At 71.1% G+C, this 53,593-nt stretch carries 61 protein-coding genes (1 of these 61 cut by a window edge); 31 read left to right on the top strand and 30 right to left on the bottom strand.

Annotated features, from left to right (window positions below; all coding sequences use genetic code 11):
• Positions 1–57, top strand: partial view of a 50S ribosomal protein L28 gene (gene rpmB / locus ABD978_RS28365; protein WP_252847644.1) — the final stretch only. The gene continues 141 nt to the left of window position 1, outside the view; 57 of the gene's 198 nt are visible here — the last part of the coding sequence; its start codon lies off the left edge, out of view; it ends in the stop codon at positions 55–57.
• 299 nt (positions 58–356) lie between these two features.
• Positions 357–848: a metallophosphoesterase family protein gene (locus tag ABD978_RS28360; RefSeq protein ID WP_345361170.1), complete on the top strand. Its 492-nt coding sequence runs from the start codon at positions 357–359 to the stop codon at positions 846–848.
• Positions 849–942: 94 nt separating this feature from the next.
• Here the strand turns inward: ABD978_RS28360 and ABD978_RS28355 are convergent, their stop codons facing one another.
• Positions 943–1,134, bottom strand: a complete 192-nt coding sequence (locus ABD978_RS28355) for a hypothetical protein (protein ID WP_345361167.1) — start codon at positions 1,132–1,134, stop codon at positions 943–945.
• 483 nt (positions 1,135–1,617) lie between these two features.
• Here ABD978_RS28355 and ABD978_RS28350 point away from each other — a divergent pair, with 483 nt between their 5' ends.
• A complete protein-coding gene (locus ABD978_RS28350) occupies positions 1,618–1,899 on the top strand; it encodes a hypothetical protein (RefSeq protein WP_345361164.1) in 282 nt (93 codons plus the stop codon).
• Positions 1,900–1,968: 69 nt separating this feature from the next.
• On the opposite strand, the gene thiD is transcribed toward ABD978_RS28350, so the two are convergent.
• From thiD to ABD978_RS28335, 3 genes are all read right to left on the bottom strand, one after another.
• Complete coding sequence (gene thiD, locus ABD978_RS28345) at positions 1,969–2,781, bottom strand: bifunctional hydroxymethylpyrimidine kinase/phosphomethylpyrimidine kinase (RefSeq protein ID WP_345361161.1); 813 nt, start codon at positions 2,779–2,781, stop codon at positions 1,969–1,971.
• A 10-nt stretch (positions 2,782–2,791) separates the two neighbouring features.
• Positions 2,792–3,394: a cellulose binding domain-containing protein gene (locus tag ABD978_RS28340; RefSeq protein WP_345361158.1), complete on the bottom strand. Its 603-nt coding sequence runs from the start codon at positions 3,392–3,394 to the stop codon at positions 2,792–2,794.
• 87 nt (positions 3,395–3,481) lie between these two features.
• Positions 3,482–4,396: a thiamine-phosphate kinase gene (locus tag ABD978_RS28335; protein WP_345362470.1), complete on the bottom strand. Its 915-nt coding sequence runs from the start codon at positions 4,394–4,396 to the stop codon at positions 3,482–3,484.
• Between the two features lie 62 nt (positions 4,397–4,458).
• On the opposite strand from ABD978_RS28335, the gene ABD978_RS28330 reads away from it, so the two are divergent.
• Both ABD978_RS28330 and ABD978_RS28325 read left to right on the top strand, forming a co-directional pair.
• Positions 4,459–4,692, top strand: coding sequence for an Lrp/AsnC family transcriptional regulator (locus ABD978_RS28330; protein WP_345362467.1), 234 nt, complete (start codon positions 4,459–4,461; stop codon positions 4,690–4,692).
• Between the two features lie 68 nt (positions 4,693–4,760).
• A complete protein-coding gene (locus tag ABD978_RS28325) occupies positions 4,761–5,225 on the top strand; it encodes a DUF3515 domain-containing protein (RefSeq protein WP_345361155.1) in 465 nt (154 codons plus the stop codon).
• Between the two features lie 9 nt (positions 5,226–5,234).
• Here ABD978_RS28325 and ABD978_RS28320 read toward each other — a convergent pair whose 3' ends face one another.
• The 7 genes from ABD978_RS28320 to ABD978_RS28290 form a co-directional block, all read right to left on the bottom strand.
• Positions 5,235–6,098 carry a LysR family transcriptional regulator gene (locus ABD978_RS28320; protein ID WP_345361152.1) on the bottom strand — a complete coding sequence of 288 codons (864 nt, stop codon included), beginning with the start codon at positions 6,096–6,098 and terminating at the stop codon, positions 5,235–5,237.
• A gap of 75 nt (positions 6,099–6,173) precedes the next feature.
• The gene (locus ABD978_RS28315) at positions 6,174–8,525 is read right to left on the bottom strand and encodes a glycoside hydrolase family 65 protein (protein WP_345361149.1); all 2,352 of its coding nucleotides are present in this window, start codon (positions 8,523–8,525) and stop codon (positions 6,174–6,176) included.
• Positions 8,522–9,292, bottom strand: coding sequence for a beta-phosphoglucomutase family hydrolase (locus ABD978_RS28310; protein ID WP_345361146.1), 771 nt, complete (start codon positions 9,290–9,292; stop codon positions 8,522–8,524). The genes ABD978_RS28315 and ABD978_RS28310 overlap by 4 nt, the downstream gene beginning before the upstream one ends.
• A gap of 72 nt (positions 9,293–9,364) precedes the next feature.
• Positions 9,365–10,393 carry an ABC transporter permease gene (locus ABD978_RS28305; protein WP_345361143.1) on the bottom strand — a complete coding sequence of 343 codons (1,029 nt, stop codon included), beginning with the start codon at positions 10,391–10,393 and terminating at the stop codon, positions 9,365–9,367.
• 64 nt (positions 10,394–10,457) lie between these two features.
• Positions 10,458–12,008 (bottom strand): sugar ABC transporter ATP-binding protein, encoded by a 1,551-nt coding sequence (locus tag ABD978_RS28300; protein ID WP_345361140.1) that lies wholly within the window; start codon positions 12,006–12,008, stop codon positions 10,458–10,460.
• Positions 12,009–12,084: 76 nt separating this feature from the next.
• Positions 12,085–14,091 (bottom strand): NPCBM/NEW2 domain-containing protein, encoded by a 2,007-nt coding sequence (locus tag ABD978_RS28295; protein WP_345361137.1) that lies wholly within the window; start codon positions 14,089–14,091, stop codon positions 12,085–12,087.
• A 97-nt stretch (positions 14,092–14,188) separates the two neighbouring features.
• The gene (locus tag ABD978_RS28290; RefSeq protein WP_345361134.1) at positions 14,189–15,226 is read right to left on the bottom strand and encodes a substrate-binding domain-containing protein; all 1,038 of its coding nucleotides are present in this window, start codon (positions 15,224–15,226) and stop codon (positions 14,189–14,191) included.
• Between the two features lie 196 nt (positions 15,227–15,422).
• Between ABD978_RS28290 and ABD978_RS28285 the strand changes: the two genes are divergently transcribed.
• From ABD978_RS28285 to ABD978_RS28265, 5 genes are all read left to right on the top strand, one after another.
• The gene (locus ABD978_RS28285; protein WP_345361131.1) at positions 15,423–16,226 is read left to right on the top strand and encodes a DeoR/GlpR family DNA-binding transcription regulator; all 804 of its coding nucleotides are present in this window, start codon (positions 15,423–15,425) and stop codon (positions 16,224–16,226) included.
• Between the two features lie 214 nt (positions 16,227–16,440).
• The gene (locus ABD978_RS28280) at positions 16,441–17,736 is read left to right on the top strand and encodes an ABC transporter substrate-binding protein (protein WP_345361128.1); all 1,296 of its coding nucleotides are present in this window, start codon (positions 16,441–16,443) and stop codon (positions 17,734–17,736) included.
• 1 nt (position 17,737) lies between these two features.
• A complete protein-coding gene (locus tag ABD978_RS28275; protein WP_345361125.1) occupies positions 17,738–18,679 on the top strand; it encodes a carbohydrate ABC transporter permease in 942 nt (313 codons plus the stop codon).
• A complete protein-coding gene (locus ABD978_RS28270) occupies positions 18,676–19,494 on the top strand; it encodes a carbohydrate ABC transporter permease (RefSeq protein ID WP_345361122.1) in 819 nt (272 codons plus the stop codon). The genes ABD978_RS28275 and ABD978_RS28270 overlap by 4 nt, the downstream gene beginning before the upstream one ends.
• Positions 19,475–20,752 carry a glycoside hydrolase family 36 protein gene (locus tag ABD978_RS28265; RefSeq protein ID WP_345361119.1) on the top strand — a complete coding sequence of 426 codons (1,278 nt, stop codon included), beginning with the start codon at positions 19,475–19,477 and terminating at the stop codon, positions 20,750–20,752. Before ABD978_RS28270 ends, ABD978_RS28265 begins: the two co-directional genes overlap by 20 nt.
• Before the next feature lie 61 nt (positions 20,753–20,813).
• Here the strand turns inward: ABD978_RS28265 and ABD978_RS28260 are convergent, their stop codons facing one another.
• Positions 20,814–21,671, bottom strand: coding sequence for an oxidoreductase (locus ABD978_RS28260; RefSeq protein WP_345361116.1), 858 nt, complete (start codon positions 21,669–21,671; stop codon positions 20,814–20,816).
• 140 nt (positions 21,672–21,811) lie between these two features.
• Here ABD978_RS28260 and ABD978_RS28255 point away from each other — a divergent pair, with 140 nt between their 5' ends.
• Positions 21,812–22,612, top strand: coding sequence for an SDR family NAD(P)-dependent oxidoreductase (locus ABD978_RS28255; RefSeq protein ID WP_345361113.1), 801 nt, complete (start codon positions 21,812–21,814; stop codon positions 22,610–22,612).
• A gap of 51 nt (positions 22,613–22,663) precedes the next feature.
• Here ABD978_RS28255 and ABD978_RS28250 read toward each other — a convergent pair whose 3' ends face one another.
• From ABD978_RS28250 to ABD978_RS28240, 3 genes are all read right to left on the bottom strand, one after another.
• Entirely contained in the window at positions 22,664–23,269 is a 606-nt protein-coding gene (locus ABD978_RS28250; protein ID WP_345361110.1) for a TetR/AcrR family transcriptional regulator, read from the bottom strand.
• A gap of 70 nt (positions 23,270–23,339) precedes the next feature.
• A complete protein-coding gene (locus ABD978_RS28245) occupies positions 23,340–23,852 on the bottom strand; it encodes an ATP-binding protein (RefSeq protein ID WP_345361107.1) in 513 nt (170 codons plus the stop codon).
• Between the two features lie 5 nt (positions 23,853–23,857).
• Complete coding sequence (locus ABD978_RS28240) at positions 23,858–24,274, bottom strand: hypothetical protein (protein ID WP_345362515.1); 417 nt, start codon at positions 24,272–24,274, stop codon at positions 23,858–23,860.
• Here ABD978_RS28240 and ABD978_RS28235 point away from each other — a divergent pair.
• Genes ABD978_RS28235 through ABD978_RS44030 form a run of 3 tightly spaced genes read left to right on the top strand, consistent with a single transcriptional unit; the run spans position 24,174 to position 25,241 of the window.
• Positions 24,174–25,049, top strand: a complete 876-nt coding sequence (locus tag ABD978_RS28235; RefSeq protein WP_345361104.1) for a helix-turn-helix domain-containing protein — start codon at positions 24,174–24,176, stop codon at positions 25,047–25,049. The genes ABD978_RS28240 and ABD978_RS28235 overlap by 101 nt on opposite strands.
• On the top strand, positions 25,040–25,135 hold the full coding sequence (locus tag ABD978_RS28230) for a DUF397 domain-containing protein (protein ID WP_345361100.1): 96 nt from the start codon (positions 25,040–25,042) through the stop codon (positions 25,133–25,135). Before ABD978_RS28235 ends, ABD978_RS28230 begins: the two co-directional genes overlap by 10 nt.
• 10 nt (positions 25,136–25,145) lie before the next feature.
• A complete protein-coding gene (locus tag ABD978_RS44030) occupies positions 25,146–25,241 on the top strand; it encodes a DUF397 domain-containing protein (RefSeq protein WP_425550774.1) in 96 nt (31 codons plus the stop codon).
• A gap of 57 nt (positions 25,242–25,298) precedes the next feature.
• Here the strand turns inward: ABD978_RS44030 and ABD978_RS28225 are convergent, their stop codons facing one another.
• On the bottom strand, positions 25,299–26,132 hold the full coding sequence (locus ABD978_RS28225; RefSeq protein WP_345361097.1) for a hypothetical protein: 834 nt from the start codon (positions 26,130–26,132) through the stop codon (positions 25,299–25,301).
• Positions 26,133–26,151: 19 nt separating this feature from the next.
• Complete coding sequence (locus ABD978_RS28220; protein WP_345361094.1) at positions 26,152–26,814, bottom strand: TetR/AcrR family transcriptional regulator; 663 nt, start codon at positions 26,812–26,814, stop codon at positions 26,152–26,154.
• Between the two features lie 78 nt (positions 26,815–26,892).
• Between ABD978_RS28220 and ABD978_RS28215 the strand changes: the two genes are divergently transcribed.
• From ABD978_RS28215 to ABD978_RS28190, 6 genes are all read left to right on the top strand, one after another.
• Entirely contained in the window at positions 26,893–27,588 is a 696-nt protein-coding gene (locus tag ABD978_RS28215; RefSeq protein WP_345361091.1) for a carboxymuconolactone decarboxylase family protein, read from the top strand.
• Between the two features lie 146 nt (positions 27,589–27,734).
• Positions 27,735–27,929 carry a hypothetical protein gene (locus tag ABD978_RS28210; RefSeq protein WP_345361089.1) on the top strand — a complete coding sequence of 65 codons (195 nt, stop codon included), beginning with the start codon at positions 27,735–27,737 and terminating at the stop codon, positions 27,927–27,929.
• A 381-nt stretch (positions 27,930–28,310) separates the two neighbouring features.
• The gene (locus ABD978_RS28205; protein WP_345361087.1) at positions 28,311–28,865 is read left to right on the top strand and encodes a hemerythrin domain-containing protein; all 555 of its coding nucleotides are present in this window, start codon (positions 28,311–28,313) and stop codon (positions 28,863–28,865) included.
• Positions 28,862–29,770: a virginiamycin B lyase family protein gene (locus ABD978_RS28200; RefSeq protein ID WP_345361085.1), complete on the top strand. Its 909-nt coding sequence runs from the start codon at positions 28,862–28,864 to the stop codon at positions 29,768–29,770. Before ABD978_RS28205 ends, ABD978_RS28200 begins: the two co-directional genes overlap by 4 nt.
• 292 nt (positions 29,771–30,062) lie before the next feature.
• On the top strand, positions 30,063–30,611 hold the full coding sequence (locus ABD978_RS28195) for a YceI family protein (protein WP_345361083.1): 549 nt from the start codon (positions 30,063–30,065) through the stop codon (positions 30,609–30,611).
• A gap of 167 nt (positions 30,612–30,778) precedes the next feature.
• Positions 30,779–31,735, top strand: coding sequence for a sigma-70 family RNA polymerase sigma factor (locus ABD978_RS28190; protein WP_345361081.1), 957 nt, complete (start codon positions 30,779–30,781; stop codon positions 31,733–31,735).
• Between the two features lie 78 nt (positions 31,736–31,813).
• On the opposite strand, the gene ABD978_RS28185 is transcribed toward ABD978_RS28190, so the two are convergent.
• Positions 31,814–33,004 carry an FAD-dependent monooxygenase gene (locus tag ABD978_RS28185; protein WP_345361078.1) on the bottom strand — a complete coding sequence of 397 codons (1,191 nt, stop codon included), beginning with the start codon at positions 33,002–33,004 and terminating at the stop codon, positions 31,814–31,816.
• 354 nt (positions 33,005–33,358) lie between these two features.
• Between ABD978_RS28185 and ABD978_RS28180 the strand changes: the two genes are divergently transcribed.
• Positions 33,359–33,781, top strand: a complete 423-nt coding sequence (locus ABD978_RS28180) for a PPOX class F420-dependent oxidoreductase (protein WP_345361075.1) — start codon at positions 33,359–33,361, stop codon at positions 33,779–33,781.
• A 14-nt stretch (positions 33,782–33,795) separates the two neighbouring features.
• Here ABD978_RS28180 and ABD978_RS28175 read toward each other — a convergent pair whose 3' ends face one another.
• The gene (locus ABD978_RS28175) at positions 33,796–34,095 is read right to left on the bottom strand and encodes an ankyrin repeat domain-containing protein (protein WP_345361072.1); all 300 of its coding nucleotides are present in this window, start codon (positions 34,093–34,095) and stop codon (positions 33,796–33,798) included.
• A gap of 126 nt (positions 34,096–34,221) precedes the next feature.
• Positions 34,222–34,851: an acetamidase/formamidase family protein gene (locus ABD978_RS28170; RefSeq protein WP_345361069.1), complete on the bottom strand. Its 630-nt coding sequence runs from the start codon at positions 34,849–34,851 to the stop codon at positions 34,222–34,224.
• Between the two features lie 645 nt (positions 34,852–35,496).
• On the opposite strand from ABD978_RS28170, the gene ABD978_RS28165 reads away from it, so the two are divergent.
• Positions 35,497–36,129 carry an HNH endonuclease family protein gene (locus tag ABD978_RS28165; RefSeq protein WP_345361066.1) on the top strand — a complete coding sequence of 211 codons (633 nt, stop codon included), beginning with the start codon at positions 35,497–35,499 and terminating at the stop codon, positions 36,127–36,129.
• Between the two features lie 283 nt (positions 36,130–36,412).
• Positions 36,413–37,315, top strand: coding sequence for a cation diffusion facilitator family transporter (locus ABD978_RS28160; RefSeq protein WP_345361063.1), 903 nt, complete (start codon positions 36,413–36,415; stop codon positions 37,313–37,315).
• Positions 37,316–37,427: 112 nt separating this feature from the next.
• Here the strand turns inward: ABD978_RS28160 and ABD978_RS28155 are convergent, their stop codons facing one another.
• Positions 37,428–38,249 carry an ABC transporter permease gene (locus ABD978_RS28155; RefSeq protein WP_345361060.1) on the bottom strand — a complete coding sequence of 274 codons (822 nt, stop codon included), beginning with the start codon at positions 38,247–38,249 and terminating at the stop codon, positions 37,428–37,430.
• Positions 38,246–39,190 carry an ATP-binding cassette domain-containing protein gene (locus ABD978_RS28150; RefSeq protein ID WP_345361057.1) on the bottom strand — a complete coding sequence of 315 codons (945 nt, stop codon included), beginning with the start codon at positions 39,188–39,190 and terminating at the stop codon, positions 38,246–38,248. The genes ABD978_RS28155 and ABD978_RS28150 overlap by 4 nt, the downstream gene beginning before the upstream one ends.
• 87 nt (positions 39,191–39,277) lie before the next feature.
• On the opposite strand from ABD978_RS28150, the gene ABD978_RS28145 reads away from it, so the two are divergent.
• Positions 39,278–40,018 carry a TetR/AcrR family transcriptional regulator gene (locus ABD978_RS28145; protein WP_345361054.1) on the top strand — a complete coding sequence of 247 codons (741 nt, stop codon included), beginning with the start codon at positions 39,278–39,280 and terminating at the stop codon, positions 40,016–40,018.
• 4 nt (positions 40,019–40,022) lie between these two features.
• On the opposite strand, the gene ABD978_RS28140 is transcribed toward ABD978_RS28145, so the two are convergent.
• The 3 genes from ABD978_RS28140 to ABD978_RS28130 all read right to left on the bottom strand — a co-directional run bounded on the left by ABD978_RS28140 (position 40,023) and on the right by ABD978_RS28130 (position 43,073).
• Positions 40,023–41,120: a D-alanine--D-alanine ligase family protein gene (locus tag ABD978_RS28140; protein WP_345361050.1), complete on the bottom strand. Its 1,098-nt coding sequence runs from the start codon at positions 41,118–41,120 to the stop codon at positions 40,023–40,025.
• A gap of 106 nt (positions 41,121–41,226) precedes the next feature.
• Positions 41,227–42,231, bottom strand: a complete 1,005-nt coding sequence (locus ABD978_RS28135) for an NAD(P)H-dependent glycerol-3-phosphate dehydrogenase (RefSeq protein WP_345361047.1) — start codon at positions 42,229–42,231, stop codon at positions 41,227–41,229.
• Positions 42,228–43,073, bottom strand: a complete 846-nt coding sequence (locus ABD978_RS28130) for a lysophospholipid acyltransferase family protein (RefSeq protein ID WP_345361044.1) — start codon at positions 43,071–43,073, stop codon at positions 42,228–42,230. The genes ABD978_RS28135 and ABD978_RS28130 overlap by 4 nt, the downstream gene beginning before the upstream one ends.
• 80 nt (positions 43,074–43,153) lie before the next feature.
• On the opposite strand from ABD978_RS28130, the gene cofC reads away from it, so the two are divergent.
• On the top strand, positions 43,154–43,822 hold the full coding sequence (cofC, locus tag ABD978_RS28125; protein ID WP_345361041.1) for a 2-phospho-L-lactate guanylyltransferase: 669 nt from the start codon (positions 43,154–43,156) through the stop codon (positions 43,820–43,822).
• Between the two features lie 63 nt (positions 43,823–43,885).
• Complete coding sequence (locus tag ABD978_RS28120; protein WP_252847685.1) at positions 43,886–44,086, top strand: hypothetical protein; 201 nt, start codon at positions 43,886–43,888, stop codon at positions 44,084–44,086.
• Between the two features lie 258 nt (positions 44,087–44,344).
• On the opposite strand, the gene ABD978_RS28115 is transcribed toward ABD978_RS28120, so the two are convergent.
• The 4 genes from ABD978_RS28115 to leuC form a co-directional block, all read right to left on the bottom strand.
• Positions 44,345–44,629, bottom strand: a complete 285-nt coding sequence (locus tag ABD978_RS28115) for an HU family DNA-binding protein (protein WP_345361035.1) — start codon at positions 44,627–44,629, stop codon at positions 44,345–44,347.
• 108 nt (positions 44,630–44,737) lie between these two features.
• Positions 44,738–44,968, bottom strand: a complete 231-nt coding sequence (locus tag ABD978_RS28110) for an SCO5555 family protein (RefSeq protein WP_345362464.1) — start codon at positions 44,966–44,968, stop codon at positions 44,738–44,740.
• A gap of 104 nt (positions 44,969–45,072) precedes the next feature.
• A complete protein-coding gene (gene leuD / locus ABD978_RS28105) occupies positions 45,073–45,663 on the bottom strand; it encodes a 3-isopropylmalate dehydratase small subunit (protein ID WP_345361033.1) in 591 nt (196 codons plus the stop codon).
• Between the two features lie 13 nt (positions 45,664–45,676).
• Positions 45,677–47,074, bottom strand: coding sequence for a 3-isopropylmalate dehydratase large subunit (leuC, locus tag ABD978_RS28100; RefSeq protein WP_345361030.1), 1,398 nt, complete (start codon positions 47,072–47,074; stop codon positions 45,677–45,679).
• Between the two features lie 76 nt (positions 47,075–47,150).
• Between leuC and ABD978_RS28095 the strand changes: the two genes are divergently transcribed.
• The 3 genes from ABD978_RS28095 (at position 47,151) to ABD978_RS28085 (ending at position 49,847) form a co-directional block, all read left to right on the top strand.
• On the top strand, positions 47,151–47,864 hold the full coding sequence (locus ABD978_RS28095) for an IclR family transcriptional regulator (protein ID WP_345361027.1): 714 nt from the start codon (positions 47,151–47,153) through the stop codon (positions 47,862–47,864).
• Positions 47,865–48,112: 248 nt separating this feature from the next.
• On the top strand, positions 48,113–48,745 hold the full coding sequence (locus tag ABD978_RS28090; protein ID WP_345361024.1) for a MerR family transcriptional regulator: 633 nt from the start codon (positions 48,113–48,115) through the stop codon (positions 48,743–48,745).
• A gap of 118 nt (positions 48,746–48,863) precedes the next feature.
• Positions 48,864–49,847, top strand: a complete 984-nt coding sequence (locus ABD978_RS28085) for a helix-turn-helix transcriptional regulator (RefSeq protein ID WP_345361021.1) — start codon at positions 48,864–48,866, stop codon at positions 49,845–49,847.
• Positions 49,848–50,302: 455 nt separating this feature from the next.
• On the opposite strand, the gene ABD978_RS28080 is transcribed toward ABD978_RS28085, so the two are convergent.
• Entirely contained in the window at positions 50,303–51,214 is a 912-nt protein-coding gene (locus ABD978_RS28080; RefSeq protein ID WP_345361018.1) for an SDR family oxidoreductase, read from the bottom strand.
• 84 nt (positions 51,215–51,298) lie between these two features.
• Here ABD978_RS28080 and ABD978_RS28075 point away from each other — a divergent pair, with 84 nt between their 5' ends.
• Both ABD978_RS28075 and ABD978_RS28070 read left to right on the top strand, forming a co-directional pair.
• Positions 51,299–52,174 carry a hypothetical protein gene (locus tag ABD978_RS28075; protein ID WP_345361015.1) on the top strand — a complete coding sequence of 292 codons (876 nt, stop codon included), beginning with the start codon at positions 51,299–51,301 and terminating at the stop codon, positions 52,172–52,174.
• 483 nt (positions 52,175–52,657) lie between these two features.
• Positions 52,658–53,473, top strand: a complete 816-nt coding sequence (locus ABD978_RS28070; protein ID WP_345361012.1) for an SAM-dependent methyltransferase — start codon at positions 52,658–52,660, stop codon at positions 53,471–53,473.
• Positions 53,474–53,593 lie beyond the last annotated feature (120 nt).

The raw sequence follows: 53,593 nt of genomic DNA, 5'->3' as shown, positions 1-53,593 counted from the left end.
AACGTCTGCACGTCGTGCATCAAGGCCGGCAAGGTCACCCGGCCCGCCGCCCGCTGACGCCGCCTCCCCGAGCGCCGCGAGGCGCCCCTGGACTGTGCTCTCACCGGGCACACTGAACGGCCGGTCCGCTCCACACGGACCGGCCGTTCGCTTTGTCACGGCGGCGCTCCCCACCGCCGTACGCCGACTCCCGCGCCTGGGCGCGGGCGCCTGCTCCCGCCTGAGCACCGGCTTCCCACCCGGAGGCCGCGCCCCGGACCGCCTCTTCCACCCGGACGTCGCCCCTCCATCGCCGTACGTCGTGCGGCCGTCGCGCGGGTGGCATGCGCCGGTCACGGCCGGGCATCATGCGGCGCATGAGAGTGGTCGCGCTCGCCGACACGCACGCCCCCCGTCGGTGGCGGGGCTGCCCGCCCGCGGTGGCGGCGCACCTCCGGGACGCCGATCTCATCCTGCACGCCGGGGACGTCTGCGTGCCCTCGGTGCTCGACGAGCTCGCCGGCTACGCGCCCGTACGCGTCGTGCGCGGCAACAATGACGGCGTCGACGTCGCGGAGTGGGGCGCTCCGGAGGTTCTGGAGCTGGAGCTGGCCGGCCTTCCGGTGGGGGTGATCCACGACAGCGGCCCCGCCAAGGGCCGGCTGCGCCGGATGCGCCGCCGCTTCCCGGAGGCGCGGTTGGTCGTCTTCGGCCACTCGCACATCCCGCTGGACGAGAGCGGCGAGGGGCTGCGCATCTTCAACCCCGGCTCTCCGACCGACCGCCGGCGCCAGCCGCACGGCACGATCGGCCTGCTGGACATCGACGAGGGCCGTCTCCTCGACGCGCGGATCGTGCCGGTGACCTGATCGTGTTCACGCCGGGGCCGCCGGGCGGCGTCCGGTACGGGCTCCTCACGCCGGCCCGGCCCGTCGCCCGTACGCGGCGCGGGCAGGCGGCTCGTCAGTAGCCGCGGGCGCCCCAGGTGTCCCAGCAGTCTCCCCAGTTGTCGCAGCCGTCTCCGCCATGGCCGACGGCGACGTGATGCGACGCGGTCGCGGTGGAGGGCGCTCCGGGCGCTCCGAAGGCGAACGCGATGGCTCCGGCAAGGGCCAGTCCCGCCATGACGACCGCCGGCTTCTTCGCTCCGCGCATGAAGGACACCTCCTCTCGTCCCACGTGACGCCGCGCCCTTCGCCCGGCCGCCTTCGGAGACGCTCAGGCAATTGGTCGCTTTCGTAGTTGTTCCTCCGAGTTCAACTGCACAACGTCCGCCCTCCGGAATCAACGGGCGAAACCTTCGCGATGCGCTACTTGACCGACATCGGGCATATTGCGCGACGCCCTTTAATCACGATCTTCACCACCTTGACGCACGGGGCCGACCTCGGAGAATGCCCGATCGCAGGGGCCGGGGCGACGGCCGCGAGCCGGCCCGGAGCACCGCCGCTTCCGGGACCGCTAAAGCACGCGCTGCACCCTCACCAAGCAATGGTGAAGTTTCAACTTTTAGCTATTCATGGGTTGATTTCGGGGGTGGCGCGAGGTCGGGTGGACAGTGGATAGCGCCGCATATCGGCTCATTACCGACAGCGAGCAACCACCCCTATCCGTCGATCAAGCAAAGAGGTGTCTTCCATGAGCATTCCGAAGCGGATGGCGCTCGCCATCTCAGGAGCGGCCGCCGCCGGAGCCGCCGCTCTGGCGCTGGGTGCCGCCCCGGCCGCCGGCGCACAGGCCGTCACCGTGGCACCGCACCACACCGTCGCCGCCGCACCTCACCACGCCGCCACCGGCCATCTCGTCGGCCAGATCCGCACCGACGGCTGGGGCTGGGGCTATGACGACGACGACTGGGGCTGGGATTACGGCGGCTACGGCTACAGTTACGGCGGCGGCTGGGGCTGCGACTACTGCTGATGACCGTCGCCCCGCCGAGATCGAGACCGGGCCCGGGGCCCCGCGTGACGCGCGGGGCCTCACCCCGGGTCAGGGGCGGACGACCGGCCGGACGCGATGGAACTCCCACGCGTGGTCGACCGGCCCGATGCCGCCGCCCAGCGGGAAGCCGTGCTCGATGGCGCCGGTGATGTACTCCTTCGCCCGGCCGACCGCCGCGACGACGTCCTCGCCGCGTGCGAGGTGAGAGGCGATGGCCGACGCGAGCGTGCATCCGGTGCCGTGCGTGTGCAGGTTGTCGAGCCGCCGTCCGGGGAATCGGTGCTCCGTCGTGCCGTCGAAGAGCAGGTCGACCGGGTCGCCGGGCAGGTGACCGCCCTTGATCAGCACCCACCGCGGACCGAGGGCCTTGACCGCCTCGGCGGCCCGGCGCATCCCGCTCTCGTCCTCGACCTTGATGCCGGTGAGCTGCTCGACCTCCCAGAGGTTCGGGGTGACGACGGTGGCCAGCGGGAGCAGCGCGGACCGGACCGCGCCGACCGCCTCCGGGGCCAGCAGCGCGTCTCCGTGCTTGGAGACCCCCACCGGGTCGACGACGATCGGGGCGTCCACGCCGGCCAGCACCTCGGCGACGGTCTCCACGAGCACCGAGGAGGCGAGCATCCCGGTCTTGATCGCCTGCGCCCCGATGTCGGACAGGACCGAGTCGAGCTGGGCGCGCACGGCCTCGGGAGGCAGCTCCCAGTAGCCCTGGACGCCGAGGGAGTTCTGCGCGGTGACGGCGGCGATCACGCTCATGCCGTGCACGCCGAGGGCGAGCATCGTCTTGAGGTCGGCCTGGATGCCCGCGCCGCCTCCGGAGTCGGAGCCGGCGATCGTCAGGACCCGGGGCGGAGTCGTCATGGCGACCACTCTACGGTCGGCAGGACTTCCCGTTGAAAGTGCAGGCGGACGGCGCCGTCCCCGTCCCCGTGGCGGTGAACCGCACGGTCACGGTCCGGCCCGGAGCGATGGCGGGCCGGGCCGCCGGGTTGCGGACGACCAGCACCGTGCCGGTGCGGACCGCGCTGCCGCCCGTCACGCCGGTGATCCTCGCCTGGGCGTACCGCAGGGCGAGGGTCCAGCCCCGCACGGAGGTGGTGCCGTGGTTGGCGATCGTCGCCTCGCCCTGGAAGCCGCGGGCCGACGCGGAGGTGGTCCGCACGGTCACGGCGACGTCGGAGCGTCCCGTGCCGCGGCTGACCCGGCCGCTCTGCGAGGCGTCGTTCCGTGCGGTGCGCGGGTTCGCCGGGCCGGACATGGTCACGATCGGTGACGCTCCGCCGGACGGCGTACCGCCCGCGAAGTTCAGTGAGATCTGCTGCGTGCTGACGGCGGAGATGATCGCACCGATCGCCAGGACACCGGCGACCGTCGGCAGGAGCGGCACCTTGCCGAACCTCCGGTTCCGGCCTGGACGGTCATCCTCCGGATCCGCCCGCGAGCCGTCCTCCGGCTTCCTGGTGTGTCGTCCCATCCCGTCCCTCTCCGGTCTCGGGATGTATACCAAAAGCACACAGCCCATGCCTACCAGACCGCCGATGCGAACTGCGACAACTCACCGCTACGGCAGGCGGAAATGGTCCCATCCGCCACCCCGGTATGGCCTTCCGTCCACGAGAACCTCGGCGGGCCCGTCGACCACCCTGCCGATCGTCCGCCACTCCGCGGGCAACTCCGCCCCCTCCGGGAACGTCGCCGCGAACGCGTGGTCCTCACCGCCCGTGAGGGCCAGCCGCAGTCCGTCCGGCACGGGCGGCACGGGCACGGCCGCCCCGTCGATCTCGATCCGCACGCCGGCCGACTCCGCGATGTGCCCGAGGTCCTGGACAAGGCCGTCGCTGACGTCGAGCATCGCGGTCGCCCCGAACTCCCGGGCGCGCAGCGCGGTGGCGTACGGCGGCCGGGGACGCCGGTGCGCGTCGATCAGGTCGGCCGGCTCCCGCAGTCCCGCCGACAGCAGTTCCACGCCGGCTTCGGCGTGGCCGAGCCGACCGGCCACCGCGACGACGTCACCGGGCCGGGCCCCGGACCGGGTGATCGCCGGGCCGTCCAGGGCGCCGAGAGCGGTGACCGCGAGCACCACCGCCTCGGCGCGCACGATGTCGCCTCCGGCGACCCCCGCCTCCACCTGCGCGCACTCGTCGCGCAGCCCGTCGCACAAAGCGTCGACCCAGTCGACCGCCGTGCCGGGCGGAGCGCCGAACCCGATGAGCAGGGCGGTCGGCCGGGCGCCCATCGCCACGACGTCCGCGAGGTTCTGCGCGGCGGCCTTCCGCCCGATGTCGTACGGCGGGGACCAGTCACGGCGGAAGTGCCGGCCCTCGACGAGCAGGTCCGTCGTCGCGACGACGCGTCCGCCGGGGGCGCGCACGATGGCGGCGTCGTCGCCGGGCCCGAGTTCCACTTCGGGCCCCTGGCCCAGACGTCCGGTGATTCGAGCGATCAGCCCGAACTCGCCGAGTTCCCCGATGCTGATGACCCACCTCCGATCAAGACGCGGTACGGTTGCCGCTGATGGCCGTTTTAAGGGAGGACGTGATGGTGCAGGCCTACATCCTCATCCAGACCGAGGTCGGCAAGGCGGCCGAGGTGGCCCGTGAGATCTCCGGCATCCAGGGGGTCACGCTCGCCGAGGACGTCACCGGGCCGTACGACGTCATCGTCCGCGCCACCGCCAACAACGTCGATGAGCTCGGCAAGCTCGTCGTCGCCCAGATCCAGTCGGTCGAGGGGATCACGCGCACCCTGACCTGCCCCATCGTCCACATCTGAGACCGTTGTCCGCACCACCGTCAGTCTGCACCACCGGACGTCCTCCGGCGGCGAGGGGTGGGGCTCCGGTGCCGCTCCGGCGGGTGACGCCGGTCGTGGCGGCGCTCGCGGTGGTCGCGGCCGGATGCGGCGCGAGCGAGGTCGAGGTTCCGGTGCCGCACCCGCCGGCGTCGGCCGTGTCGTTGTGCCGTGCCTTCCACGACCGGCTGCCGCAGCGCCTGCACGGCCTGAAGCGCCGGTCGACCAGTCCGCGCTCGGACCTCGTCACCGCGTGGGGATCCCCGGCCATCGTGGTGCGCTGCGGCGTGCCGCGCCCGACGGGGCTGCACCTGACGTCCCAGCTCGCAGTGATCAACGGGGTGTCCTGGCTGCCGGTGCCGCCGGACCGCCCGGTCACGTTCACCGCCGTCGGCCGGCACGCGTACGTCGAGGTGACCGTGCCGCCCAAGTACACCCCGCCCGGCGACGTGCTGAACGAGCTCACCGGCGCGATCAAGGCCACCGTCCCCGCCAACTCGGACGCCACGCTGTGAGTTCGCCCCTCAGTGGGTGATGTGCCGGGCGGCCGCGACCAGCGCGGGGAGGGCGCCGGCGGCCTCACGCCGCCACAGCAGCACGACCTCGATCGGCGGCATGGGCTCCAGGATCGGCCGGAACACCAGGCCCGCCGGGACCGGCGCCGCCTCCCGTACGCAGAGCGTGTAGCCCTCCCCCGCCGCGACCAGCAGGGGGACCAGGTCGTGGCCGAAGGCGGCCGGGCCGAACCGCGGATGCAGGCCGCGCCCGACGAACTGGTCGACGAAGCGCGCCGCCTCGGCCGTCCTCGGCAGGATCAGCGGTTCTTCGGCGAGGTCGGCCAGGGAGATGGCCTCCCGTGCGGCGAGCGCGTGGCCGCGCGGCAGCAGCGCGCGGACCTGGGCCCGGTGGACGACCAGGCGGGAGACGCCCTCGGCGGCGGGCACCGGACGGTACCCCAGGCCCGCCTGCACGTCCTCCCGGACGATCTGCGCGACCTGCTCGGCGGTGCGCATCCGGGTCAGCCGAACGCTCACGTCGGGCGCGAGGCCGCGCAGCGTGCCGAGGATCGCGCGCACGACGTCGGACAGCCCGTCGGCGACCGCGAGCCGTAGCCCGCCGAGGTCGCCCGCCACCGCCTCGGACACCGCCGTGAGCGCCTGGTCGAAGACGCCGAGGACCGCCTCCGCGTGGGCCGCGAAGACCTCGCCGACCGGCGTCAGGTGCATGCCGCGCGCCGTCCGCTCGAACAGCGGCGCGCCCACCTCCCGCTCGACGATGCCGAGCTGCTGCGAGAGCGTCGGCTGCGCGACGCTCAGCAGCTGGGCCGCCCGGCGCACGCTTCCGGTCTGGGCGACGGCGAGGATGTATCGCATCTGACGTACGTCCACGCGATCCTCCCTCCGGCGCCTGTGGGGATGATCACACAGATCAGCCTCGTTCGCATCGGGAGGACACCCGCGACCCTACCGGGCGGTCCCCTCGCGGCGGACGGGCTCGCGGCCGGGCGGCTGCGCGGGGCTGGGCCGGGACGGGACCGCCGGGACGTCGACCCGCACGGCGCCGCCGTCGAGCCGGACCGGCCGCCCGTAGTGGTCGATCTCCAGCGGTTCGCCGCCCAGCAGCTCGTACACCGCCGTGTCGTGGCCGAACGTGACCTTCAGGCACCGTCCGCGGAACCGCATCCGGAACGAGAGCCGGGAGATCCCGGGAGGCAGCCGGGGCGCGAAGCTCAGCCGCGCGGTGTACTGCCGCATCCCGCCGAGCCCGGCGACGAGCGCGGTCCAGGTTCCGGCGAGGGAGGCGATGTGCAGGCCGTCGCGCGTGTTGTGCTCCAGGTCGCGCAGGTCCATCAGCGCGGCCTCGCCGAGGTAGTCGTGGGCGAGCTCGAGGTGCTCGGTCTCGGCCGCGATCACGGCCTGGGTGCAGGCCGACAGCGAGGAGTCGCGTACGGTCAGGCCCTCGTAGTAGACGAAGTCGCGGAGCTTCTCGTCGGCGGTGAACGCGTCGCCGCGCAGGTGCAGGGCCAGCACGAGGTCGGCCTGCTTGACGACCTGCTTGCGGTAGATGTCGAAGTACGGGTAGCTCAGCAGCAGCGGATAGTTGTCGGGCGGGGTGTTCTCGAAGTCCCAACGCGCGTGGTGGGTGAAGCCCTCGCTCTGCGGATGCACCTCGAGCCGCTTGTCGTAGGGGATGACGATGGCGTTCGCGGCGTCCCGCCAGCCCGCCGTCTCCTCCTCGGTGACGCCCATCCGGCGCGCCTGCTCGGGGTACTCCTCGGCGAGGTCGGCGGCGGCCCGGAAGTTCCGCTGGGCCATGAGGTTCGTGTAGATGTTGTTGTCCGCCAGCGCGCTGTACTCGTCCGGGCCGGTGACGCCGTCGATGCGGAACCTGCCCTTGGCGTTGTGGTGGCCGAGGCTGCGCCACAGCCGCGCGGTCTCCACGAGGATGTCGAGGCCGACGTCGCGGGAGAAGTCGTCGTCGCCCGTGGCGTCGGTGTAGCGGATGACGGCGTCGGCGATGTCCGCGTTGATGTGAAACGCCGCCGTGCCGGCCGGCCAGTACCCGGAGCACTCCTGCCCGGCGATCGTCCGCCACGGGAACGCGGCGCCCTCCAGCCCGAGCTGTTCGGCCCGTTCCTGGGCCAGATCGAGGGTCGAGTGCCGCCAGCGCAGCGCGTCCGCGGCGGCCTCCGGCCGGGTGTAGGTCAGCAGCGGGAGCACGAACGTCTCGGTGTCCCAGAACGTGTGACCGTCGTAGCCGGGGCCGGTCAGGCCCTTCGCCGGGATGGGACGGCGCTCGGCGCGGGCACCGGCCTGCAGACTGTGGAACAGCCCGAACCGTACGGCCTGCTGGACCTCGGCGTCGCCCTCCACCTCGACGTCGGCGCCCGCCCAGAAGTCGTCGAGGAACTCGCGCTGTTCGTGGACGAGTCCGTCCCAGCCGGTCATCTTGGCCGCGGCCAGCGCCGCGATCACCTGGTCGTGCACCGCGGGCCGGGACCGGCGGCTGGACCAACCGTAGGCGAGGTACTTGACCACGCTCAGCCGCTGTCCCGGCTGGAGGCGGGTGGCGATCGTGTAGCGGCAGACGTCCTCGAAGCTGTCCGTGGTGATCTTGCAGTCGGGGCCCTCCACCTCGTGGCCCATCGCCGCGGCGACCCGCAGCCCGCTGTGGCGGGTGCGGTGCACCAGGACGGCGGTGTCCTTGTCGGCCACCGACTCCTCTCCGACCAGCGGAGACTCCAGCCGCCCGGCCGCTCTCGGGTCCCTGCCGAAGTCGGGCAGGGACTCGTTGGCGACCAGCTCGGACTGCACGACGATGCGCATGGGCCGGTCCACGGCCTCGACCTCGTAGTGGATCGCCGCGACGCCGCGCTGCACCAGCGAGACCAGCCGGACCGTGCGGACCCGCACCGAGTCCCCCGCCGGGGACGTCCACTCGACCTTCCGCGTCAGCGTCCCCGCGCGGAAGTCGAGCGTCCGCTCGTGGGAGCGCAGCTCGCCGTAGCGGACGTCGAACGGCTCATCCTCGACGAGCAGCCGGATCAGCTTGCCGTTGGTGACGTTGATGACGGTCTGCCCGGACTCGGGGTAGCCGTAGCCTGCCTCGGCGTAGGGCAGCGGCCGCAGCTCGAACACCGAGTTCAGGTAGGTGCCGGGCAGCCCGTGCGGCTCGCCCTCCTCGAGGTTCCCGCGCAGCCCGATGTGGCCGTTGGACAGCGCGAACACCGACTCGCTCTGCGCCAGGGTGTCCAGGTCCAGGCTCTGCTCGCGGACGCACCAGGGTTCGACCGTGTACGCGGCCTGCCGGATCATGCGCGCTCCCCTTCGCCGTCGCCGTCGCCGTCGCGGTCGCCGGGCAGCAGCTCCGACAGGTCCGCCACGACGGTGTCGGCGCCGTGTTCCTTCAGCGCCGCGGCCTGGCCGATCCGATCGACGCCGACGACGCGCCCGAAGCCGCCCGCGCGCCCGGCCGCCACGCCGGCCAGCGCGTCCTCGAAGACCACCGCCCGCGACGGCGGAACGCCGAGCGCCTCGGCCCCGGCCAGGAACATGTCGGGCGCGGGCTTGCCCGCCAGGTTCCGCTCCTTGGCCGTCAGCCCGTCGATCCGCGCGTCGAACAGGTCCGCGATGCCGGCGGCGTCCAGGACCTGCGCGGTGTTGGCGCTCGACGACACCACCGCGGTGGACAGGCCGGCCGCGCGGGCGGCCCGTACGTAGTCCACCGATCCGGGGTACACCTCGGCGCCGTTCTCCTCGAGCTCGCGCAGCACGAGCTCGTTCTTCCGCTTGCTCAGTCCCTCGATCGTCGGGGCGCCCGGCGGGTCATCGGGCGAGCCCTCCGGCAGGGTGATGCCGCGCGACTCCAGGAACGAGCGCGTCCCGTCCTCCCGGCGCTTGCCGTCGACGTACTCGTCGTACTCCTCGACCTCGTCGAACGGCCGGAACGACGGCCCCTCGCGCTGCCGCAGGAACTCGTCGAACATCGCCTTCCACGCCGCCGCGTGCACCGTCGCGGTGCGGGTCAGCACTCCGTCCATGTCGAACAGGCAGGCCGTGACCCCGTCCGGCAGTCCGAGCATGTGTCTCCTCCCCGAGATCGCCGATGACACATGCCTACCCCACCGCATCGGGATAAGCGTGCGGGAACCGGGTCAGGTGGGCAGGCCGACCGCCCGCTCGCCCGTACGGCGCTGCTGGATGATCACCGCGATGACGAGGAGGGCGCCCTGCGCGACGTTCTGCCAGAACGTGTTGACGCCGACGACGTTGAGGCCGTTGTTCAGGGCGCCGAGCAGCAGGACGGCCAGCAGCGTGCCGGCGACCCCGCCCTTGCCGCCCTTGAGCGCCGCGCCGCCCAGCGCGGCCGCCGTGATGGACTGCAGTTCCAGGCCCTCGCTGCCGCTCGTCGGCTGCCCGGAGCCCGTACGGGCGGTGAGGATGATCCCGGCCAGCGCGGCGATGATCCCGGCCAGTACGTACACCGAGATCAGGTACTTGTTGATGTTGATGCCGGCCAGCCGCGCCGCCGTGTCGTTGCCGCCGATGGCGTAGACGTTCCGCCCGACGTCGGTGTACTTGAGCATCAGGTGGATCGCCAGCGCGACCACCAGCAGGACGCAGACCTGCACCGGTAGCCCGGCGATCCGGCCGCGGGCGATGAAGATGAACAGGTCGTCGCCGAGGACGAAGCCCTGCGCGCGGCCGCCGGAGATCAGCTGGGCGACGCCCTTGTACGCCGCGAGGGTGGCCAGCGTCGCGATCACCGGGTTGACCCGCCCGTAGACGATGACCAGGCCGTTGAGGAACCCGGCCACTACGCCGACGCCGACCGCGGCGGCGATGCCCAGGAACGGGTCGTGCCCGGTCGACATGAACGCCATCGCGGAGATGACGGAGGCCACGCCGGCCTGGGAGCCGACGGAGATGTCCATCGCGCCGCAGATGATGACGACGGTCTGCACCACCGCCAGCAGCCCGGCCACGGTGGCCGCCTCCCCGATGACCTGGACGTTCGACCATGTCAGGTAGCCGGAGTTGAGGAACGTGAAGATGGCGACCACGACGACCAGGGCGGCGACCAGGCTGATGTTCTGTGGCCCGATCGTGGTCAGGATCCGGCGGGGCGCGCTCGCCCGGTTCTCGGCGTCCACCGGCTCGCGTGCGGCGGTCGTCCTCGTCATGAGACCTCCTTCGTCGGCCTCATGGCCAAGGTGCTGTGCTCATCGGTTCCCTCGCTTCGCTCGGTCACTGGATGTCCTCCTGCACGGTCGTGGACAGGTCCTCGGCCATGGCGAGCCCGAGGATGGTCTCCTCGGTGGCGTCGGCGCGGGCGAGTTCGCCGGTGACGTGGCCGTTCTGCATGACGACGACGCGGTCGGCCAGCCCCAGCACCTCGGGCAGCTCCGAGGAGATGACGAGGATGGCCACGCCCGACCGGGCGAGGTCGTCGATGAGGTGGTAGATCTCGGCCTTGGCGCCGACGTCGATGCCGCGCGTCGGCTCGTCGAGGATGAGCACCTTCGGCTTCCGGGCCAGCCAGCGCGCCAGGACGACCTTCTGCTGGTTGCCGCCCGAGAGTTTGCGCACCTCGTGCTCGATGTCGGGGGTACGGACGTTGAGCCGGTCGACGTACTCCCTGGTCAGGCGGCGTTCCTCGGCGCGCCGGACGAACCGGAACCGGCGCAGCCGGTCCAGCACGACGAGGGAGGTGTTGTCGCGGACCGACCGCTCCATGAGGAGGGCCTGGGCCTTGCGCTCCTCCGGCGCGTACCCCATGCCGGCCCGTACGGCGTCGCGGGGCTGGCGCAGGCGCACCGGCCGGCCGCCGACCCGGACCTCGCCGGAGCGGATCGGCAGGTCGCCGACGATCGCCCCGGCCAGCTCGGACCGGCCCGCGCCGACCAAGCCGGCCAGCGCCACGACCTCGCCCGCCCGTACGGTGAGGCTGACGTCGCGGACGTCGTCGGTGGTCACGGAGTCGACCTCGAGGACGACCTCGTCCGTGGCGCTGTGCTCCCGGGCGAACATGTCGGACAGGTCGCGGCCCACCATCATCCGTACGATCTCGGCCTCGTCGGTCCGGTCGACATCGCGGACGCCGACCAGCCCGCCGTCGCGGAGCACGGCGATGCGGTCGGCGAGCCGGAAGATCTCCTGCAACCGGTGGGAGACGTAGATCACCGCCAGGCCCTGGTCGCGCAGCCGCCCGATCAGCGCGAACAGCGCCTCGACCTCGTTCTCCGACAGCGACGACGTCGGCTCGTCGAACGCGATCACCCTCGCGTCGGTGGTCAGGGCGCGGAGGATCTCCACGAGCTGCCGCTGCGCGGCCGTCAGGCGCGAGCCGAGGGTGTCGGGGTCGAGGACGCGTTCGAAGCCGAGCCGCCGCAGGTCCGCGCGGACCCGGGCGCGCAGCCCGGCCCGGTCGAACGTCCGGCCGGCCCTGCGGGGCAGCGCGCCCAGGTAGACGTTCTCGGCGACCGAGACGTGCGGCACGATCTCGGGCTCCTGGGGGATCACCCGGATGCCGGCGCGCCGGGCGTCGGCGGGAGCGTGCAGGGCGAGCGGCGCGCCGTCGAGGAGGATCCGCCCGCCGTCCGGCAGGTGGTCACCGTTGATGATCTTGATGAGGGTGGACTTGCCGGCACCGTTCTCGCCCATGAGGGCGGTGACGGCGCCGCCGGGAAAGTCCAGCGTGACGTCGTCGAGGGCGCGTACCCCGGCGAACCGCTTGGAGACGCCCACGGCCCGCAGTTCCGTTGTCCGGCCTCCTCCCGAAACCCGCGGCTCCGTCATGTGGCTCCTCCTCTCCCGGCGCGCGGCCGGACGACGTGCGAGGGCGGGGCGGCCCGGGGGCCGCCCCGCGTGAGGGTCAGGCGCAGGTGACCTTGGCGTCGGCCCAGTCCGCGTGGTCGCTGTCGGTTCCGTTGCCGCCGTCGGTGACGATCAGCCGGACGAACCGGGCGCCGGAGACGTCCGCGGTCAGGTGCTCGGCCGGGTCGGCCGTCGTGAGCAGGCCGCTGTCGGCGACCTTGGCGCCGTCGGCCCAGATCTCGAAGGTGACCGAGCCGTTCTGGGTCTTCTCGTCGTCCACGCCCACATCGGCGGACACCGCCGTGCAGCGCTTGGCGACGTAGTACTCGATGCTGCTCGGGGCGTGCGCGCCCAGTCCCTTCTGGTACACGACGCCGTTGATGGTGATCGGGTGGCCGTCGGCGGCCCCGGTCTCACCGTTGCTCCGGTCCTTCTCGACCGGGCCCCAGCCGTTCGCCGAGCGAACCCACGTCAGGTCACTGAGGTAGGACGTGCCGGGCGGCGGCGCGGCCAGCGTCAGCACCGTCACCTGCGCGGTGCTCGTCAGGGTCTCATCGGCGGTCTCGGCCCGGGCGGTCAGCGTGTAGGTGCCGGGCGTGGCGTCGGCCGGGGGCCGTACCGTCCAGTTCGTCGTCAGCGATCTCCCGGTCGGCAGCGCCGAGCGGGTCCGCGCGGAGGCGGCCTCGACCGTCCAGCCGTCAGGGCCGGCCAGCGTGGCCCTCACCCGGAGTGCCGGCCGGCGGCCGGCGTTCGCGACGGTGGTGGTCACCGTGGCGTCCTCGCCGGGCTGGACGATGGGCAGCGCGCCCGGGTAGGCCGTCGGCAGGCCGATGCCGAGGTCCACCGCCGGCGGGTACTTCGCCCACGACCGGTCCGCGGCGACGCGGTACATCACGGTGCCGTGCGCGGGAACGGTCGCGGCGATCACGCCGGCGGTCTCGTGGGTTCTGTGCGTCCACAGGTCGCGCACCGTGTACGCGGCCCCGGCGGGCAGGCCGATGTCGCTCGCCGAGGTGACGATCCGCTGCGGGGAGTCCGCCTCGTTGAACAGCGCCACCGCGCGGTCACCGTTCGCCAGTCGTTTGACGAACACGTCACGGCCGCCCTCGGTGCTGATCGGTGCGCCCTGGACGCCGAGCTTGTCCTGGTCGACGGCGATGACCTCTCTGTTCTCGAGGATCGACATCGTCGTGGCGGACGCCTTGCGCAGGTCGGCGCCGATGAGCAACGGGGCCGCCATGATCGACCAGAGGCTGAAGTGCGAGCGGTACTCGGTGTCTGTCATGCCGCCGTTGCCGACCTCGAGCATGTCGGGATCGTTCCAGTGCCCCGGCCCGGCGTACTGCGCGAGGACCATGTTCTGGTGGACGATCGACAGCATGGATCCGTAGCTGTCGGAGATGTCCCCCGTGGTGCGCCAGGAATCGCCGACGTCCTTGCCCCACAGCCAGGGCTTGTTGGAACCCCACTCGCAGAGGGAGTAGAGAATCGGCCGCCCGGTCGCCTTCAGCGCGTCGCGCATCTTGGTGTAGCGCTGGACGGCGTCCACACCCTGGTTGTTGCAGTTGTCGTACTTGAGGTAGTCGACGCCCCAGGACGCCCAGGACCTGGCGTCCTGCTCCTCGTGACCGAGCGCGCCGGGCATGGTGTTGGCGCAGGTCATGGTCCCCGCGCTGCTGTAGATGCCCAGTTTGAGGCCCTTGGAGTGCACGTAGTCGGCGAGCGCCCGGATCCCGCTCGGGAAGCGCGTCCTGTTCGGGACCAGGTCGCCGTTCGCGTCGCGATCGTGCTCGGCCCAGCAGTCATCGAGGTTGACGTACTCGTAGCCGGCGTCCTTCAGTCCTGAGGACACGAACAGGTCGGCGATGCCCTTCACCATGGCCTCGTTGAAGTCCGCGCCGCAGTGGGTGGCGTTCCAGTTGTTGAAACCCATCTGCGGGGTCAGGGCCAGGCCGTTGTCGAGCGCCGCCGCCGGCGCGGCGGAGGTGAGGGCGAGGGCGACGGCGGACGCGGCCCCCACCGCGAGTGCGGTGAGAGCGGAGGTGAGGGAACGGACTGTGCGCATGCAATCGTCTCCTCTGGGGTTGCGCACGGTGAGGCGGTACGGCGTGGCGGCGCCGCACCGCCCCGATCGACCGGCGGACGCCGGTGACATCAGGGGGTCAGGTGCACTTCACGCCGGACTGCCGCCAGTTCGTGGGGTCGACCATCTTGGTCGGGGCGAACGCCTCCTGTGGCATGGCCTTGCCCTGGCGGAGGTAGTCGACCATCGTCTGGACGGCGAGGCCGCCGACGTCGTAGCCGTTGATGAACAGCGCGGCCCGCATGCCGGTCTGCTTGCCGGAGCCCCAGTCCTTGCAGGCGAGGTACGCGCCGAGGCCGACGCCGTCGACGTCGGCGGCCTTGTAGCCGGCGTTCTGGATGGCGTTGACGGCGCCGGAGACGTTCTCGTCGTTGCAGCCCCAGACGACCCAGTGCTTGACCGAGTGGTTCCCGGAGACGGCGGCCGCGGTCTTGGACTGGGCGTCGGGCGGGGTGTTGTCGGTGCCGACCTTGACGACGCGGACCTTGACCCCGGCGGCCTGCTCGAACGCGGACTGCGCGGCGACGACCCGGTCGGTGCAGACGGTGACGTCCTGTTTCCAGGCGGCGATGATCGCGGTGTCGGCGGCCTTCCACCCCGCTTTCTTGAACTCCTCGCCGGCGCGCTGGCCGACCTGGGTGCCCATCTGGGTGCCGGAGAAGCCGACGCGCGGCACGAGCTGGTCCTTGGCGCACTTCGACGGGTCGGTGCCGTTCTTGCAGATCTGGTCGTCGCTGGACAGCAGGGCCACCTTGGCGGCCGCGGCGGTCTGCACGATCTGCGGGCCGACGGCCGGGTCCGGCGGCACGATGATCACGCCGTTGACCTTCTGGGCGATCGCGGCCTGGGTCTCCGAGACGGCCTTGTTGGTGTCGTTGCCGAGGTTGACGACCTTGACGTCCACGCCGCCGAGCTGCCTGGCCTTGGCCTGGGCACCCTGGGCCTCGTCGATGAAGTACTGCTGGTCCCCCTGTTTCTGCAGGTAGGCGATGGAGATCTTCCCGGAGACCTTCTTGCTCGCGTTGGTGGAGGTGCTCTCCTTGCCTGACGAACAGGCGGCAAGGCCGAGGACGACGGCGACCGCGATGGAGGCGCCGCCGAGTGCGCGTGTCCGCATGCTCTGCCTTCCTTCCGATGCTGGTCCGGTCCGGCTGCCCCCGAGGCTCCCGTCGAGTGATCCGACGATCGCCGCATTCGTACCTCCGTCAACACGAACCAACAAGACCCAAATAAGTCACCTGTTGGACAGCGTTGACATCTGTCGTTTCGGAGGGGACGCTGCCCCCGGTGCCCCGACGCGTGAAGGGGGGACGATGCTCGCCCAGCAGCGGCAGCAGGCGATCCTTGAGCTGGTCCAGCAGCGCGGCGGCGTCCGCGTGGCCGACCTCGTCCGGGCGTTCGGCGTCTCGGACATGACGATCCGCCGCGACCTCGAGGTGCTGTCCGATCGCGGGCTCGTCACGAAGGTGCACGGGGGCGCGACCACGGTCGGCACCGCGTCCACCGAGGAGCCCGGCTTCGCGGCCAAGTCGGTGCGCCAGCGGCAGGAGAAGGAGGCCATCGCCCGGCGCGCCGCCCAGCTCGTCCGCCCCGGCACGGCGATCGCCGTGTCCGCGGGCACCACCACGTGGACCCTCGCCCACCACCTGACGGACGTGCCCGACCTGACGGTGGTCACGAACTCCGTACGGATCGCCGACGTCTTCTACCGCGCCGCCCGCGCGGACCAGACGATCGTCCTGACCGGCGGCATCCGCACCCCCTCGGACGCGCTCGTCGGCCCGGTCGCGCTCAGCGCCATCCGGTCGCTCAACGTCGACCTGCTGCTCCTGGGCGTGCACGGCATGAGCACCCGCGCGGGGTTCACCACGCCCAACCTCATGGAGGCCGAGACCGACCGGGCCATGGTCACCGCGGCCCGCCGCCTCGCGGTCCTCGCCGACCACACCAAGTGGGGCACCGTCGGCCTGTCCACGATCGCGCGGCTGGGCGACGCCGACGTGCTGATCACCGACTCCGGCATCGGCGACGACGCCCGCAAGGCCCTGTCCGAGACGGTGGGCGAACTGGTCATCGTCGACGCCGGGCCCGTACGGGACGTGGACGACTCCCGCTGAAGCAGGCCTCTACCGAGTGGGGGACGACTCCCACCCGCATTTAGCAGGGACCTTTCCAATGACCCTTGACAGCGGCTCCTGCCCACAAGTAGGAAGTGATCCTACCAATACGTGTCAAGTCGCGTATCCGGCGAGCCTTTCCAGCGCGGAGCGGGTCTAGAGGTCGGAGGTCTCGAGTCCCTTTCGCTGTCCTGGCGGGAGATGGGTGGGCGCAGTGAAGAGAATCATCGCGCTGGGGACGGCGGCTGTGCTCGCCGTCGCCGCGATGACCGGATGCTCGGTCAAGGACGGCTCCGGCGGTGGCGGGGGCAAGGGCAAGAAGCAGATCACGTTCTTGGTGTTCGAGACGCCCAACCAGACCCCGCAGGTCTGGGACGCGGCGATCAAGCGGGTCACCGACAAGTACCCCGACATCTCGGTGAAGAAGCTCGTCTCGCCGACGCAGGACCGCACGGCGTACGCCAAGCAACTGCTCACCTCCGGGCAGCTCCCCGACGTGATGATCGCCGTCTCGCCGGCCGGGTTCGCCGAGGCCGGCAACCTGTACGCCTGGCAGCCGAACGAGCTGACGGACTTCAGTTACCCGAACAACGGCGCCGTGAACGGCAAGATCTACCAGCTCCCGGCCAACAGCCAGACGATCCCGGTCGTCTACTTCAACAAGGGCCTGTTCGCCAAGGCCGGCATCGCCACCCCGCCGAAGACGTACGGCGAGATGATGGCCGACGCGGCGAAGCTCAAGGCCAAGGGCATCACTCCGTTCGTGGTCGGCGGCGGCAAGGACATCCACGACGCGCTCGGCCCGACGTTCGCCGGCATCCTCGGCACGGACCTGTACGCCAAGAACCCGAACTGGATGCACGACCGCCGCGCGGGCAAGGTGAAGTTCGCCGGCCCGGACTACGTGAAGGCCGCCGGCAAACTCGCCGACCTCGCGTCCAAGGGCTACATCGACAAGCGGATGCTGTCGCAGGACTACGCCGCGACCCAGTCGGCGTTCCTATCCGGCAAGGGCGCGATGTACGCGATGGGCAACTGGTTCGCCGCGGCGGCCGACGACCCGAGGACCAAGCCCTCCTTCGACATCGGGCAGTTCTTCTGGCCCTCCGACGACGGCAAGCTCGCGGTGCCGACCTTCACCGGCGGCGGCCTGCTGGTCAACGCACACTCCAAGAACCTGGACGCGGCCAAGAAGTTCGCGCTCGCGTACCAGCTCGACAAGACCAACCTCGACGCCTCGACCAAGAACGACGGCCTCTTCCCGGCGATCAAGGGGTACACCCCGCCGGCGGGCTCCGGGCCCGTCTTCAAGACCGGCTACGACATGTTCAAGCGGGCTGAGTCCCAGAACGCGGTGGTCCCGGCGTTCGGCTTCGAGGCCGGCGACGACGGCATGCTGCCCGGTGTCGCGGACAAGTGGAGCACGTCGATGGGCGACCTGGTGACGGGGCGCAAGAGCGCGGCCGACGTCGGAAATCTCCTCGACTCCGAATGGCAGAAGGCCTCCTGACGTGGCGGTCGAAGTGGCGCGTCCGCCCACGCGGACCGGCTCGCCGGCGATCGCCCGCCGCCCGCGGCCGGTCTGGCCGCGTGTACGGCACTTCCTGTCCTTCGGCGCGCCGGGCGTGCTGGTCTACGTCTGCTTCGTGCTGGCGCCGATCGCCGTCAGCGTCGGGTACAGCCTGACCAACTACAACCCGTTCGGGCCGAAGACGAGGTTCGTCGGGCTGAGCAACTACAAGGACCTGTTCACGGACTCGGAGTTCCTCACCTCGTTGAAGGTCACGACGATCCTGACCCTCATCGTGGTGATCGTCCCGAACGTCCTGGGCCTGGGCGTGGCCCTGCTGCTCGACCGCCGGGGCCGGCTCTATGTCGCGCTGCGCAGCGTGTTCTTCACGCCTGTCGTGCTCAGCTCGGTCGTGGTCAGCATCGTCTGGACCCGTCTGCTCGCCGACGACGGCCTGGTCGACCAGGCGCTGCGCGGGATGGGCGTCGCGCATCCGCCAGGCTGGCTTTCCGACCCGTCGTACGCGCTGTACTCCGTGGGCGCGATCCTGTCCTGGCAGATGCTGGGCTTCTGCGTGGTCGTCTACCTCGCCGGACTGCAGGGCATCCCCCAGGAGTTGCACGAGGCGGCGGAGATCGACGGCGCCGGGCCGATCGAACGATTCCGGAAGATCACGTGGCCGCTGCTGGCCCCCGCGCTGACCATCAACACGATCGTCATGCTGATCACCGGGTTCAAGGCGTTCGACCACATCCAGGTGATCACGAACGGCGGTCCCGGCACCGGCACCACCGCGACGATCGCCTTCAACGTGCTGCAGACCGGCTTCAACGCGAACCGCCAGGGCTACGCCTCCGCGATGGCCATCGTCATGCTGATCATCGTGGCCATCGCCTCCGCGGTCGCGCTCCGAATCCTGCAGAAGCGAGAGGTGAGCCTGTGAGGCGCTCGATCCGGCCGCTCGTGGCCACCGCCGTCGCGGCGATCTTCTTCGTGCCGCTGTACGTCGTGTGCGTCAACGTCATCAAGCCCGGCCCGAAGATCGCCAAGTCGCCGGCGTCGCTGCCGATCCCCCCGACGCTGCACAACATCACCGCCGTGCTGACCCGCCCGGACCAGCTGTTCTGGGTGAGCCTCACCAACAGCGTCGTCGTCACGGCGCTGTCGATCCTCATCCTGACCGTGCTGTCGTCGATGCTCGGGCACTACCTGGCCCGCAGCAAGAGCCGGTGGGGCCGGTGGCTCACCCTGCTCCTGTTGTGCGGCCTGATGATCCCTCCGCAGGTCATCCTGATCCCGATCACGCAGGTGCTGCGGTTCGCGCACCTGATGACCACGATCCAGGGTCTCGTGCTGTTCAACGTGGGCTACTACGTGCCGTTCGGGGTGTTCGTCTTCACCGGCTTCACCCGGTCGATTCCCGTCGAGCTGGAGGAGGCCGCGGCGATGGACGGCGCCGGGCGGTTCCAGATCTTCTGGCGCATCGTCTTCCCGCTGCTGCGCCCGGCCACCGCCAGCGTGCTGATCTTCCTCGGCGTGTGGATCTGGAACGACTTCATCGACCCGCTGGTCATCCTCGGACCGGGCCAGGGCACGACGATCACGACCGGCATCTACCGGGCCATCGGGCAGTACCAGGCCGACTTCGGCACGGTCTTCGCCCTGATGTTCCTGGCCACGCTGCCGGTACTGATCTTCTACCTCGCACTGCAGAAGCACTTCGTGAAGGGTCTCACCGGTGGCGCGACCAAGGGTTGATTCCGAGAAGGGCCGGGTGTACGAGCACGGCTGGCAGAGCTGGAGCCCCTCGACGACGTACCCCGTCACCGCGACGAGCCACCGCCCGGTGGAACCGGTGATGCAGACCATGTGCTGGCGCCCCGGCCGCCCCGGCCCGGAACAGGGGTTCCAGGGCGAGGGCCTGCTCGCCGTCGATCCCGGCGACGGCGGCCCGGTCCGGGTGTACGCCGCACCCGACGGCACCAAGGAGGTCCCCTCGATCCGGGCGGCCTACGCCGACGGCGCGCTCGCCGTCGAGGCGGACGGCGAGATCGAGGAGACGGCCTTCGAAGGACCTCTCGAGGTGGCGCTCGCCGCGTGGGCCGACGACTTCGCGGCCCGCGTCGGCGCGCGCGCCCCCCGCCGCCCGCCGACGGCCTGGTGCTCCTGGTACCACTACTTCGGCGCGGTCACCGAGGACGACGTCCTGGAGAACCTCGACGCCGTCGGCGAGCACGACCTGCCGATCGACGTGATCCAGATCGACGACGGCTGGCAGGCGGAGATCGGCGACTGGCTCACCTACTCCGGGCGGTTCTCCTCGCTCGAACGCCTGCCCGACCGCATCCGCGCGGCGGGACGGCGGCCCGGCATCTGGGTCGCGCCGTTCCTGGTCGGCGCGCGCAGCGACCTCGCCCGCGCCCACCCCGATTGGCTGACCGGCGACGCGGGCCACAACTGGGACCAGGACCTGCGGGGTCTCGACGTGGCTCGCGCGGAGGGCCACCTCCGCGAGGTCTTCGGCACCCTGCGGTCGTGCGGCTTCGACTATTTCAAGCTCGACTTCCTTTACGCCGGGGCGCTCGGCGGTCTGGACGCCTACCGGCACGGGCTGACGGTCATCCGGGAGACGGTCGGCCCGGACGCGTACGTGCTGGGCTGCGGCGCGCCGATCCTGCCGAGCGTCGGCCTGGTCGACGCGATGCGTGTCTCCCCCGACGTCGATCCCGCGTACGAGCCGGCGGGCGGCGACATGTCCCGCCCGTCGCAGCGGGCCGCCACGACGACGACGGTCGGCCGCGCCTGGCAGCACGGCCGGTTCTGGGTCAACGACCCGGACTGCCTCATCGCCCGGCCGGCGGTCGAGCGCCGCGAGGAATGGGCCCGCACGGTCGAGCGGTACGGCGGCCTGCGGGCGTCCTCGGACCGGATCGCCGATCTCGACGGCTGGGGCCTGGCCACCACCCGCCGCCTGCTGTCCGAGGTCCCCGCCCCGGCCACGCCTTTCGTCCGCTGACCACCGTCGGCACCGTGGACGACGGCCCACCGGTGCCGGCGCGGACGACGTGCGAGCGCCCCTACCCGAGCTCCGCCATGTCCTCGGCGCTCAGGGTCAGCGAGCCGGCGGCGACGTTCTCCTCCAGGTGCCGCAGGGAGCCGGTGCCGGGGATCGGCAGGATGTTCGGGGACCGGGCCAGCAGCCAGGCCAGGGCCACCTGCGGCACGGTCGCCTCGTGGCGTGCGGCGACGGCCTCCAGGCGCTCGGCCGTGATGGGCCGGAAACCGCCGACCGGGAAGAAGGGCACGTAGGCGATGCCCGCCTCCGCGCAGACGTCGACGAGCGGGTCGTCGTCGCGCTGCGCGAGGTTGTAGAGGTTCTGGACGCAGGCGATCGGCGCGATCGCGCGGGCCTGCTCGAACTCCGCGCCGGTCACGTTGGAGACTCCGAGGTGACGGATCAGGCCCTCCTCGCGGAGCGCGAGCAGCGCTTCCAGGGGCTCGGCCAGAGACGTCTGGGAGCGGTCGAGGTCGCCCATCCGCAGGTTCACCACGTCCAGACGGTCCACGCCGAGCGAGCGCAGGTTCGCCTCCACGCCGCGGCGCAGGTTGTCGGGTGTGAGACCGGTCTTCTCCTCGGCGGGCAGGGCGATGTCCGAGCCCTCGACCAGCGCCCCGACCTTGGTCACGATCACCAGGTCGTCCGGGTAGGGGTACAGCGCCTCTCTGATCAGGTCGTTGGCCGCCACGCCGTCGCGCGCGTAGTAGTTCGAGGTGTCGAGGTGGTTCACCCCCAGCTCGACCGCCCGGCGCAGCACGGCCAGAGCGGTCTCCCGGTCGGGCCGGTCGCCGCTGGGCCAACCGGTCAGCTTCATCGTGCCGTACCCGATCGTCGCGACGCTCAGATCGCCGCCCAGCGCCCACCGTTCAGTCGTCACGATCACCCACCTTAGGGCCCGGCCTGACGCCGTTTAAGCACCGCGCCGAGGGAGCTAAGTCTACAGTTGTATACTTCACTCGCAGTGACGTCCTCCCCCGTCGTCATGGCGCGGGGTCCCCTCGACGGAAGGCCACGAAGATGAACCTCGAACTCTCCGGAAAGCGCGCTCTCGTCACCGGATCGAGCGCCGGGCTCGGTGCGGCCATCGCCAAGTTGCTGGCAGCGAAGGGCGCCGAGATCGTGATCCACGGACGGAACGAAGGGCGCGTGGACGAGATCGCGGAGGCGATCCGTGCGGCCGGTGGGGCCGCCACCACGGCACTGGGCGACCTGACCACCGACGAGGGCGCCGCGGACGTCGCCCGGGCGGCGACCGCTGACGGCCCCATCGACATCCTCGTCAACAACGCCGGCTTCTACCGGCACCTGTCGTGGGCGGACGCGACCCCTGCGGAGTGGAGCCACACCTACAACGTCAATGTCGTCTCGGGCGTTCGGATGATTCAGCATCTGGTCCCTGCGATGCGGGAGCGCTGCTGGGGCCGGGTCGTCACGGTCGGTGGTGGTCTCGCCCTTCAGCCGATGAACACCCACCCGCAGTACAACGCCACGCTGGCGGCCCGGCACAATCTCGCGGTGTCACTGGCCCGCGAGCTCAAGGGCACCGGTGTCACCTCGAACGTGGTGTCGCCCGGAGCGATCCTCGTTGAGGCGACGAAGGAATTCGTCACGGGGATCGGCCCCGCCCGCGGGTGGGGCGACACCTGGGAGGAGATCCAGCCCAACGCCGTCGAGGCCCTCATCCCGAACGACCACGGGCGGTTCGGCAGGCCTGAGGAGATCGCGGCAGCGGTGGCGTACCTGTGCAGTGACTACGCCGAATACGTCAGCGGAGCGACGATCCGCGTGGACGGCGGGCTCATCCGCTCCGCGTTCTGAACCCGACGGGGCCGGACCGACGCCCCCATCGCCGACTCGGATCCGCCCGGCTCAGTCGGCGGCGCGGTCGGCGACGGGCGCGACGTCGCCCGACCGGCAGATCGGTTCGAGCATGCCGGTCAGCAGGTCCGCGAGACGGTCGTCGTCGGCCGCGGAGAGCACACTGGTGTTGATGACGGCGCGCAACAACCAGGTCCCCGCGACCAGCGCAAGCCCGAGTTGAGCCCGGACGTCCGCCTCGGAACCGCCCAGCAGCGTCGCCAGGCGGGCGCCAACGTGGGCCTCGATGCCCTGTCGGACGATGTTCGCCGCCTCGGGATCCGGCGCGGAACGAAGCATCAGGAGGAACGGGTCGAGGCGCTCCGCGTCAGGCGCCGTACGTTCGGCAAGCGTGTGCGCGATGGCACGTGCCAGATCGCGGCGTTCGCCACCGACGACGGTCGGCGGGCTGAACGAACGGTCCACGGCTTCGGCGAAAAGACCCTCCTTCGATCCGAAATAGCGGTTGATCATCATCGCCGTCACGCCCGCTCGTTCGGCGATCTGGCGGACCCCGGCTCCGGCGTATCCATGCTCGGTGAACTCGACGACCGCAGCAGCGAGGATCGCTTCACGCGTCGCGGCGGCGTCGCGTCGATGAGCGGGCTGGGCACTCATGGAGACGAGCATACGAGGCGTCGGTATACGGCCGTAGATGAGGCCCGGAGGGCCTGCGGCGCGATGAGGGTCATTCGTTTGTTCGGCCGGGTGACACGGACCGCAGGCGCGCCCAGACGACGCGGGTGCCGTCCCGGTGCCGGTAGGTGCCGTAGTGGTCGGCCAGGGCGGCGATGCCGTACAGGCCCAGCCCGCTCTCCGGCAGGTCGTCGCCTTCCTCGATGGCGGCGCCGACCGGGTCCCGATTCGGGAGCCGGGGCTCCTTCGGCCCGCCCGCGTCGATGACGTGGATCTCGCCGAAGGTGGGCCAGCGGCACAGCGCGACGGTGAACGTCCCGCCGGGACGCCCGGACGCCGAGTGGCGGATGGCGTTCGTGGCCAGCTCGCCGGTGATCCATGCCGCGTTCCCGGCGAACGGAGCGTCGGCGAACAACTCACTCACCAACGTACGGGCGGCGCCCACCTGGTCGGGCGTGCCGGCGAAGCGGCGCTCCCAGCGCAGCATGCCCGGTCGCCTGGCGGCCACCCGGCCGCCGAACGGCCGCCACTTCTCCCCTCGGTCGATATCCGGCCCAGGAATCATCGTGATCATCCCTCCCCTTGATAGGAGCGCGCGCGAAGGGCGGCGCTGCGCGAGAACCGCTTTCCGTCGTGCAGTTCGAGGCTTTTTCGGGCGGCCGCCGGATAACGCTGTACGAGACGGTCCAGAAGGGTGAGGTCGACCGCTATCGACGTTCCCTCAGAGCCGAGCGATTCGAGGACGTCGCGGAGCCGGTCGACGGACCGCCTGAGCTCATCCGGCGACGTCATGGTCGTGCCGCGCGGCAGGTGTAGATGTCCGGACGATTCTTCGACATTGCATGAGAAGTACCTCCGTCGCTGATTTCCACCCCCACAATGGCCAATGCGCTTTACCCTGAGAACGGCCTTGACCGCAGGGCCGATGCCAACAGGCCACGCCAGGTTGGCGTGGAGCGGGATAAAATCCGGCGAAAGGGGTGTCATGGGCAGACAATCGAGCCCAACGCTCATCACTCTCGGACGGCTCGTACGCACATATCGCGATGCGTCCGAAATGCTGCAAAAGGACCTCGCCAACCGCCTCGGTTACTCCGACGGCTGGCTCAGCAACCTCGAAACCGGCCAGCTACGCCCCCGCAGCGAACAGGTCGCCTCCATCGAAGAGGCCCTGTCCCTCCCCCGCGGCGCCCTCATGGCCGTCTACGACCAGCTCGACAACGAATGCCTCCCAGGCTGGTTCCGCCCCTGGCTCGAAGAGGAGAAGAGAGCCACGCTCGTCCGGTCGTTCGCCCTGGTGCTCGTCCCCGGACTCCTTCAGACCGTGGACTACGCGCGGGCCCTGCTCCCGGGCGACGAGCCCGCCGTCGCGGCGCGAATGGAGCGCCAGGCCATCAGGCACCAGGAAACGCCACCGGCGCTGCACTTCGTACTCGACGAGGCCGCGCTCTACCGAGAGCGCGGCGGAGCCAAAGTCATGCACGACCAGCTCATGGCGCTGGCGGAATCGACCTCTCCCCGGCTCACGGTTCAGGTTGTACGCTCGGCGGTGAACCCCCGAAGCCTGGGAACGTTCACCATCGCGACCGTGGACGGGAACGACGTGGCCTACGTGGAGACAGCCGTCAAAGGCATCGTCACGAGCGGCCGAGATGACCTGGCGGTCCTCTCGGAGGCGTGGGAGACCATCAAGGCGCACGCCATGCCCCAGCACGAGTCGATCGAATTCATTCGCAACATGGCGGAGGAACGATGGGCCTGAACAACACCGACTGGCGCAAGTCGAGCCGCAGCGGAGAAAACGGCGGCGAGTGCGTCGAAGTCGCGACGATCGACCGCGACGCCTGACCCGCGAACCATGGACCCGAAAAACGCCGAGTGGCGCAAGTCGAGCCGTAGCGGTCAAAACGGCGGCGAGTGCGTCGAGATCACCACAATCGACCGAAGCGCGTAGCACGCATCCCCCGAGCGTCCCCCGTCCTTGAACACCGGAGCCAAGGGCGGGGGCCGTCTATTCGGGCGTGACGGCGGTCAGGTAGTCGGCGATCGAGTCCGCCGTGACGGCGGCGCAGCGGCACCAGTCGACGAGGCGAAGGTCGAACGAGCGCATGGCGTCGTCGAGGGCGTCGGTCAGAGCGGTGAGCCGCTCCGGTGCTTCGGGTCGTTCGATGGTCGCGCAGAGGGTCGTGGCGAGGTCGCCTTCGGCGAGCCCATAGAGGACGAGCGGGCCGACGGCGAAGGCGAACGAGTCGGCGACGAGGCCGGCGGCGCCCCGATAGCCGACTCCGGCGTAGCGGTGGTCGGTCGGCGGCAGCATGTCGGACAGCCGCTGGAGGGGCACCGGGTGCGGCAGCGGCCGGACGGGGCCGGTCCGTACGTGGATCGCGTCGAAGCCGTACAGCCGGCCGTTTTCGTCGCGGCGGGCGTGCTCGTCGTAGATGCGGCGTACCGCGAGCAACTCGGTCGCGACCTGGTCGTCGAGTTCGGCGGAGACCATCTCGACCTGACGCCAGGTGTCCTCGTGGATCTCGAAGGCCGCCCCGTCGTGAGCCTGACCACCGGACGGGGGCAGCGGGTCGTAGAGGGTCGGCATCGAGTACAGGATGTCGCTGGGGCGCATCGACTCGACACGACGGACCGTCAGCGTCAGGGTGCCGGCCGCCACGAACCGGTCGGCCGTCGGCGGTTCGGCCCGCCGCACCGACCATTCCGTGTCGCCGAGGTGGAGGACCGTGTCGACCTCGAAGGTGTCCGGCAACGTCTCCGCCGCGACTTCGCTGCGGCCGAGCTCCTGACCGGTCTCGGCGTTGACGAACACGACGCGTACCGTCTTCGTACCGGTCATGGCGGATGATCTTATTCGGCTACGAACCGCCCGGCAGGCGAACGCCGACGAGCTTGGTGAGGAAGCGGTCGATCTGGTCTTCGAGCGGCGGCCAGGGGAGGTCGGGCTCGTTGACGCGCATCGACACGGCGCCGTGGACGGCCGCCCTCAGGTCGAGTGATACCGCCGCCGCGTCGTCGGCGGGCGCGAGGCCCGCGTCCATGCAGCGCTGCACGGCCGCCGTGGTGCGGTCGGTCAGGTCCTCCTTGAACGCCAGGTGCGTCCGCTGGTTGAGGGTGCTCTCGTGGAGCACCTTGTAGAGGCCAGAGTGCCGGCCGACCCAGGAACCCAGGAAGAGCAGCCGGGCGCGCAGCCGGGCCGCCGGGTCGGCCGCGCCGGTCTCGGCCTGGTCCAGATCGCGCACCAGGTCGCGGTGGCAGCGCTCCAAGGCCGCGTAGACGAGGGCGTCGCGGTCCTCGAAGTGGATGTAGACGGAGGTCGCGGCGATGCCGACCTCTCGCGCCACGGCGCGCAGGGACAGCGCCTCGTCGTCACCGAGGTCGTTCAACAGCCGGAGCGTGGCGGACAGGATCTCGTCCCGCAACCGTTCGCCCTGGCCCCGGGGGTTGCGGCCGCGCGCGCGGCGGCGTGCGGGGCTCCGCTCCTCGGAGATCTCGTCCTGCGCTGAGGGGGTCTCGTCCATGGCTCGCCCATTGTAAGGGAACGACTATTGCCTTACAGTTGTAGCGCTACATTCGTCTACCTACTGAGGGGGTCCCGCATGCCACTGCCCTTCGACACCCACGCGAAGGCACTCGACCCGGTGTTCGCGGAGATGAGCGCCGCCACCGACCACGTGCTCTGGGAGGAGACTCCGGAGCTGTCGACGCGGGAGAAGATCCTGCTGTCCCTCGTCGCCGACGTCTCCCAGCAGACGCTCGGGCTGCCGTACGAGGCCCACGTCGTGACGGCGCGGGAACACGGCCTGTCGGCCGACGAGCTCCGGGAGCTGCTCCGCTTCATCTCCTACGACAGCGGATATCCCGCCGCGCTGGCCGCCCTGGCCCGCCTGACCGAGATCGAGCAGGAGAAGAACCTGCCCGGCCCCACCGGGCTCGGCCACCAGGTCGACGCGGACGGCTCGGCGAGCCCGATCCCGGCTCCCACGCGGAAGGCGGTGCGCAACCTCGACGCGTCCTTCGCCGACTTCATGGACCTGCAGTCCCGCATGCGGGCGGGCATGAGCCTGCTGAGCGCGCGCGAGCGCGCGTTCGCGACGATGACGGTCGACGTGCTGTACCAGACGCTGGACGAGAGCTTCCGCGTCCACGTCACCCGCGCCCTCAGAGCGGGCGCCACTCCCGACGAGGCACGCGCGGTGGTGCGCTTCTCCGCCCGCTTCGGCATGACCAAGGCCTGGCGCGCCCTCCGGGTCCTGGAGGCGCTCTTCACCGAGACCGGAACCGTCTTCGCCTGATCTGATCCGCCCGGCGAGGCGTCCGCCGCCTGCCCGGGCCGCTCGACGTACCGCGCACGCTACGACTGGCCAACTCGTCTTCGGGACAGACGATCTTCTTTAAGCAGTCTCGCGAATCCCGCGAGACCCAATCAGGGGAGATTCGAATGGCCACGCAAGAGGAGAAGGACGCCGCGATCCGCTACTTCAAGGAGAGCGGTGAGAACAAGCCGAGGGACACCCGCTCCGGCCCGTCTTCGAGCCGGTCCTCGGGCCGGTCCTCACGGTCCTCTTCGGGTGGCTCGACTGTGGGCGGCGTCATCGCGAAGATCGCGGAGATCGCCGGCGACGTCTGGCCCTGAGGGCCGGCCGGCGGTGATCCGCTGCCATGCTGAACGCAGGGGCCCGGCCGTCGCGCCGGGCCCCTTTGCTCTCGGACGGCAGCCGACCCGTGATGATCACGAGCCTCGACTCCGTCGGCGCGAGGCGGAGAGTTGATCACCATCGCGGCGCCGTGATAGGCAATTCCCTGTGTCGCGTGTCGGCGCCAGGGGGACGGCGTCGGCATGGAGGCATGTGATCAAGGAGACCGCCATGCGTCCACGTCTTCTTTCCCGCTGAGTGACGCCGGGGCCCACGTCGGCCCCGACCGCGGTCCAGCCAGACCCGTCATCGCCGCCGTCGGCCGCGCAGCCGATTCCGGCGATCCGTTCCGTCTGCTCTCCTTGATCGAAAGCTGCTTCATGCCCTTGCCTCCCCCTGAATCCACCCCGCGTTCGCCCGGTTCCGGTGCCCGGGCACGGGCCCTCGGCCGGCAACTGATCGAGGTTCATCAGTGGCTCCGTGAGGAGCTGGCGCGGCTCCGCGACGAGGTCGCCGACCACGCCGGCGACGCGAACCCCCAGGCTCCGGCTCCGCTGCGGGCGCACTGCACGGCCTTCTGCCAGGCACTGACCCGGCACCACACCGGCGAGGACACCGCCGCGTTCCGGGTTCTCGGTGAGCGGTTCCCCGAGCTGGTTCCGGTGCTGGACGAGCTGCGGCGCGATCATGAGCTGGTCGCCGACATCCTCCGCAGGCTGCAAGGGCTCCTCACGACGCTGACCCCGGACAACGCCGAACAGGTAGGGCGGGAGCTCGACGGACTGACCGCCATCCTCGAATCCCACTTCCGGTGGGAGGAGAGAAGACTCGTGGACGCCTTCGACGCCCTCCAGACCCCCTCCGCGAGCGAAGAACTGTTCGGCCTGACCATCGAACGCGTCGCCGCCGAACACCACCGAAAGGAGAGCCGATGACCTCCGTGTCCATCGTCGAACAGGTCGTCTCCGGCCCGGGCGCGGGACCGTACGCGATCACGACCGGGCCGGACGGGGCGCTGTGGTTCACCCTGATCCACAGCGGCCAGATCGGCCGTCTGGTCCCCGGCGGCGAGCCCACGAGCCACCGGCTCGATCCAGAGTGCCGGCCGACGATCATCGCCGCCGGGCCGGACGGCGCGCTCTGGTTCAGCGAGTACCAGGCACACCGGATCGGACGGATCACGACCGACGGCACGATCGCGGAGTTCCCGCTCCCGAGTCCGGACCGCGGACCGTTCGGCATCGCCGCCGGGCCGGACGGGGCGCTGTGGTTCACCGAGACCACCGCCGACCGCATCGGCAGGATCACCACCGACGGCCAGGTCACCGAGTTCCCGCTCCCGACCGGCGCCCTCCCCTCCATGATCACCGTCGGCGCCGACGGCGGGATGTGGTTCACCCTCAACCAGGCCAACGCGATCGGCCGCATCGGCATGGACGGGGAGACCGCCGTCCACCCGCTGCCGACCGAGGGCGCCGCGCCGGTGGGCATCGCCACGGGCGCGGACGGCGCGCTGTGGTTCGTGGAGATGGACGCCGGCCAGATCGGCCGGATCGACACCGACGGCGTGATCACCGAGTTTCCGCTGCCCGACCGGTCCGCCCGCCCGCACGCCATCACCCCCGGCGACGACGGCCGGCAGTGGTTCACCGAATGGGGCCGCAACCGCGTCGGCTCGATCACCCCGGACGGCACGATCCAGGTGCACGCCCTGCCCACCCGGAACTCCGAACCGCACGGCATCGCCCTCGGCCCCGACGGCTCGCTGTGGACGGCACTGGAGATCGGCGCGCTCGCCCGCGTCACCGTTGGAGCCGAGAGCGTACGGACCGGGCTCTGACCGCCTGCGAACGACCGCCGGAGTGACCGTGGCGCTCCGCCCACGAGGGCGGCGCCGAGCGGAACGCTCGGGGGGAGCGGGATGACGGTGGCGCCATGCCACCGTCATCCCGCTTCGCCGACGCGATGACCGAGCGTTCGGGACACCTCAGTGGCGGGTACCGACCCGCTGGGGCGGAATGCGGGGCGTGCGACGCCGGTTCGAAAAGTGCGGGACGGAGTTGTGTTCGGTTGAAGTTTCAACTAAACTCCGAACCGTTCCGATCGTTGAAGATTCAAGCACAGGAGCGACCATGAGCGTAACCGCCGCCGAGCTGGGCCTGACCGCCGGCACCTGGAACATCGACCCGGCCCACTCCGAGGTCACCTTCACCATCCGCCACCTCATGTCCAAGGTTCGCGGCTCGTTCACCGCGTTCAGCGGCTCCGTCGAGATCGCCGAGGACGTGCTGGCCTCCACCGCCACCGCCGAGATCGAGATCACCTCGATCGACACCCGCAACGCCGACCGGGACGCGCACGTCCGGTCCGCCGACATCCTCGACGTCGAGAACCACCCGACGATGAAGTTCGTGACGAAGGGCGTCCGGAGCGAGGGCGGCAAGAACCTCCTCGACGGCGAGCTCACGATCCGCGGCGTCTCCCGCCCGATCACGCTCGACGTCGAGTTCAACGGCGTCGGCGAGGACCCGTGGGGCGGCACCCGCGCCGGCTTCACCGCCACCGGCTCGCTCTCCCGCAAGGAGTACGGCATCGAGTTCAACGTGCCGCTGTCCGGCGACAAGGCCCTCCTCGGCGACAAGGTCGACATCTCCCTGGAGATCCAGGCCGTTCGCGCCTGACACCTCTCGCATCACGGTCGCCATGACGCACCATGGCAGAGAGCACCTGCGGCAACGCCTCGGGTGCTCTCTGTCGTGTTGAGGGTGCCCGCAATCGGGTATCGCGGAACAGCAGAGGACACATCCGCGTTGATCCGTTTGGGATTCGATGTGAGAGCGAGGTGGCCATGGCGGCGACCACGAATGACGGCAGGCGCGTCAGGCGGCCGGGACGGGCGGCGGACGGCGACCTGCTGGGGGCCTATCTCGACGAGATCGCCGCCACGCCACTGCTGAGCGCCGAAGAGGAGATCGAGCTCGCGCTGGCGATGGAGGCCGGGCTGCTGGCCCACAACCACCTCGACGAGGGCACGCTGCCGGACGGCGCGACCCGCGAGGAGCTGGAGGAGCTCGCGACCCGCGGCGACGCCGCGAAGGACCGCTTCATCCTGGCCAATCTCCGTCTCGTCGTCAGCGTCGCCCGGCGGTACCCCACGGACGGCCTGAGCCTGCTCGACCTGATTCAGGAGGGCACGATCGGCCTGATCCGGGCCGTCGAGGGCTTCGATCCGCGGCGTGGTTTCAAGTTCTCCACCTATGCGACCTGGTGGATCCGGCAGGCGATCGGCCGGGCGCTGGCCAACTCGTCGCGGTCCGTACGGCTGCCGGGCGCGGTGCACACCGACGTGAACCGGCTGCGCAAGGCCCGCCGTGAGCTCGTGCTGCTGACCGGTTCGGAGCCGACCAGCGAGGAGCTGGCCGCCGAACTGGACCTGCCGGTCGAGCGCATCGGCGAGCTGGACCGCTGGGACCGCACCCCGGCGAGCCTGGACGCGGTGGTCGGCGAGGACGAGGAGACCTCGCTCGGCGACCTGCTGGCGGACGAGAGCACCCCGTCACCCGAGGACGAGGCCATGGCCGGCGTCCAGCTCGAGATCATCGACGACATGCTGGAGCGCCTGGAGCCGCGCGAGGCGACCGTACTGCGGGCCCGGTTCGGCCTGGAGGACGGCACCGAGCACAGCCGCCGGGAGATCGCCAGCCGCCTCGGTGTGTCCGCCGAGCGGGTCCGCCAGATGGAGCTGGCCGCCCTGCGCCGCATGCGGGAGATGGCCCAGCGCATGGACGTGCCCCTGGCCGCGTGACGCGGTCGCCACGACGAAAACGACGAACGGTCCGGTCCGCGAGCAGCGGCCGGACCGTTCTCTTATGCCCTTCGGCTGTCAGGTCGCGGAGGCGAAGGCGGGAAGGGTGAGCGCCGAGTGCTCGGGGCGTTCGGTCTCACCGGGCAGGGCGGTGAGCCGGCGCAGCGCGTCGTTGCGCTCGGCCAGGGCCTCCGGGGTGCTGGGGAAGAGGGCGGCGTTCCCCTCGGTGACGAGCGCCTGGTTCAGCTCGACGAACGCGCGCGTGGACCGTTCGTACGCGGTGAACGCCGCCGTGTGGTCCGGCGCGGTGGCCAGTTCACCGGCGAGCATGTACGCGCCGACCAGCGCCAGGCTCGTCCCCTGCCCGGTGAGGAACGACGGCGCGTACGCGGCGTCCCCGACGAGGGCGACCCGCCCGGCGGACCACCGGGGCAGGTGGATCTGGCTGACGACGTCGAAGAAGAGGTCGTCGGAGGCACGCATGGCCGCGGTCATGCGCGGGATCTCCCACTCCTCGTCGGGGAAGACCGACGCGACGAGGTCGCGTTGCGCGTCCGGGTTCCGGAAGGCGGCGAAGGGCGGCTCGGGGCGGGTGAAGCTCAAGATGCCGAACAGCTCGTCGCCGGCGGCGTAGAGGGCGGCGGCCCGGCCTGGCCTGTTCCACATGACGCCTTCGTGGGAGAGGCCGAGGTCGTCGGGCATGGTGAAGCCCGCGAAGCAGTACCCGATGTAACGGTGGAAGGGCTCCTCCGGGCCGAGGACGAGACGCCTGGTGTGGGAGTGCAGGCCGTCGGCGCCGACGACGAGGTCGAACGTGCGCTTGGCCCCGCTGCGGAACGTCACGTCCACTCCCCCCTCGTGGTCGTCGAGGGCGGCGATGGAGTCGTCGAAGAGGAACTCGGTGTGGTCGCGGACCGCGTCGTACAGGATCTCGGCGAGATCCCCCCGGGGAACCTCCAGGTCCGAGCCCTCGGCTCCGCCGACCAGGGCGGCGGGCCGGAGCGAGGTGATCGGACTGCCGTCGGGGTTCAGGAAGGTGAGTCGCCGGGTGCCGACGTGGACCTCCCGCAGTTGGGAATGCACTCCCATGCGCCGGACGACCTCGAGCGCGGTGCCCCGGATGTCGATGGGGTAACCGCCGCCGCGCAGCGCCGCCGCCTTCTCCACGACCGTGACGTCGAAGCCGTACCGGCCGAGCCAGAAGGCCAGGGCCGGACCGGCGATGCTGGCGCCGGAGATCAGGACGGTGCCTCTCGTCGAACCGCTCATCGCTGCTCCTTCCAGTCGCACCGCCGGAACGAGCGGCTACTTAGCTACCTTAGGTAAACTTTTTGACGGCGTGGTGGACCTCCGGTCGCTGCGCCGTCCGAGGCAGACTATATACCTAACTTAGATATTCAAAGAAGGATTCATGGTCGCCAAACGACCCGCCGATGGCGACCCTGGCGCAGAGATCGATCTCCTGGCGATGCTTCCGCGGCTGTCGACGACGACCGGCCGTCGACGCCCTGAGAGGGGCGCTGCGCGGTGGCGCGGACGGGTGTGGCAGCGTGGAGATGCATCCCGTCGATCACCCGGCGTGGCCGCCCCACGGGGCCGCGCATCGCAGAAGGAGGACGCGTCATGTCGAAGCCGCCGCTCCCGGAGGACGCGATCGCCATGCTGAAGAAGCCCAACCCCGCCGTCATCGCCACCGTGCGATCCGACGGGCAGCCGGTGTCCACGGCCACCTGGTACCTGTGGGACGACGGCCGGGTGCTGATCAACATGGACGGGGGCCGCAAGCGGCTCGACCACCTTCGCAACGACGCCCGGGTCACGCTGACGGTCCTCGACTCCGATAACTGGTACACCCACGTGACCCTCATCGGCCACGTGACCGAGATCCGCGACGACGAGGACCTCTCCGACATCGACCGGCTGTCCGTGCAGTACGGGGGCCGGCCGTACCCGCAACGGGACCGCGGCCGGGTCAGCGCCTGGATCGAGATCGACCGCTGGCACGGCTGGGGCAGCTTCCGGGACAGCGACCAGGCGTCCGGCTGACGCGGCCCCTGGCGCTACCCCTCGAACCAGGCCAGGAGGTCGTCATGGCCGAACATCCGGGCGGCCTCGACGGCTGAGGGGTTCCCCGCGGTGGGGTCGGCGCCCGCGTCGGGCGTCTGGCCCCGGTCGTTCGTGTCCGCGTGGCCGTGGTAGGCGGCGAGCATCAGCAGGGAGTCGCCCTTGTCGTTGGTGAGGTCGGCCGGGACGCCGGCGTCGACGTACGCGGCCAGCGCCGCGGCCTGGCCGGTCCGGGCGAGGCCGAACAGCCTGGTGGCGAATCCGACCAGGTCGGAGTCGTCCATCGCCTCCAGCATGCCACGCACAGGAAACGCCGGGGGGCGCGGGAGACGAGTCGCTCCCCCCGGCGTCGGTGCCTCCTGACGGTTTCCGAACGCTATCCGCTAGGCACTCACCTCCTCCTTCGCGCGCCTGCGCGAGCTTCAGGCGACGTCGGCGGTCAGACCGGCGACGGTCGCGTCAAGGGAGCTGGTCGTGAGCGGCATGAGCACCGGTTCGGTGATCCGGAACCGTTCGACTCCCCGCTTGGTCAGATGCATGCGCAGGTCGATCCAGCCGTCGGCGGTACGGCAGCGGCCCCGCTCGAGAAAGTGCAGGTCTCCCACGGAGATGCGGGCACCGGCCACGTGCACGGGCAGCAGGATCTGCGACCGTGGCGTGAGGGCCCGGCAGGAGGCCCGGTCCCGGTACGCGGCGACGTGGGCGTGTCCGGCCGTGGTCGGCGCGACGCGGCCGAAGACCGCGCCGGTCGGATCACCGGCGGGGTCCCGGAGCATCGCGTGCGACGGGGCGAGACCGAGGATGCCCGGGTGCGCGCCGGTCGCGGGGCGGCCGTCCGTACCGCCGATGCCGAGCACCTCGACCATGAGAAGGTCGCCGGGCTCCGCGCCGACCACTCCGACCGGGCCACACAGCAGCTCGCCGCCCTGACACCGCATTCGAACGGAGCCGCCCGCGATCAGTTCGGCGACGGGCGGGATCTCCGGATGCCAGCGATCGTGACCGGGCAGGTGGTGCACGGTCGGAACCGGGGCGACGGGCGTGAACAGCAACGTTTCGGTCCCTTCTCACGCTGGCTCTCGAACACCTCAATCCTGCACTTGGTGCTGTTTCAGGGTGGTTTCACAGCGCTTAATCCCTCGTCAACTGGCCCTCACCGGCGTGAGCCGCGCAGGTCGGCCGACGCGCACGCACGTTCACCCCCGCCCGGAACATCGGCTAAGGGACGACAGAGCCGAGGACCGCACCGTCCCTGACCGGGCGGAACTCGGAGGTGACCGGGTCGCGTTCAGATCACCGGATGCGGCGGGGCGGGCGGGTTCGGCGGAGGCTGGTTCGGACACCCCGCTCAGGTGTGCCAGGTCACGGCAAAGCTCCGGGCAAAGCTCGGATGACCAGGGCACCCTTTGATCACCCCACCCTCCCTCCGGAGATGAACGCGCCGTGGCCGGTGAGCGGCAGGGCGCTGTACGCGGCGGAGGCCCGCGCTGAACCTTGTCGCGGCGCGGATGAGCGGCTCGCGACTCTTCGCCCAGCTCACGATGCGTCACGGGCGATTTACGACGAATTAAGGAGTATTGAGGATCAACAGGTGACATTTCGCCACCTGTCACGTTCGGCGACTCTCCGTGTGTCGACTGCTCCGTACCTGTCCAGTCCCCCGCCTGGCCGGAGCAGCGGGCAGGAGGAGAACGCTCGTGAAGCGAGCCTTCGCCGCCGTCACCGCAACGCTGTCGCTCGTCGTCGCGCTGACGGCCGCCACGGCCGGAACCGCGAACGCAACCCCGCCGAACATCCCCTCCGCGAGTACCGCGGCGTCCCGGCTGGCCACGCTCACCGTCGCCGCCGAGAGCCACCAGTCCACCTACGACCGCTCACTGTTCCCGCACTGGATCACCATCAGCGGGACGTGCAACACCCGCGAGGAGGTGCTCAAGCGGGACGGCACGAACGTCGTCACCGACTCGAGCTGCGCCGCCACCTCCGGGCGCTGGTACAGCCCGTACGACGGGGCGACCTGGACCGCCGCGTCCGACGTGGACATCGACCACATGGTCCCGCTCGCCGAGGCCTGGCGGTCCGGCGCGTGGGCGTGGACGACCGCGCAGCGCCAGGCGTACGCCAACGACCTGGGCGGCCCCGAGCTGTGGGCCGTCACCGACAACGTGAACCAGGCCAAGGGCGACCAGGACCCCACGACCTGGAAGCCGTCGTTGACGTCGTTCTGGTGCACCTACGCGCGCGCCTGGATCCAGGTCAAGTGGTACTACAACCTGACCCTGCAGAGTGCGGAGAAGTCCGCGCTGACCAGCATGCTGAACACCTGCTGAGCCGGCGCCGTACGGCCCCGGGCACGAGCCCGGGGCCGTACGGACGTCCAGTCGAGGATTCCCGGCTACCGCGAGCGGTTCGCAACCGCGTGACCTGCGTAGGTATCGAGATGCTGCAGCCGTGATCCTCCGCGATCCTGGGCCCATGACCGATCACCAGTCAGCCGCCGGCCATCAGCACGGCCACGGATATGGGCACGTTGAATCGTCCGGGTGGTGGGGGAAGATCACTCATCTGGTGCGGCCGCATTCCCATGAAGCGGCCGACAAGGTGGATGCGGCGATGGAGTCCTCGGCCGAGGGAATGCGGGCGTTGTGGGTCTCCCTGGCCGGGCTCGGCGCCACCACGGTGATCCAGGCGCTCGTCGTCGCCTTCTCCGGGTCGGTCGCTCTGCTGGGCGACACGCTGCACAATGCCGCCGACGCGCTGACGGCGGTGCCGCTGGGAGTGGCGTTCTGGCTGGGCCGCCGCTCGCCGACCCGTCGCTACACCTACGGCTACGGGCGGGCCGAGGACCTGGCCGGCGTGGTGATCGTGACGACCATCGCGGCCTCCTCCGTCGCCGCCGCCTACGCCGCCGTCCAGCGCCTGGCCCACCCGCAGGACGTGTCGAATCTGTGGGCGGTCGCCGCGGCGGCCCTGGCCGGGTTCGCCGGCAACGAACTGGTCGCCCGCTACCGGATCCGCGTCGGTCGCAAGATCGGCTCTGCCGCCTTGATCGCCGACGGGCTGCACGCCCGCACCGACGGGTTCACCTCCCTGGCCGTCCTTGCGGGGGCGGCCGGAGCCGCTCTGGGCTGGCGCCAGGCCGACCCGATCGTCGGCCTGCTCATCACCATCGCGATCCTGTCCGTCCTGCGCCAAGCCGCCCGCGAGGTCTACCGGCGGCTCATGGACGCCGTCGACCCGGCCCTGATCGACCACGCCGAGACGACCTTGCGCGCCACCCCCGGCGTGCTGGGCCTTGGGCAGGTACGGATGCGCTGGATCGGCCACCACCTACGCGCCGAATGCGACGTCATCGTCGACGCCGGCGCGACCGCCGTCCAGGCGCACACGATCGCGGTCGACGCCGAGCACGCCCTCATCCACGCGATCCCCCGCCTGAGGGCCGCCACCGTCCACGCCGACCCCGACCCCCGCGGCGGCACCGACCACCACGCGCCGCTGACCGCCCACCGTTGAGCGTCCGCGCGGTCGCCGCCGGGGCCGATCGCCGCCGTACCTGCCCGCGAGAGGACCATCGACGCCGGACCACGGGGCCGAAGGCCCGTCCGCGCCCCACCGGCTCTGGCCTTCACCGGCCCCGGCGCGTATAGGTGCGGACCGACAGCGGGACGAACACCACCAGCAGCGCGGCCGACCAGAGCAGGACGGCGGCCACCGGATGCGCGAGCGGCCAGGCCACGTGCCCGGACGGGGCACCCGGATTGCCGAACAGCTCCCGGGAGGCGGCGGTGAGCGCGCTGACCGGGTTCCAGTCGGCCAGGAACCGCAGCCACCCTGGCATCCCGCCCGTGGGGACGTACGAGTTGGACAGCATCGTGACCGGAAAGAACAGCGGCACCAACTGGTCGGCGACCTGGTCGTTCTTCACCACCAGGCCCACGTAGACGCCCGCCCAGCTCAGCGCGTACCGCAGCACCATCAGCAGCAGGAACGCCTCGGCCGTGGGAATCAGGCCGCGGTGGGGCTGCCATCCCACCAGCAGGCCCGCCCCCACCATGATGGCCAGCGACAGCAGACCGGTCAGGGAGTCGGCGCCGGTCTGCCCGAACGGCACCGCCGACCGCGCCATCGGCATGGACCGGAACCGGTCCATCACGCCGCGGGAGGCGTCGGTGGCGACCCGCACCATGACTCCCATCACCGACGAGAAGGTCACCATCGAGAACAGCCCGGGCATGAGGTACTCGCGGTAGTTCCCGCCGCCCGGCACCTGGATCGCGCTGCCGAAGACGTACCCGAACAGCACGACCATGATGGCCGGGAAGATCAGTGCGGCGATGAGTTCCCCGGGGTTCTGCCGCAGGCGTCCCAGCTCGCGGCCGACCAGGGTCAGCCCGTCGGTGAACGTCCAGCGCAGGCGGCGGCTCATCGGCGAGGTGAAGGCGGTCATCGGACGGGCTCCTTCCGGTCGGTGAGGCGCAGGAACACCTCGTCGAGGGTGGGGCGGCGCAGGCTCACGTCGGCTGCGGCGACCCCGGCGCGGTCCAGCTCGCGCACGATGTCGGCGAGCCGGAAGCCGCCGCCGGGCAGGGCGACGCTGAGCCGGTCGGCGTCCGTGATGGTGGGATCGGTCCCGGCCAGGGCGTTCAGCACGGTCGCCGCCGGCCCCAGTGCGCCGGGGTCTTCGAGGACGACGTCGAGGCGGTCCCCGATCGTGGCCTTCAGCTCGTCGGGAGTGCCGGTCGCGATCACCCGCCCGTGGTCGATGACCGCGATGTCGTCGGCCAGCCGGTCGGCCTCGTCCAGGTACTGCGTGGTGAGCAGCACCGTGGTGCCGTCCGCCACCAGCTCGCGGACGCTGTCCCAGATCTCGCCGCGGCTGCGCGGGTCCAGGCCGGTGGTCGGCTCGTCCAGGAAGAGCACCTCGGGGCGCAGGATGAGGCTGGTGATCAGGTCGAGGCGGCGCCGCATACCGCCGGAGTAGCCGGTGACCTGACGATCGGCGGCGTCCATCAGCCCGAAGCGTTCGAGCAACTCGTCGGCCCGCCGATGCGCCTCGCGCCGGGACAGGTGGGACAGGCGCCCGAACATGCGCAGGTTGCCGCGGCCGGTGAGCTTCTCGTCCACGGCGGCGTACTGGCCCGCGAGCCCGATCCGCTCGCGCACCTTGCCGGCCTCGCGGACCACGTCATGTCCCGCGACGCGGGCATGCCCGGCATCAGGGTCGGACAAGGTCGCGAGGATCCGCACCGCGGTCGTCTTCCCCGCGCCGTTCGGCCCCAGAACACCACAGACCGTTCCCCTCGGGACGCTCAGGTCCAGACCCCGCAACGCATGGGTGTCGCCGAAGGACTTGTGCAGCCCCTCGGCGACCACGATCGGATCCGCCATGACCACCTCCACTGAGTACGTTGTACGCGGTTATGACGGCCAAGTTAGATCACTGGGTACCATGTACGCAACTAGGAGGGTGGAACGGTGACCGACGCCGAGTACGTGAGCATCTGGATGCGGCCCGAGCGCCCGGCCCGCGGGCCGAAGCCGACCTACAGCCGCGCGCAGATCACCGAGACCGCGGTCCGGATCGCCGACGCCGAGGGGCTGGAGGCCGCCACCATGCGGCGGATCGCCGCCGAGATCGGGGCCGGCGCGATGTCCCTCTACCGATACGTCCCGAGCCGTGACGACCTCATCGCGCTCGTAGCCGACCGGCTGATGGGTGAGATCGACGTCGAGGGCATGCCCTCCGGCGACTGGCGCGCGGACCTGACGCGCTACGCCGACGGACTGCGGGCGATGTGGCTGCGGCACCCGTGGATCGCCACCGTGCACCGGTCACTACCCGACTTCGGCCCCAACCAGTTGCTGCTCATCGAACGGGTGATGGGGGTGCTCGACGCCCACGTCCCCATCGACGAGAATTTCGTCCTCATGGCCATTCTGAACGGCTACGTCGAAAGCACCGTCCGCGGGGAGATCAGCGGGGCCGAGGAGGCCCGCCGCAGCGGGCTCAGCGAGTCGGAGTGGATGGAGCGGAGCTACCCGCACGTCCAGCAGCTTGTGGAGAGCGGTGAGTACCCGATCTTCACCAAGATCGTGATGGAGGCGCGCCAGCCGCACCTGGGCCCCGACGACCAGTTCCGGTACGGCCTGGAACGCGTCCTCGACTGCATCGCCGCGGCCCTCCCTGCAACGGTCGAGCCCGGTACTAGGAGCTGACCCGCTAGCGCAGGCCCAGCGGGCGGGCCAGGGCCGTGCGGATCCAGCGGTCGACCAGGGCCGGGTAGTCCAGGCCCGTGGCCGCCCACATCTTGGGGAACGCCGAGGCGGGCGTGCAGCCGGGCATCGTGTTGATCTCGTTGAGGATCAACCGGCCGTCCGGGGTATAGAAGAAGTCCACCCGGGCGAGCCCTTCGCAGCCCAGCGCGTCGAACGCCTGCACCGACAGCCGGCGGACCTCTTCGATCACGGTCGGCGGGAGCTGCGGCGGGATGTCCAGCGCGAGGCCGTCGTCGAGGTACTTGGCCTCGAAGTCGTAGTAGTCATGGCCGGAGCCCACGCGCACCTCGGCGGGCAGGCTGGCCTCGGCCGGTTCGTCGCCGAGCCCCTCGAGCACGCCGCACTCGATCTCCCGGCCCGGGATGGCCGCCTCGACGATCACCTTCGGGTCGTGCTCGCGCGCGGCCTCGACCGCGGACTCCAGCGCGTCCTCCGACTCGACCTTGGAGATGCCCATGCTCGAGCCCGCCCGCGCCGGCTTGACGAACACCGGCCAGCCGAGCTCCTTGATCTCGTCGACGACCTGCTTGCGCTCCCGCCGCCACTGCCGGTCCTTGACGACGACGTACGGGCCGACGGGCAGCCCGCAGCCCTGCCAGACCAGCTTCATGTACGCCTTGTCCATGCTCGCGGCGCTGGCGAGCACTCCCGCGCCGACGTAGCGCACGCCCGCCAGTTCGAGGAGGCCCTGGATCGTTCCGTCCTCGCCGTACGGGCCGTGCAGCAGCGGGAGCACGACGTCCACGTCGCCGAGGGCCCGCGGCACCTGGCCCGGCTCCACGACGACCAGGCCACGGCTGTCCGGGTCGAACGGCAGCGCCAGCGGCAGCCCGTCCTCGGCGACCTCCGGCAGCTTGCCGTCCTCGATCGAGAGCCGCTGCCCGGAGGCGAGGACCCAGCGCCCGTCGCGCGCGATGCCGACGGGAATGACCTCGTACCGGTCCTGGTCGATCGCGGCCATCACGCTGCCCGCGGTGAGACAGGAGATCGCGTGCTCCGAACTGCGTCCGCCGAAGACGACGGCGACCCGGATCCTGCTCATCGATCCACCTCTTCCCACCTGCACCGACAGTCGCGGGCACCGACATTACACGTCATTTCGCTTCGTGACGTTCTTCCCCGTTCGACGGGAAAAAGGTGCCCCGGGATCAGACGCCGTAGCGTTCGGGCTTCGGCGTCCGTGACATGAGGAGCCGCCCCGCGTCGGCCGGGCTGAGCCCGCCGTGCATGACCGCGACGATGGCCTCGGTGATCGGCATCTCGACGTGGTTCTGCCGGGCCAGTTCGAGGATCGCGTCGCAGGACTTCACGCCCTCCGCCGTCTGCCGGGTGGCCTTGACGACCTCCTCCAGGCTCATCCCGCGCCCGAGGTTCTCGCCGAAGGTGCGGTTCCGGGAGAGCGGTGAGCTGCAGGTGGCGACGAGGTCGCCCATGCCCGCCAGGCCCGCGAACGTGTGCTGGTCCGCGCCGAGCGCCGCCCCCAGGCGGGCGATCTCGGCCAGGCCGCGCGTCATCACCAGCGCCCGTACGTTGTCGCCCATGCCCATGCCGACCCCGATGCCGACGGCCAGGGCGATGACGTTCTTCACCGCGCCGCCGAGCTCGCAGCCGATGACGTCGGAGTTCGTGTAGGCGCGGAAGTACGGCGTCATGCAGGCGAGCTGCAGCTTCTGCGCGGTCGCCTCGTCGACGCACGCGACGGCCGCGGCCGAGGGCTGCTCCGCGGCGATCTCGCGGGCGAGGTTCGGGCCGGTGATCACCGCGACGCGCTCCTCGGGCACGTCGGCGACCTCACGGATCACCTCGCTCATCCGCTTGCAGGTGCCCAGCTCGATGCCCTTCATGAGGCTCACCAGGACCGCGTCGGCGGGCAGCAGCGGCCGCCACTCCGCCAGCCCCGACCGGAGCGTCTGTGCGGGCACGGCCAGCATGACGTACGACGCGTCGGCGAGCGCAGCGGCGACGTCGGTGGTGGCCGTCAGCCGGTCGGGCAGCCGTACGTCCGGCAGATAGTCGGGATTCTCATGCCGGTCGTTGATCGCCTCGACCAGCTCGGCGCGGCGCCCCCACATCGTGACGTCGCCGCCCGCGTCGGCCAGCACCTTGGCGAAGACGGTCCCCCATGACCCTGCCCCGAGCACCGCGATCTTCAAGAGGCCTTGGCCTCCTTGCCCGTGTCGGTCCCCTCGGCGTCCGCAGCTCCGGACGCCTCGGCGGCGGCCGCATCGCTCGTGTCGCCGGCCGTGCCCGGCGTGTCGGCGGCCGTGTCGCTCGCCTTGTCGGCGCGGCGGGTCCGGGCGGCCTCGCGCGGGTCGTACAGCTTCTCCGGGGCGGGCTCGCCACGCAGCTCGGCGAGCAGATCGGCGATGGCCCGCATGATGTCGGCGGTCGCGGCGTTCAGCGTCTCCGCGTCCAGGGGACGGCCCTCGTACTTGGACAGGTCGACCGGCGGCCCGGCGACGACGTGCATCGTCTTGCGCGGGAACGGGCGGAATTTCTTCGTGCCGTACGGCCAGAGGATGTGCGCTCCCCAGTGCGCCACGGGGATCACCGGGACGCCGGTGGTCAGCGCCATCCGGGCCGCGCCCGTCTTGCCGGTCATCGGCCACAGGTCCGGGTCCCGGGTGCAGGTGCCCTCCGGGTAGAAGATCACGCACTCGCCGCCGCGCAGGCCCTTCTCCGCATCGCGGAGGGCCAGCGCCGCGTCCGCCCGCTCGCGGTACACCGGGATCTGCCCGGTCCGGCGGATGATGCGGCCGATCACCGGCGCCTTGAACACACCGGCCTTGGCGAGGTAGACGGGGAAGCGGCCCGCCTTGTAGATGAAGTGGGCCATGGCGAGGGGGTCGGACCACGACAGGTGGTTGACCGCGATGATCACTCCGCCCTTCCGGGGGATGTTGTCCTGCCCCTTCCAGTCCCGCTTCAACAGCGTGAACAGCAGCGGGCGCAGAATCCCCACGACGATCGCGCGCCAGACGGGCGAATGACCCATGCCCTCCTCCTCACTTCATCCCGGCCGAGCCGGGGGTGTCGTCAAGTGTCGCGGGTGTTTCCGCGTAGTGTCGACCCACGATGTCTGGTACCCATCGCCTCACATGGATGCTCGTCGTGCCGGTCAAACCGCTGGCCCGCGCGAAGTCACGGCTGTCCGGCGCCGCCGGCCCCCATCGCGAGCGGCTGGCGCTGGCCATCGCGACCGACACCGTATCCGCCGCGCTGCGGTGTCCACGGGTCCGGGGGGTCGTGGTGGTCACCGACGACCCGGTCGCGGCGCCCGAACTCGCGGCGCTGGGCGCCCACATCGTCCCCGACGAGCCGGACGCCGGGCTGAACCCGGCACTGGTCCACGGCGTCGAGTGGGCGCGATCGCTGGCGCCGGACGCCGGGGTCGGCGCGATGTCCGCCGACCTGCCGGCTCTGCGGCCCGCCGAGCTGGGCCTCGTCCTGGAGGCCGCGGAGGATGCGCCGAACGCCTTCCTGCCCGACCTCGCGGGGTTCGGCACCACGCTGTACACGGCACGGCCCGGGGCGGTGTTCGCGCCGGCGTTCGGGACGGACTCCCGGGCCCGGCACCGCGGCCTGGGCGTGCGGGAGATCGCGCTGGACGAGGTCCTCAGCGTGCGCCAGGACGTCGACACGATCGACGACCTGCGGGCCGCGCTCGTCCTCGGGGTGGGGCCGCGGACGGCGTCCGTGGCTCCGCTGCTGCCCGTGCCCTGCTCCTCCGCCCCGCCGGACTGACCGGGCCCATGGGCGGTCGGCTCGCCGTCGGGCGTTCTTCCCGGACGCTCTAGTCTGTGCGGCATGCAGGGCACGGTTAAGGCGTACGACGCCGAGACGCGGACCGGCAGTGTGCTGCTGGACGACGGAAGCGAGATGGCCTTCGACACGGCAGCGTTCGACGCCGGCGGCCTGCGGCTGCTGAGGTTCGGGCAGCGGGTCAACCTCGCGGTCGAGGACGACCGCATCACGGTGATCACGCTCTCGACGTTCCCGCTGCCCTGAGCCGCCCCCGGCCGCCTTCCGACCCCCGGGGCCGAAGCCGCTCCCGACCGCGTTCCGGCTTCCAAGACCGAAGCCGCTCTTAGCCGCGTTCCGGCTTCCAAGACCGAAGCCGCTCCTGGCCGCGTTCCGGCCTCCGGGATCGCCGCTCACGGGGCGCCCGCCCCGTGGCCGGGACTCGCCGTCCCACCGGCCGAACGGCTCCGGGACCACGACGGCGCCCGGCGGACTCTCGTCTCGCCGGGCGCCGTCGGCACGCCGTCAGCTCTTCTTGGCGCCGGCCACCAGGTTCTTGAAATCCGATCCTGCCTTGAACTTCGGCACCGAGGTCGCGGGCACGTTGATCGTGGCGCCCGTCGCCGGGTTCCGGGCCTCACGAGCCGGCCGATCGGCCTTCTCGAAGGATCCAAAACCGGTGATGGCCACCTTCTCGCCCTTGGCCACCGTCTCCTGAATGGTGTCCAGGATGGCGTCGACCGCCTCGGTCGCCGCTTTCTTGCTGCCGACTCGATCGGCGATCGCGTCGACGAGTTCGCGCTTGTTCATGGGTTTGCTCCTCTTCCCCCTTGCTCGCTCGAAACTAGGGGACCTCAGGGCATCTATACAATCACCCATGGCCGGTGTTTGCGCCTGTGTCGCAGGCAGAAACGCCATTCAGGATGCGTTTTCATCGCCGTCGAGCTCGATCATGAAGGATTCGAGCCGCTTGACGGCAAGCGTCGGATCCCGCTTGGCAAGATCGGTTATGAGCAGGAGTTGCCTGGTCAGACGGGGTTTGTGCACGCCCGGAAGGCCGGCCACCCTCGTGTGCGCCTCGCGCAGCCTCCGGGCCAGGGCGTTGAGCTGCGGATCGTCCCACGCGGGACCGGATGGTGTTGTCATCATCACACCTCGTCACCTGGTTTCCACGGAGGCGCGCCGTGGGGTCGAACGGCAGGAGGGGCCGGCAGCGTACGCTGCCGGCCCCTCCACCGTACGGGTGCGGACGATCAGGCGGTCACGGGGAGCCAGGGCTGCCGCTTGGCCTCGAAGTCGGTGATGGCGTCGGCGTTGCGCAGGGTCAGGCCGATGTCGTCCAGGCCCTCCAGCAGCCGCCAGCGGGTGTAGTCGTCGATCTCGAACGTCTGCACGCCGCCCTCGTCGCAGCGCAGCTCGCGGGCCGCCAGATCGATGGTGAACTCCTTGGCGGGGTTCGCCGCGATCTTGTCCTGCAGGCCCTCGACGACGTCCTCGGGGAGCTGGATCGGCAGCAGGCCCGCCTTCGTGGCGTTGTTGCGGAAGATGTCGCCGAACCGCGCCGACACGACGGCGCGGAAGCCGTACTGCTGCAGCGCCCAGACGGCGTGCTCACGCGAGGAGCCGGTGCCGAAGTCGGGCCCGGCGACGAGGATCGACGCGCCCTGGTACTCCGGGCGGTTCAGGACGAACTCCGGGTCCTCGCGCCAGGCCGCGAACAGGCCCTTCTCGAACCCGGTGCGGCTGACCTGCTTGAGCCAGACCGCCGGGATGATCTGGTCGGTGTCGACGTTGCTGCGCCGCAGCGGCACGGCGCGGCCCGTGTGGGTGGTGAAGGCTTCCATGACTGGCTCCCGATTACAGGTCGGCCGGGGCGGTCAGACGCCCGGTGACGGCGGTGGCGGCGGCGACGGCGGGCGAGACCAGGTGGGTACGGCCGCCCTTGCCCTGCCGGCCCTCGAAGTTGCGGTTGGAGGTCGAGGCGCTGCGCTCCCCCGGCTTGAGCTGGTCGGGGTTCATGCCCAGGCACATCGAGCAGCCCGCCTCGCGCCACTCGGCGCCCGCGGCCTTGAAGACCTCGTTCAGGCCCTCCTCCTCGGCCTGTGCCTTGACCTTCATCGAGCCCGGCACGATCAGCATCCGCACGCCGTCGGCGACCTTGCGACCCTTGATCACCTCTGCCGCCGCGCGCAGGTCCTCGATCCGGCCGTTGGTGCAGGACCCGACGAACACGGTGTCGACGGTGACGTCCCGCAGCGGGGTGCCGGCGGTCAGGCCCATGTACTCCAGCGCGCGCTCGGCGGCGGCGCGGTGCGTCGGGTCCCCGAAGGAGGCCGGCTCCGGAACGCTCGCCGCGAGCGGCGCGCCCTGGCCGGGGTTGGTGCCCCACGTGACGAACGGCGTGAGCTCGGAGGCGTCGATGACGACCTCCTTGTCGAACGTCGCGTCGTCGTCGGTGCGCAGCGACCGCCAGTACTCCTTGGCGGCCTCCCAGTCGGCCCCGGACGGCGCGTGCGGGCGGCCCTCGAGGTAGGCGAAGGTCGTCTCGTCCGGCGCGATCATGCCGGCCCGCGCGCCCGCCTCGATGGACATGTTGCAGACCGTCATGCGGCCCTCCATCGACAGCGACCGGATGGCCTCGCCGCGGTACTCGATGATGTGGCCCTGGCCGCCGCCCGTGCCGATCTTCGCGATGATCGCCAGGATGAGGTCCTTGGCGGTCACGCCGTACGGCAGCTCGCCGTTGACGGTGACGGCCATCATCTTGGGCCGGCGCTGCGGCAGCGTCTGGGTGGCGAGGACGTGCTCGACCTCGCTGGTGCCGATGCCGAACGCCAGCGCGCCGAACGCGCCGTGCGTGGAGGTGTGCGAGTCGCCGCAGACGACCGTCATGCCCGGCTGGGTCAGCCCCAGCTGCGGGCCGATGACGTGGACGATGCCCTGGCCGGCGTCGCCCATCGGGTGCAGGCGGACGCCGAACTCGGCGCAGTTCTTGCGCAGCGTCTCGACCTGGGTGCGCGACACCGGGTCGGCGATCGGCGCGAGGATGTCGGTGGTCGGGACGTTGTGGTCCTCGGTGGCGATCGTCAGGTCCGGCCGGCGGACCGTGCGGTTCGCCATGCGCAGCCCGTCGAAGGCCTGGGGGCTCGTGACCTCGTGGATGAGGTGGAGGTCGATGTAGAGAACGTCCGGCTCGCCCTCGGCGCTCCGTACAACGTGCGCGTCGTAGACCTTGTCCGCAAGTGTTCGGCCCATCACTCCACCTCTTCCGGTTCGGTAGCTCCTCTGCCCGCGACTTGCATCTCAGATTCCGAGACGGCAGTATCGAAGCATGGACAACTCTAGCGGAGTCGGCGTGCTGGACAAAGCGGTTCTGGTCCTGAACGCCCTGGAGGCCGGTCCGGCCTCCCTCGCCCAGCTGGTGCAGACCACCGGCTTGGCCCGGCCCACCGCCCACCGGCTCGCCGTCGCGCTGGAGCACCACCGGATGGTCCACCGGGACACCCAGGGCCGGTTCATCCTCGGCCCCCGGCTGGCCGAGCTGGCCGCCGCCGCCGGAGAGGACCGCCTGCTCGCCATCGCCCAGCCGATCCTGACCCAGTTGCGGGACCTGACCGGCGAGAGCGCCCAGCTCTACCGGCGGCAGGGCGACGTGCGCGTGTGCGTCGCCGCGGCCGAGCGGATGAGCGGCCTGCGCGACACCGTCCCGGTCGGCAGCGCCCTGCCGATGGTCGCCGGCTCCGCCGCGCAGATCCTGCTGGCCTGGGAGGAGCCCGACCGCCTGCACCGGGGGCTGCGTGGCGCGAAGTTCACCGCGACGACGCTGGCCTCCGTACGACGCCGGGGCTGGGCGCAGAGCGTCGGCGAGCGCGAGCAGGGGGTCGCCTCGGTGTCCGCGCCGATCCGCGGCACCGGCGGCCGGGTGATCGCGGCCATCTCGGTGTCCGGGCCGATCGAGCGGCTTTCACGCGCCCCCGGCCGGATGCACGCACCGCCCGTCCTCGCCGCCGCGGAGAAGATCTCCGAAACGATGCGCCGCGGCTGACCCGTCCTTCAGAGACCGGGACTCGGACGCGATCCCCGGGTGCCCCTCCTTCAGACACCGGGACTCGGACACGAGTCCCGGCTGAGGGTCCTTCGGATACCGAGACCAGGATGCGACTCCCCGCTGAGCGCCCGCCGGAGACCTCGGCTCGGACGCGACGCCCGGCTGAGCGTCCGTCGGATACCGAGACTCGGGAACCGCGACTCCCCGGCGGCCGTACGGCGATAGTGTCCCGGCCAGGGGGGCAGATGAAGATCTCCGAGCTCAGCGACCGGAGCGGGCTGCCGGTTCAGACGATCAAGTACTACATCCGGGAGGGACTCCTTCCGAAGGGGACGGCCACCGCGGCGACCCGGGCGGAGTACGACGGCCGGCATCTGCACCGGCTCCGTCTCATCAAGGCCCTCCGGGAGGTCGGCGACCTGCCGATCGCGTCGGTACAGCAGATCGTCGCCGCCGTCGACGACGACGCCGTCGCGCTCCACCTGCTGCTGGGGAAGGCGCAGTACGCCCTCGGCCCGCGTGCCGAGCCGCAGCCCGAGGACTCCGGCTGGCGGGCCGCCCGCCAGGACGTGGACGCGGTCATCGCCGAGCTCGGCTGGCGCGTGCTACCGGACGCGCCCGCCCGCGATCTGCTCGCGCAGGCGTTCGCGGCGCTGCGTGGGCTGGGCCTGCCCATCGTCCTGCGCGACCTTCGCCCGTACATCGAGGCCGCCGAGCTCATCGCGGACCACGAGGTCGCCGGGCTGTTGGTCGACGAGGACCGCGAGCGGGCCGTGCAGACCGCCATCGCGACCAACGTCCTGTACGAGCGGGTCCTGCTCGCCCTGCGCCGGATGGCCCAGGAGAACGCGTCAACCCGCCGCTTCGACCTGGCCTGACATCGCCGTGGAGCTCAGTGCCGAGGATTTCCGTCGTCATAGCGACGGAAATCCTCGGCACAGAGCGGCCGCAGCCCCGCACCGCCGCTCGACCCGGTGCCTCCGTTAGCCTCGGGGGATGCGGGCGGCGCGACTCATCTCCCTGGTCCTGCTGCTGCAGAGCCGCGAGTCCATGACCGCCGGGGAGCTGGCCCGGCGGCTCGAGGTCTCCGAACGCACCATCACCCGTGACATGCTTGCGCTCGCGGAGGCGGGCGTGCCGGTGTACGCCGACCGCGGCCGGGGCGGCGGCTACCGGCTTCTGGAGGGGTACCGGACCCGGCTCACCGGGCTGGGCCGGGCCGAGGCCGAGGCGCTGTTCCTGTCGGGGGTGCCCGGCCCGCTGCGCGACATGGGCCTGGGCGACGCCGCGCTCGCCGCCCGGCTGAAGGTCTCGGCCGCGCTGCTGCCGGAGCTGCGCGACGCCCCCGAGACCGCCGCGCAGCGGTTCCACCTGGACGCTCCCGCGTGGTTCCGGGTCGCCGACCGGCCTCCGCTGCTGCCGGAGCTCTCCCAGGCCGTGTGGGGCGACCGGGTCGCGGCCGTCCGCTACCGGCGCGGCGAGCAGGTCGTCGACCGCACCCTCGAACCGTACGGCCTGGTGCTCAAGGCCGGAGTCTGGTACGCCGTCGGCCGTACCGGAGACCGTTTCCAGGTGTACCGCGTGGACCGCTTCGAGGGCGTACGGACCGGATCGGAGCGCTTCGTCCGCGACGAGAGCTTCGACCTGGCCGCGTTCTGGGACGAGCGGGCGGAGGATTTCGAGCGCTCGCTGCTCAGAACCCGGGCCACCGTACGGCTGACACCGGCGGGGCTGCGGGCGCTGCGTCACGTCGCGGACCCGGTCGCCCTGCCGGACGCGTTGACGTCGGCGAGCGCGCCCGATGACCAGGAGAGGGTCACCGTCACCCTGCCCGTCGAGTCCGTCGAGGTCGCCTACTCACAGCTCCTCCGCCTCGGCCCGGAGGTGGAGGTCCTGGAGCCGCCGGAGCTGCGCGCCCTCCTCGCGGACGCCGCCCTGCGGATGAACCGCCTGTACGCCCCGGACCCGTCCCAGATCTGACACCGTGATCACCGGCCGGTCCCGACCACCGACAGATCCCCGACCGCGTCGGCGTAGTAGGCCGACCCGCCCAGGTGAAAGGCGAGCTGCCGGAAGCTCCGTCCATCGACGCGTGCCACCGGTCAGGCATCGGCCGGTCGCCGGCCGGCCTCGCTTCCAGTTCGGCGAGGTGGTCGATGAGGTGGTCGTCGACCCGCCGGATCGCCCTGTGCGGGGTGTACGCCCGATCATCGACGGGGAACGGACGGCCGTCCCAGGCCGTCCAGGTCGCCGCCAGCGCGAGGACGCGCTCGACCATCGCCGTCCCGACGGCGGCCGGGTCACGGTCATCGCTGTCCGGAACCTGACGAGCCATCCTGTACCTCCTTCTCATCATCTCCGCGCCCGTCGGCGCGGCAGCGCCGAGACTTTTCGTCGTCATAGCGACGGAAACCCTCGGCGCAAAGCCCGAGGGGTCAGCGGTAGCCGGTGTCGTCGGCCGGCAGTCCGGCGTCACGGACCTCGGTGAGGTACCGCCAGGCGTTCGGGCGCGTGCCGTCGACGTCGGTGAAGCCGTAGATCCGCGCGAGTTCGCCGCTCGACAGCGTCCGCCCGGTCCAGCGGGCCACGTCGGGGTCGGCGGCCAGCGCCGCCACGGCCCGGCCGACGTACGACGGCGACTCGGAGACGCAGAAGTGCGGCTGCTCGGCGGTGGCCTCCCGCCAGGTCTCCTCGGTGACGCCGAAGATCTCCAGCATCGCCTCGGACCGGAGCCAGCCCGGCGTGACCGCGACGGCCGTGCCGCCGTACGGGCGCAGTTCCTCCGCCTGGGCCAGGGCCATCCGCTGCGCGGCGACCTTGGCGAGGTCGTAGAAGAACCCGGCGTCGGCGCGGTAGGCGGCGTTGTACTCGGCCGTTCCGTCCGTCATCTCGACGACCAGGCCGCCGGGCCGGAGGATGAGCAGCGGCAGTGCGCAGTGACTGGTGATGGCGTGCGTGTCGATGCCGAGGCGGAGCATCCGCAGCCCGTCATCGAGGGAGTGCTCCCAGAGCCGCCGGTCGAATTGGAGGTACACGTCGCCGCCCCAGATGTCGTTGACGAGTACGTCGAGCCGGCCGCGCTCGCGGTCGATCCGGTCGACGAGGTCCCGTACCTGGTCGGGTTCGAGGTGATCCACCGCGATGGCGATGCCCTCGCCGCCCGCCTTGGTCACCAGTTCGGCGGTGTCCTCGATCGTCTCGGGCCGGTTCAGCTCCGAGCGCCGCTCGCGCGTCGTCCGCCCGGTGACGTACACGGTCGCGCCGGCCCGGCCGAGTTCGACCGCGATGGCCCGCCCCGCTCCGCGGGTGCCCCCGGCGACCAGGGCGACCTTTCCCTGCAGTGTCATGCCTGTCCCCTTTCCTGTCGCCGGGGATGCTGGCAGCGAAAGCAGACACCTTGTGTCGTCTTTCGCGCGGGGAATCATGAGGGGGTGGATTTCGACACCGCCGCCGACCGGCTCTACGGCGTCCCCCCGTCCGAGTTCACCGCCACGCGCAAACGGCTGGCCGGTGAGCTGTCGCGCGAGGACGCCCGCCGCCTCACCGCGCTGCGCCGTCCGACCGTCTCCGCGTGGGCCGTCAACCACCTGCTCCGCGACGGCGGCGTCGAGTCACTGCTCGGGCTCGGCGAGCGGATGCGCGAGGCGTGGTCGTCCGGCGGCGACGTGGGCGAGCTGGAACGCGAGCGGGGCAGGCTGGTGGACGGGCTGGTCCGCCGGGCGCGAGAGCTGGCGAAGGAGGCCGACCGGCCGCTGAACGAGGCCCAGAGCCGGGAGGTCGAGGACACGCTCCAGGCCGCCATCGCCGATCCGTCGGCGGCCGAGGCCGTACGGGCCGGGCGGCTGGAGCACCCGCTGAGCCACACCGGCTTCGGGCCGCTCGGCGCCGTGGCTCCGTCGGTGACGCATCGCCGGAAGAAGGCGGAGCCGAAGGAAGGGGAGCCGAAGGAAGCGCGGGGGAAGCGGCCCACTCGGGAGGAGGATTCCCGCGTCAGGGCGCGGCGGCTGGCGGAGGAGGCTCGGGCCGCCGCGGAGCGGGCCGAAGAGGCGGAACACTCCATCGCCCAGTGGGAGTCCGAGCGGGACGCCGCGCGGGAGGCCGTCGCGGCCGCCGACCGGCGCCTCGAGGAGCTGCGGAGACAGGTGAAGGCCGCCGAGGCCGAGCGCGCGGAGGCCGGCCGGCACGAACAGGTCGCCCAACGCGAGTACGACCGTGCCGCACGCACGGCCGAGGACGCCCGCCGCCACGCCGAGGAGGCCGACGCCCGGCGTCGTGCCGGGGAGGCCGACGCACGCCGCCGCGCCTAGAAAGCGGACGCCCACCACACCCGGCGAGCGGACGCCCCGCCGCGCCCGGGAAGCGGACGCACGGAGGCTAGGGCGTGTCCGGTGGATCACGTGCTGGTCGATCTGTGACGACGCGGGACGCGTGCGGCCCCGGCCGGGCGGGACGGTCCGCCCGCCGGGCCGTGGCGTCGTTTCTGGCGGTGTCTACTCAGCGGAGAGAATTCTCCGCCGAGTGGACACCGGTGGAAGAGGACCGTGGACCTGGGTACGCGATCCGAGGAGATCGCCCGCCATCTCCCATCCCGGACGCCGGCTCGGCCGACCGGGTGACGAACCCGCCGTCCACAAGATCCACCGGACAGGTCCTAGGAGGTCGGAGCGCGCCGCCGTGGCCGGGCGGCCGGCGGACGGCGTCGTGCGCGAGGAGCGGAAACGCTGTTAGGCATTGAATCCGATGGGTATCGGCTGGCACAGTAAGGGCTGTTAATCCGAGAAAGGTGAGTTGTGACGGACGTGCCCCGCCGTGGCCTGGCCGACGTGGACACGAGTGTTCCAAATGTCGCACGGATGAACGACTACCTCCTCGGCGGGAAGGACAATTTCGCCGCCGACCGGGAGGCCGTCGGCAACCTGCTCGCGATCGCACCGGAGATCAGGGAAATCGCGCTGGAGAACCGCCTCTTCCTCCGCCGCGCGGTCCGTTTCCTCGCCGAGCAGGGCATTCGGCAGTTCATCGACATCGGTTCGGGGCTGCCGACCCAGCGCAACAGCCATGAGATCGCCCGATCCGTGACATCCGACGCGCGAGTGGTGTACGTCGAGAAGGACCCGGTCGTCCTCTCACACGCGCGGGCGATCCTCATCGACAGTTCGCGCACGGCGGTCGTGGAGGGCGACATCCTGCACCCGGAGGCGTTCCTCACCGAGTGCGGTCTGCACGGGCTGATCGATCTCGCAGAGCCGCTCGCCCTCGTGGTCTGTGGTGCGCTGCACTTCATCCCGCATTCGGATGACCCGTTCACGAGCGTGGCGTGGCTGCGGGACGCGGTTCCGTCCGGCAGTCACCTGGCCATCACCCACGTCGTCTTCGACACTCGCCCGGACGTCGCCGAACCGATCGAGGAGATCTACCGGGCGATTCTGGACCGGCCGGGCGAGACGGCGGCGCGGACGCGGGATCAGGTGCTGCCGTTCTTCGACGGGTTCGAGCTGGTCGACCCCGGTCTGGTGTGGGTGCGCGAGTGGCGCCCGGAGAATCCGCTGGCCGCCCGGTCGCCGGAGAAGGCGTGGATGCTGGGCGGCGTCGGCCGCAAGCCGTAGGCGGTGGCCGGAAGGGGTGAGCCGGCGGGCTCGGGAGTCAGAGCTCCTTGAGGATGCGTCCGAGGGTGTCGCGGATGCGGGTGGCGGGCTCGGCGTCGATGCACAACCGCTCCATCACCG

The organism is Actinoallomurus liliacearum (assembly GCF_039542035.1).
Lineage (GTDB): Bacteria > Actinomycetota > Actinomycetes > Streptosporangiales > Streptosporangiaceae > Actinoallomurus > Actinoallomurus liliacearum.
Note: the sequence above shows the minus strand (reverse complement) of the source record. Positions and strands in the feature narration are given on the sequence as shown.

Bases quoted from the DNA above. Each gene is read 5' to 3' on its own strand.
- ABD978_RS28360 (WP_345361170.1), top strand. From the start codon at position 357: ATGAGAGTGGTCGCGCTCGCCGACACGCACGCCCCCCGTCGGTGGCGG.
- ABD978_RS28355 (WP_345361167.1), bottom strand. From the start codon at position 1,134: ATGCGCGGAGCGAAGAAGCCGGCGGTCGTCATGGCGGGACTGGCCCTT.
- ABD978_RS28350 (WP_345361164.1), top strand. From the start codon at position 1,618: ATGAGCATTCCGAAGCGGATGGCGCTCGCCATCTCAGGAGCGGCCGCC.
- thiD (WP_345361161.1), bottom strand. From the start codon at position 2,781: ATGACGACTCCGCCCCGGGTCCTGACGATCGCCGGCTCCGACTCCGGA.
- ABD978_RS28340 (WP_345361158.1), bottom strand. From the start codon at position 3,394: ATGGGACGACACACCAGGAAGCCGGAGGACGGCTCGCGGGCGGATCCG.
- ABD978_RS28330 (WP_345362467.1), top strand. From the start codon at position 4,459: ATGGTGCAGGCCTACATCCTCATCCAGACCGAGGTCGGCAAGGCGGCC.
- ABD978_RS28315 (WP_345361149.1), bottom strand. From the start codon at position 8,525: ATGATCCGGCAGGCCGCGTACACGGTCGAACCCTGGTGCGTCCGCGAG.
- ABD978_RS28310 (WP_345361146.1), bottom strand. From the start codon at position 9,292: ATGCTCGGACTGCCGGACGGGGTCACGGCCTGCCTGTTCGACATGGAC.
- ABD978_RS28305 (WP_345361143.1), bottom strand. From the start codon at position 10,393: ATGACGAGGACGACCGCCGCACGCGAGCCGGTGGACGCCGAGAACCGG.
- ABD978_RS28300 (WP_345361140.1), bottom strand. From the start codon at position 12,008: ATGACGGAGCCGCGGGTTTCGGGAGGAGGCCGGACAACGGAACTGCGG.
- ABD978_RS28295 (WP_345361137.1), bottom strand. From the start codon at position 14,091: ATGCGCACAGTCCGTTCCCTCACCTCCGCTCTCACCGCACTCGCGGTG.
- ABD978_RS28290 (WP_345361134.1), bottom strand. From the start codon at position 15,226: ATGCGGACACGCGCACTCGGCGGCGCCTCCATCGCGGTCGCCGTCGTC.
- ABD978_RS28285 (WP_345361131.1), top strand. From the start codon at position 15,423: ATGCTCGCCCAGCAGCGGCAGCAGGCGATCCTTGAGCTGGTCCAGCAG.
- ABD978_RS28255 (WP_345361113.1), top strand. From the start codon at position 21,812: ATGAACCTCGAACTCTCCGGAAAGCGCGCTCTCGTCACCGGATCGAGC.
- ABD978_RS28250 (WP_345361110.1), bottom strand. From the start codon at position 23,269: ATGAGTGCCCAGCCCGCTCATCGACGCGACGCCGCCGCGACGCGTGAA.
- ABD978_RS28245 (WP_345361107.1), bottom strand. From the start codon at position 23,852: ATGATTCCTGGGCCGGATATCGACCGAGGGGAGAAGTGGCGGCCGTTC.
- ABD978_RS28235 (WP_345361104.1), top strand. From the start codon at position 24,174: ATGCGCTTTACCCTGAGAACGGCCTTGACCGCAGGGCCGATGCCAACA.
- ABD978_RS28240 (WP_345362515.1), bottom strand. From the start codon at position 24,274: ATGACACCCCTTTCGCCGGATTTTATCCCGCTCCACGCCAACCTGGCG.
- ABD978_RS28230 (WP_345361100.1), top strand. From the start codon at position 25,040: ATGGGCCTGAACAACACCGACTGGCGCAAGTCGAGCCGCAGCGGAGAA.
- ABD978_RS44030 (WP_425550774.1), top strand. From the start codon at position 25,146: ATGGACCCGAAAAACGCCGAGTGGCGCAAGTCGAGCCGTAGCGGTCAA.
- ABD978_RS28225 (WP_345361097.1), bottom strand. From the start codon at position 26,132: ATGACCGGTACGAAGACGGTACGCGTCGTGTTCGTCAACGCCGAGACC.
- ABD978_RS28220 (WP_345361094.1), bottom strand. From the start codon at position 26,814: ATGGACGAGACCCCCTCAGCGCAGGACGAGATCTCCGAGGAGCGGAGC.
- ABD978_RS28215 (WP_345361091.1), top strand. From the start codon at position 26,893: ATGCCACTGCCCTTCGACACCCACGCGAAGGCACTCGACCCGGTGTTC.
- ABD978_RS28210 (WP_345361089.1), top strand. From the start codon at position 27,735: ATGGCCACGCAAGAGGAGAAGGACGCCGCGATCCGCTACTTCAAGGAG.
- ABD978_RS28205 (WP_345361087.1), top strand. From the start codon at position 28,311: ATGCCCTTGCCTCCCCCTGAATCCACCCCGCGTTCGCCCGGTTCCGGT.
- ABD978_RS28200 (WP_345361085.1), top strand. From the start codon at position 28,862: ATGACCTCCGTGTCCATCGTCGAACAGGTCGTCTCCGGCCCGGGCGCG.
- ABD978_RS28195 (WP_345361083.1), top strand. From the start codon at position 30,063: ATGAGCGTAACCGCCGCCGAGCTGGGCCTGACCGCCGGCACCTGGAAC.
- ABD978_RS28190 (WP_345361081.1), top strand. From the start codon at position 30,779: ATGGCGGCGACCACGAATGACGGCAGGCGCGTCAGGCGGCCGGGACGG.
- ABD978_RS28185 (WP_345361078.1), bottom strand. From the start codon at position 33,004: ATGAGCGGTTCGACGAGAGGCACCGTCCTGATCTCCGGCGCCAGCATC.
- ABD978_RS28180 (WP_345361075.1), top strand. From the start codon at position 33,359: ATGTCGAAGCCGCCGCTCCCGGAGGACGCGATCGCCATGCTGAAGAAG.
- ABD978_RS28175 (WP_345361072.1), bottom strand. From the start codon at position 34,095: ATGCTGGAGGCGATGGACGACTCCGACCTGGTCGGATTCGCCACCAGG.
- ABD978_RS28160 (WP_345361063.1), top strand. From the start codon at position 36,413: ATGGAGTCCTCGGCCGAGGGAATGCGGGCGTTGTGGGTCTCCCTGGCC.
- ABD978_RS28155 (WP_345361060.1), bottom strand. From the start codon at position 38,249: ATGACCGCCTTCACCTCGCCGATGAGCCGCCGCCTGCGCTGGACGTTC.
- ABD978_RS28150 (WP_345361057.1), bottom strand. From the start codon at position 39,190: ATGGCGGATCCGATCGTGGTCGCCGAGGGGCTGCACAAGTCCTTCGGC.
- ABD978_RS28140 (WP_345361050.1), bottom strand. From the start codon at position 41,120: ATGAGCAGGATCCGGGTCGCCGTCGTCTTCGGCGGACGCAGTTCGGAG.
- ABD978_RS28130 (WP_345361044.1), bottom strand. From the start codon at position 43,073: ATGGGTCATTCGCCCGTCTGGCGCGCGATCGTCGTGGGGATTCTGCGC.
- cofC (WP_345361041.1), top strand. From the start codon at position 43,154: ATGTCTGGTACCCATCGCCTCACATGGATGCTCGTCGTGCCGGTCAAA.
- ABD978_RS28120 (WP_252847685.1), top strand. From the start codon at position 43,886: ATGCAGGGCACGGTTAAGGCGTACGACGCCGAGACGCGGACCGGCAGT.
- ABD978_RS28115 (WP_345361035.1), bottom strand. From the start codon at position 44,629: ATGAACAAGCGCGAACTCGTCGACGCGATCGCCGATCGAGTCGGCAGC.
- ABD978_RS28110 (WP_345362464.1), bottom strand. From the start codon at position 44,968: ATGATGACAACACCATCCGGTCCCGCGTGGGACGATCCGCAGCTCAAC.
- leuD (WP_345361033.1), bottom strand. From the start codon at position 45,663: ATGGAAGCCTTCACCACCCACACGGGCCGCGCCGTGCCGCTGCGGCGC.
- leuC (WP_345361030.1), bottom strand. From the start codon at position 47,074: ATGGGCCGAACACTTGCGGACAAGGTCTACGACGCGCACGTTGTACGG.
- ABD978_RS28095 (WP_345361027.1), top strand. From the start codon at position 47,151: ATGGACAACTCTAGCGGAGTCGGCGTGCTGGACAAAGCGGTTCTGGTC.
- ABD978_RS28090 (WP_345361024.1), top strand. From the start codon at position 48,113: ATGAAGATCTCCGAGCTCAGCGACCGGAGCGGGCTGCCGGTTCAGACG.
- ABD978_RS28085 (WP_345361021.1), top strand. From the start codon at position 48,864: ATGCGGGCGGCGCGACTCATCTCCCTGGTCCTGCTGCTGCAGAGCCGC.
- ABD978_RS28080 (WP_345361018.1), bottom strand. From the start codon at position 51,214: ATGACACTGCAGGGAAAGGTCGCCCTGGTCGCCGGGGGCACCCGCGGA.